Genomic DNA, 57,671 nt, shown 5'->3' with positions numbered 1-57,671 from the left:
TAGCGGATCTTGGACAGAGTCACGTCGGGATAGTCCAGCCGCAGCTGGTCGAGAACCTCGCCGATGGTCAGGGTCTTCGCGGTGGAAGCACCCACCCGGCCCCGTGACGCCGGGGCCGCAGCAGACACCGAACCGGCCGCGGCGCGACCGGCGCTCATCGGTGGAATCCCCGGCTCACTGCGGGCCCCCGCCACCCGTCGAGATCATCGGCCCGGTCAGGAACACCAGCCGGAACTTGCCGATCTGCACTTCGTCACCGCTGGACAACTCGGCGGAGTCAATCCGCTCACGGTTGAGGTAGGTCCCGTTCAGGCTACCGACGTCACGCACCGCAAAGCCCTTGGTGTACGGCGACCGGTGGAACTCGGCATGACGGCGTGAGACGGTTACGTCATCGAGGAAGATGTCGCTCTCCGGATGACGGCCGGCGGTGGTCAGATCGGCGTCCAGCAGGAAGCGGCTGCCCGCGTTGGGCCCACGTTTGACCACGAGCAGGCCGGAGCCGGGCGGCAACGCGTCGACCGCGGCAACCGCGTCCCGCTCGGTCGACTCGTCGACATGGTCGCCCTCGATGCCCGACAGGGCGGCGGCAAGGTTGAGCGTGGAAGTCTGTTCGGCAGGTCGTTCCGGCGCGATGGGCTCACCTGGACGTACCAGTGGAGACCCGCACCGTGCACAGTACAGGGCATCGGTCGGGTTCTGCTGTCCGCACCTCGTGCAGAACACGGTCGCGTCTGCTTCCTGCCGGACCGCCGCGGACGCGGTTGGCCGGCCGCTCGGGCCACCTCGCCTGGGGTGGCGAAAACGTTCACTTCCTCCTCAGGGCCCCTACTCATCCGGCAACGGCCCCAAGACGACCGGAACAGACAACACTGACCGTGACATCCCGGCCTCGTATCGCTTTCCCGGCGCACAACGAGGCTAGTGCATCAGGCGCACAGCCGCGAAAAGGGGAGCGGGAGAGCTATTCCGGCGTGGCGTCCGTAGCGTCAACGTAAACGGTTGGCGGCATTCCATGGATGCTCCGTAGATATTCCGTAGATCTTTACTACGCCTTCACGTGCTGGGCGTACGCAGCGGCGTCCAGCAGTGACACGGTCGCGGAAGTGTCGTCGACGGCCAGTTCGACGAGCCAGCCTTCACCGTAGGGATCGGAGTTGACCAGCTCGGGAGTGCTGTCGAGCACCTCGTTGCGGGCGATCACCTCCCCTGAGACCGGAGCGTAGACATCGGAGACGCTCTTGGTCGACTCCACCTCTCCGAACGGCTGGCCGGCCTGCACCCGTTCCCCCACCGCCGGCAAAGTCACGAAGACGATGTCACCGAGGGCCTCCTGCGCGTAGGAGGTGATTCCCACCCGCACGGTGGCATCGTTCACCCGGATCCACTCGTGCTCCTTGGTGTACTTCAGGTCCTCCGGGTACACGGGGGATTGCCTCCGATGCTCCTCAAGGCCTCCGGCGACGCGACGGACAACGATCGCCCCACCGTCGGCTCCGACACTCCTCACGGCCTCCGGCGACGCGACGAACAACGATCGCCCCACCGTCGGCCCATATCCGGGCTCATATCCGGCCCGGCTTCAGCTCAGGTTCGACCGTACAGGCCGACCAGCTACCCGGCGGGCCGAGCGTAGCGGGGCATCGCAAGCCGCCGCAATGCCGCACCTCAGCACGCTCACCCAGGACGCCGGGATCCGGCACATCGTCGCGAAGCAACCCCACCTGCGGATGAATCCCTTGACGATCACTACCAGGTGATCACCAAGCCAAAGGTGGGCACCAACCACAGAGGCAGAGGTCACCGTGTCGTCGCGAAGCGACGATGCGGGAGGTCGACGATGCGGGGGCCGACTATGTGGGGGGAGTGGTGGGGAAGGCCGCGACGACGGCGCCCCAGCGTTGCAGGAGCTGACCGGCGTCGGTGGTGGCGCATCCCTCGGCCCACAGGTGGGTGACGGCTTCGGCCGGATCGGGTAGCACCAGCACCCAGGAGCCGTCCGGCTGTACCACCCGGACGCCGTCCGTGGTGTCGATCGTGCATCCTCCGTCGGGATCGACCGATTCCACGACCCGGCGCATCACCGTCCCCTTTGCCGCCCACGGCGTCGCCACGGATCGGCGCAACACTGATATGGCCGGAATACGCGCGTCGATGGCGCTCAGGGGCAGCCGGGTCCGGGCAACCAGTGCGGCCAGCTTGACGAACGCGGCCACGCCGTCGATCGCGGGGGCGAACTCGGGAACGACGAATCCCCCGCGGCCGTCCGCGGCGAAGACGACGTTCGCCTCACCCGCGGCCCGCGTCAGGTCAGCGGCCGACAGCGACGTCCGCCGCACCGTCAGTCCGTGAAAGCGGGTCACCTGGTCGGCGACCCGCGTGGTCGTCACCGGTAGCGCGACCTCGGCTCCCCGGTTCTCGGAGGCGACAAGATCGAGAAAGACCAGTAGCGCCCGCTCGTCGTCGATCAGGTCGCCACGCTCGTCCACGATCGTGATCCGTTCACCGGTATGGTCGAACCGGACCCCGAACGCGGCCCGGGAGCTGGCCACCAGCTCGCCGAGACGGTCCAGCGCGCGCTGGCGGGCGCCGGGCGGCCCGGCTGGGAAGGTCTCGTCCAGTCGGCCGTTGACGGTGAGCGCGTCCACGCCGAGATGTCCCAGCAGCGTCGGCAGGACCAGCGACGCCGCTCCCCCGTCCGCGTCAATCACGATCTTCAGATCGGCTTCGGACAGACCGGAGGTATCCACCCGGTCCAGCAGGTCCCGGGCATAGCTGCCAGCCGTGCGGGCCGGGAAACGCAGCTCCCCGATCTCGTCGGGAAACGCCCGCCGGAACTCCTGGCGGCTGACGACCCGGTCGAGCTTGCGCTGGACGGCGGAGGAAAGGTCGCTTCCCTCGGAATCCAGGAAGATGATGTCGACGCGTTCGGCGTCACCCTCGGTCGCGCGAATGACGACGCCACCGGCGGCGTCGGAGGAACGGACGTCGAAACGCACCAGCGGCATCGGCGCGACTTCCAGATCCCGCACGTCGATCGCGCTCGCGGTGAGTGCGCTGGTCACCGCACGCTTGAGCGCCCGGGCGGCCCGGGAACCGTCCCTGGCGGTGGTCACCGTCGATCCCTTGCGCAGGGTCGTGGCGTATGCGCTGCCGAGACGGACCACCAGCTCCGGTGTGATCTCGACGTTGACCAGCCCCGAAACCCCCCGGGGACCGAACAGCGAGCGCTGCCCCCGGGACTCCCAGATGACGCTGGTGTTGACAACCGCTCCGGCCTCGATCGTCTTGAACGGGTAGACCTTGACGTCGTGGGAGACGAACGCCTCCTCTTCGATCACGCATTCGTCACCGATGACCGCGCCCTCCTCGATCCGCGCGGCCCGCAGCACATCGGTGCTCTTGCCGATCACGCAGCCACGCAGGTTCGTCTGCGGCCCGATCTGCGCGTTGTCCTGGACCACCGCCCGGTGCAGGAAGGCGCCGGGTTTGACCACGACGTTACTGCCGATCACAGTGAACTCACGCAGCTCGGCGCCGGCTTCGATCTTGGTGTAGTCACCGACGACCAGCGGGCCGGTGAGCACCGCTTCGGGGTGGACGTCGGCGTCCCGGCCGACCCACACCCCCGGCGAGACCTCGAAGCCGCCGATCTCCACGTCGACCTTGCCGTCGAGCACGTCGGCCTGGGCCCGTAGGAAGCTGTCGATGGTGCCGACGTCCTCCCAGTAACCGGCGACGACGTGACCGAAGACCGGCGCCCCGGCGGCGACGAGCTTCGGGAACACCTCACCGGACCAGTCCACCGGCTCGCCCGTGGGGACGTGGTCGAGGACCTCCGGTTCCATGACGTAGATGCCGGTGTTGACCGTGTCGGAGAACACCTGCCCCCACGTCGGCTTCTCCAGGAACCGGGCGATCCGGCCGTCGTCGGAGGTGATGACGATCCCGAACTCCAGGGGGTTCGGGACGGACTTGAGCGCGACGGTGACGAGCGCGCCGCGCTTGCGGTGGTAGGCCATCAGGGCGGTCAGGTCGATGTCGGTGAGTGCATCACCGCTGATCACCAGAAAGGGGTCGTGGCGCAACGCGTCCTGGGCGTTCTTGACGCTGCCGGCGGTCCCCAGCGGGGTGGTCTCGGTCGCGTACGACAGGTGCATCCCCAGCTCGTCGCCGTCACCGAAGTACGCGCGGACGTGGGCTGCGAGGAACTGCAGTGTGACCACGGTCTCGTCGACCCCGTGCCGCCGCAGCAGCCGCAGCACATGTTCCATGATCGGCCGGTTGACGACGGGAAGCAGCGGTTTGGGCTGGTTGGCCGTCATCGGACGCAGGCGTGTCCCCTCCCCGCCGGCCATGACGACGGCTCTCACGGACCCACCTCCGCGTCCTCCGCGTCCATGCGGCCGGCTTCCGCGTGCTCGGGATCCCCTCGGGGACAAACCGGCTGATCGGTGTCGCGTCCCGACCGCACCAGCCGGCGCAGCTGTACTCCATAAAGGATTCCCGACCACCAGTACAGGGCCATACCCCAGATGGCGAACGCCCACCCGAACGGACGGCAAACAGTGGCAAGCCAGTTGTCGCCGGCCGAGAGCAGCAACAACGGGAAGGCGTAGAGAAGGTTGAAGGTCGCGGCCTTACCCAGGTAATGCACAGGAAGTGCCGAACCGTAACCCAACCGCCGCAGTACCGGTACAAAGCCCGCGAGCAGGACGTCCCGGCCGACAAGCAGTGCCGCGAACCACCAGGGGACGATGTCGCGCAGCGTCAGAGCGACGATCGTCGCAAAAATGTAGAGGCGGTCGGCGAGCGGGTCGAGCAGGGTGCCCAGTCGGCTGGTCTGGCCCAGCGCCCGAGCGAGCTTGCCGTCGAGATAGTCGCTGACGCCGGCAAAGGCGAGGATGCCCAACGCCGCTCCGTCGGCATGGGGTCCCAGCGCCAGCCACAGGAAGACGGGGACCCCGGCCAGCCGCAGGGCGGAGAGCAGGTTCGGGATCGTGAGCACCCGGTCGGAGGGGGTCACCGCAGCGGACACGCCCGGCACCTCCTCTCCTCGGGCTCTCCTCGGGCACGAGGACGGTGAGGCCGCCCATCGCACAGGGAGAAGATTAGACGACGGGCGGCGGTCATCCGTGCTCTACAGGAAGCGTCCCACCCAGTAGGTGCTGGTGTAGATGGGCTGGAGGTTGATCGTCCGCCCGGTCTGGGGGGCGGCCCACATGTAGCCGTTGCCGGCGTAGATGCCCATGTGTGTGATGTTGTCCGGCGAGCCGAAGAAGATCAGGTCACCGGGCTGCTTGGCCGCCTTGGGGATGCGGATGGAGGCGTCGAACTGCTGCTGCGCCGTCCGGGGGAGATATCGGCCGAGCTGTTTGAACACGTACTGCGAGTACCCGGAGCAGTCGAAGGCGTTGGGGCCGGCCGCACCGTAGATGTAGGGCTTGCCTTTCTGCAGCGAGGCGAGGTAGACGATCTTCTGGCCGATGGAGCTGCCCGGGATGACCTTGGGAGTTGCCGACGAAGCCGACGACGAGCCGGATACCGAGCCGGATACCGAGCCGGATGCTACGGGGCTGCGCACCGTCACGGTGGTCGCGCTGGCCAGCGAGGGACGCAGGGCGTTGGTGCCGTCGAACACCGCCGTCAACGTCGTGGTGGACAGCAGACGTGTAGTGATCTTCGCGATTCCACGTCCGTCGGTCTGCAGCTGGGCAGTAGTGGTCCACTGCGGTCCGTTCGCCACCGCGATCCGGACCCGCTGGCCGGCGACGGGCTGCCCGGTCCCGACCAGCGTGGCACGGACGGTGAAGACGACGGGCGCGTCCGGTGCGACGGTCGCCTGGTCGGGAACGATCGACACCGAGGTAAGGGTCGGATCCGGATTTCCGATCTTGCCGGCCAGCCCGGCCGTGGATGCGGCCAGGGTGGTTCCATGTGACCCACCACCGATCACCGAGGCGGTGGTGGTGCCGGTGGCTGCGGTCGGCTCCAGCGAGGCGTTGCCGCTCGGGCCCGGCATCGTCGCGGCGAAGCCCGCCGTCGATGCGGCTAGCGTCCCGGTCGTGACCGCGGCGATCGTGGCCACCCGACGCGACTGCGGGCTCAGACGGACACGGCGATACAGAGATTCGTGATCGGACCTGTCCACAGGTACCTGATCACGATGACGACCGCGACCGGTGGTTTCCCCGCTCACGGGGAAACGGATGACGCCACGTGGAAGCAACACGTGTTCCTTCCCGTACGCCCGCGAGGCAGCGTAATCCTTGCCCTGAACCAGGATGTGGGCATGATTCAGGTAACGGTTTTGAGGGAAACCGTCAGGACCGCGGAACCTCACTCCTACCTTTGGCTACTCGGAGGGGACATCGGATCGGGGCAGGACTGGGCGTTTCGATCCGATGTGTGTCTTCTGGGGGGACAGAGAGGTCAGTCTCTGGGGGTGGGCCGATGCTGTGCCAAACGATATCGGGTGGCGCACATGAGGACGCAATACCCCCAAACCCAACAGTCCGACGCATTCGTCCCGTGGTCCGGTGTAGTCCTTGCATTGATGATCTGAGGTTGGCGTCCGGACCTGCCGGCACCCGGCACAATCGGCTTCGTGCGGGCATCGAGGACAGGAAGGGCGGGAGAGCGGACCTGCGTCCGTGTCCTCATGCTGCTGCCGCTGGTGTTGATCGGACTCCTGCTGATGCATGGCGGGCTCGCCGCCATCCTCGAACCGTCACGCATGGACCATGCGGCCGCTCCGACGGCACCGACGCCCCACGAGACGACAGGTGCCATGGCGGCGGCGCACGGTCGGATGCCGGCTGCCGCCGAACATCCCGACCACGTCGGCCCGCTGTGTCTGGCGGTGCTTCGCGTCGGCCTGGCAACGGCTGTTGCCGGGCTCCTGCTGGGGCTGCTCGGCGCCTGCCTGGCAGGCTGCCCGGTGCGGTCGGCGACGCCCGGGGTCCCAGGCGGCAACCGGCGTGCTCCCCCGTCGAGGCCTCCCACCCTCGCTGAGCTGTGCGTGCTGCGGCTGTGATCCGGCGCACCTTCGCCTGACCACAGTGAGTTGTGTTCAGGCGACGACGTGTCATGCCCGGACGGACCCGGACGGACCCGGACGGGCATGTGGACATCGGTTACGCAGACAAACATGTGAGGACGACTTGGCCATGAAGCGCTTTGCGCTACTTGTCACCGCCCTCGTTGCCGGCATCGTGCTGGTGGCGTGCGGCGACGACACGACCGCTCCCGGCGCGGCGGAGCCCGCGTCCACCGACCACAACACGGCTGACGTGAGCTTCGCGCAGAACATGATTCCCCACCACCGGCAGGCGATCCAGATGGCCGATCTCGCCGCCACCCACGCCTCCGACCCCCAGGTGGCGGAACTCGCCACACGGATCCGGGCAGCGCAGGATCCCGAGATCACGACGATGACCGGATGGCTGAGGACCTGGGGTGAACCGACCGGTACCACGGGGCCGGGCGCCATGGGCCACGGTTCCGCGCCTGGGCACGGTTCCATGGGCCATGGCTCGACGGGCGCTGACAGCGCGTCCGCCGGCACAGGTATGGGGATGATGTCCGAGGCCGACATGGCCGGACTGACCGGTATGCGGGGCGCCGAGTTCGACCGGATGTTCCTCGAGATGATGATCGGACATCACGAGGGTGCGGTGAGCATGGCCGAAACGGAGATCCGCGAAGGCGTGTACGGCCCGGCCAAGGCGATGGCCCAGAACATCCAGACGAATCAGGCCGCTGAGATCCAGGCCATGAACACCATGCTGCACCGGAACTGAAACCAGCACCGAGCCGGACCTGAAACCGGACAGCAGACCGGACGCCGCCGAGAGCCCTGATGCAAACGCTCTCGGCGGCGTCACCGATCCGGTGGGAACGCCGGACACGCAGGGAACACGACCGTGCCGCCATCGGCCCGCGCTGGTCCCACCTACCGGCCTACCAGTTTGCTCCTGTCTCCTACCGGCCCGCTCCTACTGGGACAGCAGCGAACGCAGGACGTAGGGCAGGATGCCGCCGTTGCGGTAGTACTCCGCCTCCCCCGGCGTGTCGATGCGCACGACCGCGTCGAAACGCTTGTCGTCCGCCTGGACGGTGAGGGTCGGGGTCTGCTCGTCGACACTCGCGAGTCCGACGACGGTGAACGTCTCCTCGCCGGTCAGACCGAGCGAGGCGGCCGACTCCCCGGGCGGGAACTGCAGCGGCAGGACCCCCATCCCGATCAGGTTGGACCGGTGGATGCGCTCGTACGACTCGGCGATCACGGCGCGGACACCGAGCAGCGCCGTGCCCTTGGCCGCCCAGTCACGCGACGAGCCCGAGCCATACTCCTTACCGGCGAGGATGACCAGCGGCACCCCGGCGGCCGCGTACTTCTGCGCCGCATCGTAGATCGCCAGCTGCTCGCCGTCGGGCAGGTAGCGGGTGACCCCGCCCTCGGTGCCGGGAACGAGCTTGTTACGCAGCCGGATGTTGGCGAACGTCCCGCGGATCATCACCTCGTGGTTGCCCCGGCGGGACCCGTAGGAGTTGAAGTCCTTCGGGTCCACTCCGTGCTCGACCAGGTAGCGGCCGGCCGGCGAGTCCCGCTTGATGGAACCGGCGGGTGAGATGTGGTCGGTGGTCACCGAGTCGCCCAGCAACGCCAGCACGCGGGCGCCGATGATGTCCGGACGCGGCGTCGGCTTCGCCGGCATCCCCTCGAAGTACGGAGGGTGGCGGACGTAGGTCGAGTCGGGTGCCCAGGCGAAGGTCTGGGAGACCTCCCCTCCATCCCCGGTGGGCAGGGACTGCCACTGCTTGTCCCCGGAGAGGTCGCCGTAGTCCTCGGTGAACATCTCCGAGCGGATCGCGTCGCCGACGACCTCGGCGACCTCGGCCTCACTCGGCCAGATGTCGCGCAGGTAGACCGGATTGCCGGCGCTGTCGGTACCCAGCGGGTCGCTGGTCAGGTCAATGTCCATCGTGCCGGCCAGCGCGTAGGCGACGACCAGTGGCGGGGAGGCCAGATAGTTCATCTTGACGTCCGGGTTGATCCGGCCTTCGAAGTTGCGGTTGCCGGACAGGACGCTGACCACCGCCAGGTCACCGGCGTTCACGCCCTGGCTGATCTCCTCCTGCAGCGGGCCGGAGTTGCCGATGCAGGTGGTGCACCCGTACCCGACCAGGTTGAAGCCGAGCTTGTCCAGGTACGGGGTGAGCCCGGCACGCTCGTAGTAGTCCATGACGACCTTGGAACCCGGGGCAAGGGTGGTCTTGACCCATGGCTTGCGGGTCAGACCGCGGTCGACGGCGTTACGGGCCAGGATCGCTGCACCGATCATGACCTGCGGGTTGGAGGTGTTGGTACAGGAGGTGATGGCGGCGATCGCGACCGCGCCGTGGTCGATCTCGAAGCTGGTGCCGTCCGCAAGCGTCACCGGGATGGGGTTGGATGGGCGGTCACCGACGTCTCCGGCCCCCGTGTTGGACGACACGGGCGCGTCGCCGGACTTGTCCGCGAACGCGGCCGCGGGGTCGCTGGCGGGGAAGGATTCGGCGCTGGCCTCGTCCGCACCGCCGTTGACGAACCCGTTCGAGGTGGCTTTGGACGGGTCGGCGTAGTCCACGAGCGCCGTGCGGAAGGCGACCTTGGCGGTGCGCAGGGGCACCCGGTCCTGCGGACGCTTGGGCCCGGCCAGCGACGGTTCGATCGTGGACAGGTCGAGCTCAAGGGTGGTCGTATACACCGGCTCGTGGCTGGGATCGTGCCACAGGCCCTGCTCCTTGGTATAGGCCTCGACCAGGTCGATCTGCTCCTGGGGACGGCCGGTCAGCCGCAGGTAGGCCAGCGTCTCCGCGTCCACCGGGAAGATCGCGCAGGTCGAGCCGTACTCGGGGCTCATGTTGCCGATGGTGGCCCGGTTCGCCAGCGGGACGTTGCCCACGCCCTCGCCGTAGAACTCGACGAAACGGCCGACCACGCCGTGCCGGCGCAGCATCTCGGTGATGGTGAGGACCAGGTCGGTGGCGGTGGTGCCGGCGACCAGCTCGCCGGTGAGCTTGAAGCCGACCACGGTCGGGATCAGCATGCTGACCGGCTGGCCGAGCATGGCGGCCTCGGCCTCGATGCCGCCGACGCCCCAGCCGAGCACACCGAGCCCATTGATCATTGTGGTGTGGCTGTCGGTGCCGACCAGCGTGTCGGGGTAGGCCAGTCGGCCGTCGGCGGTGTCCTTGGTGAAGACCACCCGGGCGAGGTACTCCAGGTTGACCTGGTGGACGATCCCGGTGTTCGGCGGGACGACGGTGAAGTTGTCGAAGGCGGCCTGGCCCCACCGCAGGAACTGGTAGCGCTCGCGGTTGCGGCCGAACTCCAGCTCCGCGTTACGGGCGAAGGCGTCGGAGCGGCCGAAGACGTCCGCAATGATCGAGTGGTCGATCACCAGCTCGGCCGGCGCCAGCGGATTGATCTTCGCGGGGTCTCCGCCCAGCGCTGCCATGGCCTCGCGCATCGCGGCGAGGTCGACCACGCACGGCACCCCGGTGAAGTCCTGCATGATCACCCGAGCCGGGGTGAACTGTATCTCCTGGCTCGGCTCGGCGGCTGGGTCCCAGGAGGCGAGCGCGTTGACGTGGTCGGCCGTGATGTTGGCACCGTCCTCGGTGCGCAGCAGGTTCTCCAGCAGGACGCGCAGGCTGTAGGGCAACCGGTCGGCTCCGGAAATCGCGTCCAGCCGGCGGATCGTATACGTATGGTCACCTACCTTGAGGTGACTTGTGCTGCCGAAGCTGTCCATATCTCCTCCTCGCCGCGTTCCCTCGCGGACCATCCTGGCTCGTGTTGGGCCTTCCGGGCCTGTGTCAGCGAGAAGAAGCATGTTCTCACCGACACGGGTCAAGCCTGTGGGGCCGACGGCGGCGCAGGAGGAGCGATGATCGCACCCCTTCTGGCCAGCCAGCAGCTCCTCTGGTCGGCCACCGCTTTTCCGGTCGCCACCACTGGTCGTCACCTGGTCGTCACCGCGGGGGCACTAATATTCCTTTTACTTAGTATTGCTAAGGATATACCAGCAGACACGAGTGACGCGCCAGGCTCCGCACGTGTGTGGCGGTGCGAAAAAACATGATCGCATCGCCTTTGGCCCGCTCGCTAGGCGTTCTCAAGAAGGTCCGGGGAGACGCTCGCCTCGGTGTTCGGCAGTCCGAGCGCGTGCGCCCTCTTGTCCGCCAGCGCGAGCAGTCGCCGGATACGACCGGCCACCGCGTCCTTGGTCAACGGTGGGTCCGCAAGCGCACCCAGCTCCTCCAGGGACGCCTGGGCGTGCTCAAGGCGCAACTGGCCGGCCGCCAACAGATGACCTGGCGCGTCGTCCCCCAGGATCTTCAACGCCGCCTGGACCCGGGCACCGGCCGCCACCGCCGCTCGAGCGGACCGACGCAGGTTGGCGTCGTCGAAGTTCGCCAAGCGGTTCGCGGTCGCCCGCACCTCACGGCGCATCCGGCGCTCCTCCCAGGCCAACAAGCTGTCATGAGCACCGATCTTCGTCAGCAGCACGCTGATCGCGTCCCCGTCCCGGATCACCACCCGGTCCACCCCACGCACATCCCGGCTCTTGGCCGCGACCCCAAGCCGCCGGGCCGCGCCGACCAGCGCAAGCGCCGCCTCAGGGCCCGGCGAGGTGATCTCCAACGAGCATGACCGGCCCGGTTCGGTCAGCGAGCCGTGCGCCAGGAACGCCCCACGCCACGCCGCCGCGGCATCGCAGGCCGCACCCGTGACGACCTGCGGAGGCAACCCGCGCACCGGCCGGCCCCGCTGGTCGAGCAGCCCGGTCGACCGGGCAAGCTGCTCACCGTCACGTTCCACCCGGACGATGTAGCGCACGGACCGGCGCAGTCCACCCGCGGCAAGCACCGCGATGCCGGATGGGAAGCCGAAGACCTCGGCGATCTCCCGGCGCAGCCGCCGGGCGGTGGCACCCGCATCGAGCTCGGCCTCGACGACAATACGGCCGCGCACAATGTGCAGCCCGCCGCCGAAGCGCAGCAGAGCGGCCATCTCCGCGCGGCGACAGCACGGCTTGGCCACCCGCAACCGGCTGAGCTCGTCCTTGACGGTGGCGGTCATTGCAGCCACACGAATCATTCCTCACCTTCATGGGACCGGCCGGCGGTAGCGGGGCCACCGCGCGTCTCACCGTCCGATGTCGCCTCGTCGCTGACAAGCTCGTCCCCGATCGGCTGCCCGTCGCCGAACGGCGCGTCACCGGATGCGGTGCCGGCCCAGGGCCCGGAGCCCTGCGGGGAAGTCCTTTTTCCTTCCCGGCCTTCCCCGCCCTGCTGGCTCTGCCCGCCCTGCTGGCCTTCCTGGCGCGGCTGGCCTGTCCAGCTTTCCCGCGCCGCCTTGAACACCGTCTCGAACGCGGCGGCCAGCCGCCGAGGGTCGTGGCGTGGCTCGCCGGGATGGGCAACGGGGACGAGGTACAGGCGTGCCCCCAGATCGGCCGAGGCACGAGCGAGCACGGCCGGTTCGGGTACCGCGTCGGAATCGGCGATCACCACATCGAAGGCCAGCTCCGGCGCGTGCGTCCCGATGACCCGCAGGTGTTCCTCTGGTGAATACCCTTCGGTCTCACCGGGCTGCGGTACCAGGTTCAACACCATGACACGACGGGCCGGCGAACCGAGCAGCCGGTCGGTGATCTCGGGTACCAGCAGGTGGGGCAGCATACTGGTGTAGAGCGACCCCGGACCGCACACGATCCACTTGGCGCTGTCGATCGCGGCCAGTGCCTGCGGACAGGCGGCGGGCTTGGCCGGCTGGAGGTACAGGCTCACCACCCGCCCGGACGTGGTGGCCACGGCCGCCTGGCCGCGGACCTCCACCGTGGCCTCCGGTTCGTTCAGGTCGAGGCCGGCCACCTGGGCGACGATGTCGATGCCGTCCTCGGACAGAGGTAGCACACGACCGGCGGCCCCCAGCAGCCTGCCGGCCAGGTCGAGCGCGTCAACCGGAGAGCCGTGACGCTCGGCAAGAGCGGTGAGCACGAGGTTGCCGACGGCGTGACCGGCCAGGGGTCCGTCGCCGCCGAACCGGTGCTGGAACAGCTCCGCCCAGGTGGACGACCAGGTGTCCGGGCCGGCCAGCGCGGCCAGCGCCATCCGCAGGTCGCCCATGGGCAACGCTCCCAGCTCGGTCCGCAGGCGACCCGAAGAGCCCCCGTCGTCACCCACAGTCACAACCGCGGTGAGATGACGGGTGATGCGCCGCAGTGCCCGCAGGGATGCGGCCAGACCATGACCCCCGCCGAAGGCCACCACCGCGGGATCGGTAACAGGCACGTGATCGATAGCAGTCACTCGCGCCCCAGGTCACGGTGAACCACCCGGACACCGACGCCGTCGCTGGCCAGCCGCCCGGCGAGTTGCTCGGCCACGGCCACGCTGCGATGCTTGCCGCCGGTGCACCCTACCGCGAGCGTCAGATACCGCTTACCCTCGCGCACATACCCCTCCCCTACCAGCCGCAGCAGCGCCGCGTACTGTTCGACGAACTCCTCCGCCCCGGGTTGGCCCAGGACATAGTCACGCACCTGCGGATCACGGCCGGTGTACGGCCGCAGCTCCTCCACCCAGTGCGGGTTCGGCAGGAACCGACAGTCGGCCACCAGGTCGGCATCGAGCGGGAGACCGTACTTGTAGCCGAAGGAGACCACCGCCGCGGTCAGCCGGGTTCCCGACGGTTGACCGAACGCGGTGTCGATCTTCGTGCGCAGCTCGTGGACGTTGAGGTCGGTGGTGTCCAGCACCAGGTCCGATTCGCCGCGCAACTGCGCCAGTAACGCGCGCTCGCGGCTGATGCCGTCGACCACCCGGCCGTCGCCCTGCAGCGGATGCGGCCGGCGGACGTGGTCGAACCTGCGCACCAGCGTCTCGTCCGCGGCCTCCAGGAAAAGGACCCGCGGATGCATGCCGCGGGCCTCGTGCGCGTCCAACGTCGCGCGCAGGTCGGAGAAAAAGGCCCGGCCGCGGACGTCCACGACCACTGCGATGCGATTGACCGCGCCCTGCGAACGCAACCCGAGTTCGGTCATGGTGGCCAGCAACGCCGGCGGAAGGTTGTCGACGACGAACCAGCCGAGATCCTCCAGGCACTTGGCCGCGGTGCTGCGGCCGGCTCCGGACAACCCGGTGATGATGGCGAGCTCGAGTGGCGCGGCGGACGTCATGTGAGAGCACCCCGTGTCGATGTGGCGTCGGGACCGGAGTCAGGGGCGATGGCGCGGGCTGTGGTGGTTCCAGGTGTCGTGGCGTCAGCTGGCGTGGGTTCGGCCGCCACGGAATCATCACCGTCAAGGATCTCGCCCGTGTGCGGATCGACCGCACCCGGGATGGCGTCCGCGCCTGTCGGGTTGGTGGGAGCGAGCGCGTCCGCGACAGCCTGGGCTGTCCGTCGGCCGATTCCCGGCACCTCGGCGATCTGGTCGACCGTTGCCGTACGGATCCGCGCAAGTGAGCCGAAGGTGCGCAGCAGCGCCTTGCGGCGCGTCTCCCCGAGACCGGGCACATCGTCGAGGACCGAGCGGACCATGCTCTTGGACCTCTTCTGCCGATGGTAGGTGATCGCAAAACGGTGTGCCTCGTCCCGGATCCGCTGCAGCAGGTACAGCGCCTCGCTGGTGCGGGGCAGGATCACCGGGTCCTCCTCGCCCGGGAGCCAGACCTCCTCCAGACGTTTGGCAAGCCCGCACAGGGCGACACCGCCGGAGCCGCTGTCGATGCCGAGCTCGTCGAGGGCGCGGCGCGCCGCGGCAACCTGCGGCGGGCCGCCGTCCACGACCACAAGGTTCGGCGGGTAGGCGAAACGCCGCGGCCGGCCGGTCACGGGGTCCAGCGCGGAGCTGGGGGCCGCCGTCGCGGTATCAGGGCCACCCGCTCCGGCCGGCGCCGATGAGCCCGGTGAATCGGGCGCGTCCGATGGCTGCGGCGGGTCCGGCAGACCTGCGAACTCTCCGGTACGGGCCCGTTCGGCAAGGTAACGGCTGAACCGCCTGCTGATCGTCTCGTGCATGCTCGCGACGTCGTCCTGCCCGTCGACCCCACGGATGGCGAACCGCCGGTACTCCGACTTGCGCGGCAGCCCGTCCTCGAAAACGACCATACTGGCGACGACCTCGGTGCCCTGCAGGTTGGAGATGTCGAACGACTCGATCCGCAGCGGCGGATCGGCAAGACCCAGAGCGTCGGAGATGTCCGACAGCGCCCGACTGCGGGCGGAGAGGTCACTAGCCCGTCGCGTACGGTGCAGGGCGAACGCCTGCTTGGCGTTGTGCTCGACGGTCTCCATCAGGGTCCGCTTGTCCCCGCGCCGGGGAACCCGCAGGTCGACCCGGCTGCCACGGGCGATGCCGAGCAGTTCCGTGACCACGTCCGCGTCCGGCGGGAGCTCCGGGACGAGCACCTCCCGCGGGATCTCGTTCGTCACCCCCGTGCCCACCCGGTGTGGGCCCGCGGACGGGCTCCCGGACGCACCCGCGTTGTCGGAGAGGTACTCCTGGGTGAGGAACTGTTCGACCAGCTCCCCCGTCGTCAGATTTTCGATCTTGTCCACGACCCAGCCGCGCTGGCCCCGGACCCGACCGTCGCGTACGTAGAAGATCTGCACGGCAGCTTCGAGCTCGTCCTGCGCGAACGCGATGACGTCGGCGTCGGTGCCGTCCGGGAGTACGACCGCCTGTTTCTCCATCGCCCGGCGCAACGCGCCGATGTCGTCCCGCAGCCGGGCCGCGCGTTCGTACTGCTGTTCGGCCGCGGCCGCGCCCATCTCACGCTCGAGCTTGCGGATATAGCGGCCGGTCTGACCCGACATGAAGTCGCAGAAATCCTCGATGATGCGGCGGTGTTCGGCGGCATCGACCCGGCCGACACACGGCGCCGAGCACCGGTCGATGTAGCCGAGCAGGCAGGGACGGCCGATCCGAGCAGCCTGTTTGAACACCCCCGTGCTGCACGTACGCGCCGGAAAGACGCGCAGGAGCAGGTCGAGGGTCTCCCTGATGGCCCACGCGTGGGCGTAGGGACCGAAGTAGCGGACGCCGTCGCGCTTGGCACCGCGCATCACCTGCAGGCGCGGGAACTGCTCGTACAGCGTGACGGCGAGGCTCGGGTAGCTCTTGTCGTCCCGGTATCGGACGTTGAAGCGGGGATCGAACTCCTTGATCCACGTGTACTCGAGCTGAAGTGCTTCGACCTCGGTCGATACGACGGTCCAGTCCACCGAACTCGCGGTCGTCACCATGTGCTGGGTGCGAGGGTGCAGGTTGTGGATATCGGTGAAGTAGTTCGACAACCTGGCGCGAAGGTTCTTCGCCTTGCCCACGTAGACCACGCGGCCGTGCTCGTCGAAGAACCGGTACACACCCGGGGTCTCCGGAACCGATCCCGGCGCGGGACGGTAGGACGCCGGATCAGCCATGAACCGAGCCTACGGCGAGCCGGATTGCCACAGAACAACGCCTCCACGTAACCATTTCACCACGCTGAGCACTTAACCGTGGAGGGTGGCTGCGACCTGGGGCGCGACGGCGCCCTACGGTGAGCGCGGGCGGGCATATCTCACAGCTGGGGGGACACTCCTCACCACGCCCTGCGGGAAGCGATGTCAGGGTCCATGCTCGAAGACCATGAGCGGTGTGCGAAGTATGATCCGTCGGACGCTCGGTGGCGGATGGACGTGGTGGTCGGGACGCGGGCGTGCATATGGCCGGCAGGGTGAACCCTGGCAGGGTGAACATGGTCGATATGATCGACGGAGTCGACCGGCTCTTTATGGTCGGCAGAGTCGACAGACGCCTTCCCCACGACATCGCAGTGACGACCTTCCCGGGCAGGACCCCGCAATATCGGCGCCGGCCTTGTCCCGTCTGGTCCCAAACAGGTCCCGCCACGCTTTCCAGGTGGCGTCTTGCCTGACCGGCTGTCACCCTCGATACCGCGGTGCACAGCGTCGCAGGACGACGAAGGAGGCACGACGGATGCAGGTGGAGGACGTGACCGCCGAGTTGGTCGTCGATGACGCACCTTCCCGCGGGCGGTTGACCGTGTTGCAGGTGAGCTGGCGACGGGCCGATCCGCTCGCAGTGACGTTGGAACTCATCTCCCGCCCTGACCACCCCGCGTTGCCTCGTGGTACGTGGGTGGTGCTGCGTGATGCGCTGCGGGCCGGTCTGGACATTCCCACCGGTGGTGGCGACGTCCGGATCACCCCTGAACCCGACCGCGGTTGCGTCCGCCTCGATCTGACCGCCGGTGAACTGCACTCCGTCGTCCGTCTGAGCATCGATGCGGCCCGGACGTTCCTCGACGCGACCGAACAGGTCGTTCCCCGCGGACAGGAACGCTCCGCTGAGGAGCTGGACGCCGTCCTCGAGGACCTGCTGCGTACCTGAAAGTACCTGAAGCCCCCGCCGCCCGCCGCGCCGCCTGCAGTGGCCCCCGCAGGCCCGTGGCAGGCCGTCCACGGCAGGAGAACCCACGGGCCAGACTTATCCCGCCACAGCATCCACGGAAGGGCGCACCGGGGCTCGGGGCGACAACCGACCCGACGAGGCCAGCGCGGACGGGGACTCCGCCGGCGCCGACGGGGCCAGGTCGAGGCGTTGCCCGAGAATCTCCCGCAGAAAAAAACCGGTGTGGCTCGCCTCGACCGCCGCAACCGTCTCGGGCGGCCCCTCGGCAACCACCCGGCCGCCGCCGGTACCACCCTCCGGCCCCATGTCGATGACCCAGTCGGCGGTCTTGATGACGTCCAGGTTGTGTTCAATGACGATCACCGTGTTGCCGGCGTCCACAAGCCGTCCGAGGACCCCGAGGAGCTTGCGGATGTCCTCGAAGTGCAGCCCCGTGGTGGGCTCGTCCAGGACGTAGACGGTACGCCCGGTAGAGCGCCGCTGCAGTTCGGCGGCGAGCTTGACCCGCTGTGCCTCACCGCCGGACAGCGTCGGTGCCGGCTGGCCGAGGCGGACGTAGCCCAGTCCCACGTCGTCGAGGGTGCGCAGGTGCCGGGCGATCGCGGGAACGGCGGCGAAGAACTCCGCGGCCTCCTCGATCGGCATGTCGAGGACCTCGGCGATGCTGCGGTTCTTGTAGTGGACCTCCAGCGTCTCCCGGTTGTACCGGGCGCTCTGGCAGACCTCGCACGGCACGTACACGTCCGGCAGGAAGTTCATTTCGATCTTGATGGTGCCGTCCCCTGCGCAGGCCTCGCACCGGCCGCCCTTGACGTTGAACGAGAAGCGCCCGGGCAGATAGCCGCGGACCTTGGCCTCGGTGGTCTCGGCGAACAGCCGTCGGATGTGGTCGAAGACACCGGTGTAGGTGGCCGGGTTCGAGCGCGGGGTGCGCCCGATCGGCGACTGGTCGACCCGGACGGCCTTGTCAAGATGATCAACGCCGGTGACGGTGCGATGCCGGCCCGGCACCTCCCGGGCGCCGTTGAGCTTGTTCGCGAGCACCGCGGCCAGGATGTCGTTGACCAGGGTGGACTTGCCCGAGCCGGAGACGCCGGTGACCGCGACGAAGCAGCCGAGCGGGAACGACACCGTCACGTCGCGCAGGTTGTGCTCGCGGGCGGCGTGGACGGTCAGCGCACGCCCCCTGGTCGGCTGCCGCCGGATGTCGGGCACCGGGATCTCACGGCGGCGGGACAGGTACGCCCCGGTCAGCGAGGACTCCTCGGCGAGCAGCGCGTCCACCGGGCCGGACACGACGACCTTCCCGCCGTGTTCCCCGGCTCCGGGGCCGATGTCGACGACCCAGTCGGCGGCCCGGATCGTGTCTTCGTCGTGCTCGACGACAATCAGGGTGTTGCCGAGATCCCGTAGCCGTACCAGGGTCTGGATGAGGCGGCGGTTGTCCCGCTGGTGCAGCCCGATCGAGGGCTCGTCGAGCACGTAGAGGACGCCGACCAGCCCGGAACCGATCTGGGTGGCGAGCCTGATCCGCTGCGCCTCCCCCCCGGCCAGGGTGCCGGCGGCGCGGTCCAGCGAGAGGTAGTCGAGCCCGACGTCGAGCAGGAACGCCAGCCGAGCGTCGATCTCCTTGAGCACCCGGCCTGCGATCGTGCGTTCCCGCTCGGTGAGCTCGAGGGTGCGCAGGAACTCGGCGCACTCCCCGATGGCCATACCGGCGACCTCGGCGATCGACCGGCCGCCCAGCGTCACCGCCAGCGACTCGGGCTTGAGCCGGGCGCCGCGGCAGGCCGAGCAGGCGACATCACGCATGTAGCCCTCGTAACGTTCCCGGCTGCTGTCGGACTCGGCCTCCCGGTGCCGGCGCTGCAGGAAGGCGACAACACCCTCGAAGGCCGTGTAGTACTGGCGGGACCGGCCGTACCGGTTGGTGTAGGCAACCTGGACCTCGGTCTCACCCCGCCCGTACAGCACCGCCTTGCGAGCCCTTTCCGGCAACCCCTCCCAGGCGATGTCCATCCGGAAGCCGAGATCGTTGGCCAGGGCTTCGAGGAGCCGGGTGAAGTACTCCTTGTTGTGACCGGCTGACCACGGGGCGACCGCTCCGGCGTCCAGCGACAGCGACGGGTCGGGGACGACCAGTTCGGGGTCGACCTCCTTGCGGGTACCCAGACCCGAGCACTCCGTACAGGCGCCGTACGGGGAGTTGAAGGAGAACGACCGCGGCTCCAGCTCCTCGAACGACAGGTCGTCGTAGAGGCAGGCCAGATGCTCGGAGTACATCCGCTCGCGATCGGGGTCGGCGGAGTCCCGGTCGACGAAGTCGACCAGCACCAGACCACCGCCGAGGCCGAGCGCGGTCTCGACGGAGTCCGTCAGCCGCTGCTTGGCGGACGCCTTCACCGCCAGCCGGTCGACCACCACCTCGATGGTGTGCTTGCGCTGCTTCTCCAGCTTCGGTACGTCGGTGAGCGCGAGGACGGTGCCGTCGACCCGCGCGCGGGCGAAACCCTTTGCCTGCAGGTCCGCGAACAGGTCGACGTACTCGCCCTTGCGGCCCCGCACGACCGGGGCGAGCACCTGGAACCGGGTGCCCTCGGGCAGCTCGAGCAGGCGGTCGACGATCTGCTGCGGAGTCTGCCGGGAGATCGGTCGGCCGCATTTCGGACAGTGCGGCCGACCCGCTCGCGCGAACAGCAGCCGCAGGTAGTCGTACACCTCGGTGATCGTCCCGACGGTGGAACGAGGGTTGCGCGACGTCGACTTCTGGTCGATGGAGACCGCCGGTGACAGGCCCTCGATGAAGTCGACGTCGGGCTTGTCCATCTGGCCGAGGAACTGGCGGGCGTAGGCCGACAGCGACTCGACGTACCGTCGCTGCCCCTCGGCGAAGATCGTGTCGAACGCGAGGCTGGACTTGCCCGAGCCCGAGAGGCCGGTAAAGACGATCAGCGCGTCCCGCGGCAGGTCGAGATCGACGTCACGCAGGTTGTGCTCTCGCGCGCCGCGCACGACGAGACGGTCTGCCATCGTGGAGATCCTTCGCGGTCTGCTCGGGGATAGGACTGGTCGTGCCGCGACCGGACGTGACGTCCGCGGCGACTGCCATGCTACGGACGGGCTCCGACAGTTTCGGAACGGAGGATGATGGAACCTACACAACCGACATCCAGCGAGGGATGATGGGACGCGAGATCAACGGTGACGGCTACACCGGCGCGGTGCGTGTCGGCAGGCCGGCGGACGTCCGGGAACTGCCCGGACTGACCATTTCCAAGGTCGCGGTAGGCCCGATGGACAACAACGCCTACCTGCTGCGCTGTGCCACAACAGGCGAGCAGCTGCTGATCGATGCCGCGAACGAACCCGACACGCTGCTGGGCCTCATCGGCGCCGGCGGCCTTGCGACCGTGGTGACGAGCCACCGCCACGGCGACCACGTGCAGGCACTGGCCGCGGTGGTCGCGGCCACCGCGGCGAGAACGGTGGCGCATCCCGACGACGCCGGCGCCATCCCGGTGGCGACCACGACCCCCGTGCGTGGCGGTGACGAGGTGACCGTCGGTAAGGCCACCCTGCGGGTCATCCACCTGGTCGGGCACACCGCCGGCTCCATCGCGCTGCTCTACGGCGCCGGTTCCAAAGCACCGCATCTGTTCACCGGCGATTGCCTGTTTCCCGGTGGCCCGGGAGCCACCTTCGGGGACCCTTCAGCGTTCAGATCCCTCATGGACGATCTGGAAAACAAGGTCTTCGGCCCGTTGCCCGACACCACGTGGATCTACCCGGGCCACGGCAAGGACACCACCCTCGGCGTGGAACGCCCCCACCTCGCCGAATGGCGCGCCCGCGGCTGGTGATCATTCGGCCGGGTTTCTCGTCGCCCTGGTCCACAACGGCACTCCACCGCGCCGAAGGGCACTGACGACGTCGCCGGTCCGACCGCCGCGGACGAGCGCCTGATGAACCGATCGCGGGACCGTGGGCGCGGGAGGCCCGGACGAGAACGAGAATCGACGGCGTGACGGAACCGGACCGGACAGGCCAGGCGCTCGCAGGCAGGACCCCGTGGCCGGGCGGCCGGTCGCCGCTGCGGGAGTTCCTGCGCACCGAGACGGGCGGCGCCGCCGTCCTGCTCGCGGCAACGGTTGCCGCCCTGATCTGGGTGAACGTCGCCGCCGCGTCGTACGAGACGGTCTGGGGGACCGAGCTGTCGATCGAGATCGGCCGCTGGGGTGTCGCGCAGAGCCTGCGGGAGTGGGTCACCGGCGGGCTGATGGCGTTCTTCTTCTTCGTTGTCGGGCTGGAGGCTCGGCGCGAGTTCGACATAGGAGAGCTGCGGGAGCGGCGCCGCCTCACCACCCCCGTCGTGGCCTGCCTCGCGGGGATGGCCGCGTCCGTCCTGATCTACCTGGTGGTCAACGCGGGGGAACCGTCCGCGCGCGGCTGGGGGATCACGATGTCCACCGACACCGCCTTCGCGCTGGGTGTGCTCGCCATCGTCGGGCCACGGTTCCCCGAGCGGCTGCGGACGTTCATTCTGACGCTCACCGTCGTCGACGACTTCGTCGCGCTCGCCGTCATCGCCGTCTTCTACAGCAAGGACATCGCCTGGGACGCGCTTGCCGCCGGACTCGGCATCTTCGCGGTGATACTCGCGGTGCGGTCGGCGGGCATGCGCTCCGGCCTGGTCTATGCCACGCTGGGGTTCGCGACCTGGGTCGCGCTGTTCCACTCCGGGATCGACCCGATCGTCATCGGGCTTGCGATGGGCCTGCTGACCTATGCCCGCCCGGCGGCGCGCAGTGACCTCGAGCGCGCTACCGACCTGTTCCGGTTGTTCCGCGAGCAGCCGACGCCGGAGCTCGCCCGCAAGGCCCAGGTCGGCGTCTGGTACGCGATCTCGCCGAACGACCGCCTCCAGCAGATCTTCCACCCGTGGACGAGCTACCTTGTCGTCCCGCTGTTCGCGCTGGCGAACGCCGGGGTCGAGATCAGCGGCGGCCTCCTCGGCCGCGCGCTGCGCTCGCCGGTGACGCTCGGCGTCATCGCCGGCTACCTGCTCGGCAAGCCGGTGGGCATCGCCGGCGCGGTGTGGCTGGTCAGGGTGGTCACCCGCGGCCGGGTGCGCCCGCCTGTCGGCTGGGACGCGATCATCGGCGCCGGGGTACTCGCCGGGATCGGTTTCACCGTGCCACTGCTGATCGCGACGATCGCGTTCACCGGCGAGCGCCTCGAGGAGGCGAAGATCGGTATCCTGGTGGCGGCGCTCGCCGCGTCCGTGCTCTCCTGGGCCGTCTTCCGGCTGGTAGACGTGCTGCCGGAGCGGATGCGCGCCCGTGCCGAACGCGGTGTCTCCGAGGTCATTATCGACCTCGCCGAACCCGTCGACCCGGAGCGCGACCGGATCCGGGGCCCGCTCGACGCCCCGGTGACCCTCGTCGAGTACGGCGACTTCGAGTGCCCCTACTGCGGCCGGGCCGAGTCAGTCGTCCGCGAGCTGCTCGCGGATTTCGGCGATCTGCGCTATGTCTGGCGGCACCTGCCACTGACAAAGGTGCACCCGCACGCCGAGTACGCGGCCATCGCCGTCGAGGCTGCGGCCGAGCAGGGCGCGTTCTGGGAGATGCACGACCTGTTCTTCGAGCACCAGTCGGACCTCGCCATCAAGGACCTGGTGCGATACGCGGGCGAGCTGCAGCTCGATGTCGAACGGTTCCGGGCCGACCTGCGCGCCAGGGCCGGCGCCGACCGGATCGAGCGCGACATCGCCTCCGCCGACGTCAGCAGCGTCTCGGGAACGCCGACGTTCTTCATCAACGGCCAGCGCCACCACGGCGCCTACGACGTCGCGACTCTCACTCTGGCCATAGAGGCCGCCCGCCAGACAGTCAGGTAATAACGGCGTCTGCTCCTGTCCCCCCTGTGGTGTGCCATCTCCATCCGGGCCAGTGGCGCACCGACGCAGTAGTGGATGCCGCGACCGAAAGCGACATTCCCGGACGAATCTCAGGTGACGTTATGCATCTCCATGCCGTCGAGCAGTGCGGCGGTGGACTGTGGAGTGGACCTGGAGGGCGCGGGGGCGTGTGCGCGACACTCGGGTGGCCTCGGGGCTCCTACGCCGGGTCGCCGAACTAGCCTGATGCCATGTCCGCATCCCGGCTGATCCGCATTGGTACCCGTTCCTCCCCGATGGCGCTTGCCCAGGCCGAGCGGGTCCGCGCGGAACTGGCAGCCCTTGATCCCGATCTGACCGCCGAGATCGTACCCATCACCACCAGCGGGGACAGGTGGGCGGGCCCGCTGTCCGCGCTCGGCGGTAAGGGTGCCTTCACCAAGGAGGTCGACGAGGCGCTTCTCGACGGCCGTGCCGATCTCGCGGTGCACTGCATGAAGGACGTCCCCGGGGACCGTCCGGTCCCGGCCGGCACCGTCTTCGCCGCCTACCTGCCCCGCGACGACATCCGCGACGCCCTGGTCCACCCTGGCGGCCTGGTGCTGGACCGGCTGCCGTCCGGCGCGCGGATCGGCACCTGCGCCGTGCGCCGGATCGCCCAGCTCGCCCAGTTCTACCCGCATCTGGAGACCGTGCCGATCCGCGGCAACGCCAACACCCGTCTGGCCAAGCTGGACGCCGGCGAGGCCGACGCGCTGCTGCTGGCCGTCTCCGGTCTGGAACGTATCGGTCACACGAGCCGGATCACCGAGATCCTCCCCGTGGAGACGATGTGCCCACCGATCGGCGCCGGCGTGCTCGGCCTGCAGTGCCGCGAGGACGACACCGCCACCGTCGACGTCGTCACCCGCCTGGACGACATCGACGCCCGGCGGCAGGTCACCGCCGAACGCATGCTCCTGCACGTCCTGCAGGGTCACTGCAACTCGCCGATCGCCGGTCACGCCCACACCGAACCTGACGGGCGGCTGTCCCTGCGGGCGAAGGTGTTCAGCGCCGACGGCAAGACCGTCCTGGACGCCCACGAGTGGGGCAACGGCACAGACCCGACCACTCTGGGCGCATCGGTCGCCCTGGCCCTGCTGCGCCAGGGTGCCCGGGAACTCATGGACGCCATCCCGCACTGAGGGTGTGCGCGTGCCCGACGGTCAGGCGCCGAGCTCGCCTCGTTGCCATGCCCGTACCCGGCTGATCGTGTCGATCGTCCGGGTTCCAGCCGCGTGCGGACGGACAGCGCTCTCCCCCGCGCCCTCAACGTCCGACCTCGACACCGGCTTGTCCAAGATCCGCTACTCCTCGCGTCGACTAATCGCGTCATGTGCGTAGTTTGGGTGTTCCAAGTGTTGTTGATTATCTTATGAAGATCAAATTGAAACGAGGTGGCGTCAACAGCGTTGACTACAGCGTGGTTTCACGGAAGGATCGCGGAAGACGCAAGAGCGTCGAAACGATCGATCCCGAAGGGGACCACAGGACCGGTGGAGACGGCGCAACCCCGCCATACCCGCACCCCTCGCGGCACGCTGTCCCAGCAGCTTCTGCTCGACACCGCGATGGAGATCGTCGACATCGGCGGGGTCGGTGGTTTCAGCATGCGAGCCCTGGGCGCACGTCTGAACATCGACCCGACCGCCGTCTACCGGCACTTCCGGACCAAGAACGAACTGCTCGAGGCTCTTGCGGACCGGGTTGTCCGGGGCGACGAACCGCTCCCCCACACCGGCGATCCCCGGGCCGACATCAGGGAGACCTTCGCGCAGCTACGCAGGTCACTGCTGCGGCATCCGACACTCGCGCCCATCGTGCTGCGCCGGCCGCCCGGCGGGGAGGCCAGCTGGGAACGGACCAACCACGCGATCGGCCTGCTGCGTGACGCGGGCCTGCCCGACAGGCAGGCCTCCGACGCCTATACGACCCTGCTCTTCTACACGCTCGGGCACGCTCTGACCGAAGCCCGCCACACCGCGGCAACCATCGCCAAGAAAGGGCTGGATGCCACGGTGACACCGATCACCGCGATCAGCTCGTCCGCATCCCGCTATCCGCACCTCGCCGCGGTCGCCGACCATCTCGCCGCGGACATGCAGGCCCAGTTCCACGACGGTCTCAGCCTCATCCTGGCCGCACTGGCGATCTGACCGACCCGCATTCCATCGGGTTGTTCGGATCGTCCGACAGTGGCGGAACCCAGCGCAGGCGGGCGAGGTGGCGGGCTGCGGTGACGGCCTGGTCGGCATACCGCTCGTAATAACGGGACAGCAGAGCGAGGTCCACGGCCCGTTGGATGCCGTGGGGCCAGCCGGGGTCGGTGAGGACGGCCATCAGCTGCCGGTGGATACGGTCGATGGGATCGTCGCCGACGGTGACCTGCCGGGCGGCCAGCGCCGGGTCGTCTGCGCAGATCGCGGTGGCCAGACAGCTGGCCTGCTCGGCACACAGCCGGCCGAGACGGGTGAGGATGGGGCGCAGTCCGACGGGGACCACGACGGCGGGCGCCCGCCGGTCGGCGGTGGCGGCGATGTGGTCGGCGAGTTCAGCCATCCGCTGCACCGCCGTGGCGGTCTGCAACCCGGCCACGACCAGGTGAAGATCCCCTGCGACCGGATTCTGGCGGGCCAGCAGCACCACCAGGTCCTCGTCGAGGTTCTGACAGCAGCCACGCAGGCAGGCCACGGCAGTGTGCACACCGGCGGTGTCGGCCTGTCCGGTCACCGCAGTGGTCGCGTCGAGGACGATCTGGCTGGTCTGCTCGGCGAGTTCACCCAACATGATCCGCAGACGCCGCAACGCCGCCGTGTACTCCCATCGGCGTGCTCCAGGAACGTCCATACCCCCCATCTTCCACCGTGTGCTCACGCAAATACAGTCGGTCGTGGAAACAGTCCTCCGGCGGGTCGCCGGCCGAAGCGGATGCGTCGGGGTGGCTGCCCGGTTCCGCAGGCGCCGGACAGCACGAAGATCGACAAACGTGAGGTGCACAACCACAAGGCCGGCACACCAGTCACCCGATCGTCGACCATTCGAACACCGGAATCACTCATTCAACAACAAAAAGATCGTATCGGGCCAAAGACAGAACAATCATGTTTGTGCCGCGCCCGAGGTTCCCCGCCGGATCAGCAAAGCCGATCCGGCAGGTGGAACCCCGAGTCCCCGGGCCACCGAGAACCGATCCAGCAGCGTGGGACGACCCTCGCGGGATGCATTGGTGCGGTGCGTGACATACTCCGCCGGTATGAGTGGTATGGGGGATTCGTCGGACGGCGATCCGGTGATGAACGGGCAGAACGAGGAAGCGGCAGCGCGACGGGATGCCCCGTGTCACCGGCCGGGGAATGCGACGACCCGGGGCCACCGGGCGAGCTGGTTGACGGGGAGCAGCCATGGCAAACAATAATCCGGGCCGGGAGATTCCGTTTTTCGACGGCGTCGGGGCCCTTCTCACTTTGATCCGTTCCCTCGCCCTCAATCTCAAACGGCCCCGGTCGGCACCACTGATATGCCTGGTCGCCGACCCGGGCAGCGGACCCTGGCTCGCCAGCGTACGCAACCGAGTACAGCTTGGGCTACAGCAGGACGGACCACTTTCCGTCAGGGCCAGGCTGGTCCGTACGCGCCACCGGATACTCGGGTCGGCCCCCAGGATGATCCCGCACGCCTATTTCGATCTGGCGTCGGATGCCCCGGGCCTTCCCGTGCCGGACCCACCGCATATGCTGCCGGTGCTGCACACGCTCTTCAACCAGCTACGCAGAACGCCATTCGGCCTCGGAAGCCGTTTCCGCACGTATACGTTCGCAGACTGGCTGACCCGACAGCAGCTGGATCCTCCTCCTCGGAGGTCCCGGGAGGAGGAGCTCACCGAGCGCCTGCGGGAGAAGCTCAAGGGTGCCGGCAACGGCATCGGCCCCAACCCGCTGCTGGACGGCATATCCGGCCTGGCCCGACTGCTGTTGGCCGTGCTCATCATTCTCGGGCCGAAGATGCGATTTCTGCTTTGGAGGTCCAGCCGTATCCCCATCCCGGGTCTGGTGCGCACGAGCTGGTTCATGGGGCAGCAGTCGTTTCGGGCGCTGCCCGGAGAGACGTTCGTCGATTTCGCGATCCGGCTCATCGATACTGCCACCCAGGATCAGCTCAAGCGTCTGCTGGTCGACGCCTTTCTCCATGACCTGCAGGTCGCATACCGGCGCCGACCCTGGCGGTCACGGTCGTGGCGGCGCACCGCCCGAGTACTGGTCCTCCTCGACAACGTCGCCGACGACCCACAGGGTGACCAGTTCCTGAAACTGGTCGCCGCTGTCCGCAACACCAGCAGGAAGCCCGATCCCCTCCTGCTGGTCGCCGGCTACCAGGACGACGCCGTACCGCAGTCGCCCGAGCCGTCTCCCCTGGCCGCCGCCGATGCAACGGACGCGTTCGATATCTGGAACACGGCCGAGCCACCCGGCGACATGGACTGGCGGCTGTGGTTGTGGGTGCCCACCTTCGTGCGGACACCGCCCGGGTTGACAATTGACCCGGATGCCGAAGGCTGGGGGCGGTACCTGTCCGCACCACCGCCTCCGGCGTGGGCACGCCGGCGGGTGCTGGTTTCGCTCACCCTTGTGGTCGTGCTGCTGGCAGGAATGATCAACTTGCCCACCATCGATGGCTGGTTCCATGGCTGCTGGTCACGGGCAGGTGTCTCGGTGTCCTGGGTCGACGGTCAGTGCATCGGCTACAGCGACGGCAGCTACCGGTTCAACGCCGGGAAGAAGTCGGCTCCCGCCGACCAGTTGCTCACCATACAGGGGGAGATCGCCGAGCAGAACCGGTGCGCGGCAAAGCTCGCCAGCCTTCCACCGGGACAGTTTCCGTCCAGACTCATGACGCTGGTCTACTTCGCCGGCCTCACCGGGGAGACCGAAAGCGACTGGACCGCGGCGCAGGTCACGGAACTGGCAGGACTGTTGACCTGGCAGTACACGCTGAACCAGAGACAGGACCTTCCGGAGTGCCGGCACACGGCGGGGGGCCCGTCAGAAGTGACCTCGCCCGCCCCGAGGGCGGCGCTACGCGTCATCATCGCCAACGGCGGCAGCCGGATGAAGTACGCCGACCGGGTGGCCAGTGATTATCTTGTGCCGCTGGCCTCCCACGCCGGGGAAAACGTGCTCGGTGTCATCGGGGTGGACCGCAGTACCTCGGACACCGGCCAGGCCATCACCACGCTGGGGAAAGCCCGCGTGCCCGTGGTCGCCACCACCCTGTCCGGGGATGCCATGGAGATCTTCTCGCCGTCCTACTTCCAGATGGTGCCGGACAACCAGCGGCAGGCCCAGCTCGTCACCGACTACGGCGTGAAGAACAACAAGAAAATGATCGACGTGTACTACCCACGGTCGCCCGATGACCCCAGCAGCCAGGGGTGGCCTGCGGTGGAGGACTTCTACGTCTCCACCCTGGTGCATGACGTCCAGAAGGAGGCCACCCGTATCGGGCTCCCCTATGAACTGCACGGCTGGGGGCCCGGGGAGAACACGCCGAGCTGGTTCCACGAGCAATGTGCGAGAAGCGACCGGGAAGGCCTGATTTTTTTCGCCGGCCGGTATAATGATTTTCCCAACTTCCTGGACGGTATGCATTCCTGCCTGGACCGGGTTCTTGCCGATGACTCGGTGTCGCGGTACGTGGTTCAGGCGGCAGGTCGCTGGACCAGCGCGACCGCCTTCCGCTTCGTGTCAAAAGGTGCTCCCGTACTGCTCGGCGGCGGGAAGTGCCTCAACGGAAATCTGACCACGGGCCCGTTCGTGACCAAGACCCTGAAGGATTTCTGTCACCGTCTGAAAAATATGTACGAGGCGACGGGCATAACCCGACCTCAAACGCTGTGGGCGGACGAGCGGATTGGCCTTTCCTACGACGCCGCCAAGCTGTTCGTCGACGTCGTCAACGAGAATCCGGAGATCGACAGGGATAATATCGAGAAACGGTTGCGGAAATTCTCCCCCAGCAAGTGCGAGGACGCAAATTTTTCGGAAGTTTCGTGGCCGGGGGCGACCGGATGCGTTGACTTCAGGGACTCCCAGGTCGCGCAGAGCAAGCAACTGACCATAATCTACATCGACCTCTCCTGGAAGGAGCTCCCAGAATCCGATCCGTCGAACCAGGATCCGGAGACCGACGACAACCAGCCATGTAAGTTCGTCATCAGCGGTCGGGAGCCAAGGACCAGTAACGACTGCCTCCACCTCGGCAAGTGGCCGCTCTCCCCTACCGTCGGTGGTTGACAACTGGCGCATCCTGCGGGTGGGAAAAGGACCGCAGGGCCGGGAGGCCCTGCGGTGGTCAGAGTCTGATCTGCGAACGGTCGCGGACGTACAGCGGCGAGGCGCCGGTAGGCGTCCATCAGAAGCATGGCGGCGGGCATCTCCCGTACCTCCTGGACCTTCTGACCGTTCGCGATCTCCTCCAAGCCGATGAAGCGGCCCAGACCGAACTGCCCGACGACGTCGTTCAGCCTGGAGATCAGGGAGATACCGTCTCTTTCGACACCGTCGAGGGCCACGGGTATCCCGGCATCGAAGGTGACCTCGACCTCCACCGGGTCGGCGCTGCGGTACCGGGTCCAGTGAAAGAGCGACTCTGGAATCTCTATGTTCTCGGGATCGTCGAGGCCGGCTGCTCCAACTGTCGACTTTCAAGATCGACTTTGTAACGGGGGTCGTCAACAGCGTTGACTACGGTATGGGCAAAGGAGAGGATCGCAGGAGGGGCGGATGCGTTAGAACACCCCGACCGCGCTGTCCTCAACGGCGCTGTCCTTGATGACGGTGTCCCGACCGGCCAGCTTCACAACGGCGTTCCGCGTGGCGATCGCCCGCGGGCCGATCCCCCCGATGCTCAGGGCGGCAGCCGCGGCGGCGAACCGGACCGCGTCACTGACGGTGAACCCACCGTCCAGCGCGATGAACAGCGACGCGGCGAAAACATCCCCGGCGCCGGTGTCGTCGACGAGATGGTCGGTCGCGATGGCGGAAAACTCCTGTTTCCCATTCGCGAGCAGCACCTCCGCTCCCCGAGGCCCCTTGGTGACCACGACGATCCCCCCAGCCCGACGCACCGCTTCGGCCACACCGGTCAGATAGGCGGCCTCATAGTCCGCGAACACCACCGCGTCGATGTTCCTCGCGGTCGAGCTACCGATCCGCAGAGCATGGTGGCGGACAAGCCGACTGTCGTCCCAGGAGCGGATCAGGCCTTGCGGAGTGAGCCCGACCAGACCCCGCACGCTCCCCCGAACAATGTCGTCGAGGACGATTTCCCGCGCGACGGGCGCGAGGTGCAGCACCCTGCTCTCCGGCAGCCGGTCGAGCCCCGACACGGCACCGGCGGATTTCTCCAGCCACTGGGTCCGGAGACTGTCGGTGTTCTCGTTGCGAAAGCGGGTCGTGTCCGGCGACGGCTGGATGTGGAGAAACGCCTCCGTCTCGAACGGTGTCCACAGCGGTGCCAGCTCCACGCCGCAGCCCCGCCCGACACCGGCGGCGGAAAGACCCAGACGTGCCGCTTGAACCACGGCGTAGACCATGCTTCCGCCGATGGCGAAAGAGGAGTCGGGAAGGACGTCGAGCGTTGGGTTTCCCACCGCCAGGTAATCAACGGGTGTACAGCCGGCCAACATCTCGGCAGTCCCGATCGTCATGGCCGCAACAGTACTCGCGTCGCTCTGGGGCACCTCGAAATATGTGCACATCAGCATGATGCCGACCAGCTCCAGCCGGTCGGTCAGCCACTCGGTCGGTCAGCCACTCGGTCGGTCAGCCGACCGGCCAGGCCCCGGCGCCATGCCGGTCACGGCGGCATGCAACGACGCGACCGCCAGCGCCTTTGTGATCTCCATGTGGCCGACGACACCGACCGGCCGCGGTCGGGCGGCGGCCTTGGTGTCGTCGACCACCAGCGCAAGGCCCACGCCCAGACGTCTGGCCAGCCGCGGGAGCAGGTCGGTAAGCAGCTCGTCCGGTGTGGTGAGGGATATCGCGCCCATCGGCACGCTCACCTTGCTGACTCGGGTCAGCCCACGATCGTCCATCGGAACCGCAACAAGATCGCGCAGGGACACGACCCCGGCGAGACCCCCGTCGAAGTCCATGACGGTGAACACCGTTCGCCCGGACGTGGCAACGGCCGGCTCCACCACCTCTTCCAAAGCGGCAGAGACCGTCCGCCAGCCGGCCACGATCTCGGGGACGGGCCCCATCACCTCACTGACGCGGACACCGGCCAGCACCCGGTTCGTGCGCAACCGGGACTGCTCGAGACGACCGGAACCGAGCGCGATCCAGCCCAGCAGCGCCACCCACAACCCCACCGGGCCGACCAGGAAGGTCACGGCCAGACCCGAGGCGATCAGACCCCAGCCGATGACCACCGCGGTCCGGGCCACGACGGCGTCTGCGCGTTCCCGGCTGCCCGTCCGGCGGTACACCGCGGCCGCAAGCAGCCGCCCCCCACCAGTGCGTGGCGTGGGCAGCAGCTCCGAAACGGTGAGCAGCAGGACGAAACCTCCCACCCACAGCCCGACGCTGCCGGCAAGTGCCGGCGCACCGCTGGGGGCGAGCCATCCGAGCCCGGCGAGCCCGGCTCCACCGAGCCCGCCGACGAGCAGACCGGCACCGGCGACCCGGGCAGCGGTCGCGGGTTCACTGATCTGCGTCACGGTACCCAGCCGACTACCGAAGGCGCCGACCGTGATCCCGCTGACCTCGACACCCGCCCGGCGCGCGACCGCGGCTCGGGCGAAGTCGGCGGCAAGCAGCACCCCGAACACACATCCGGCACCGACGAACCCGGCGGACAGATAGGCGATGGTGGGGCGGTCCGGCACCGTGGCGGGGAGCATGAAGGCGGATAGCAAAAAGGTCAACAAGGCGATGGTGACGGCGGCCCCGGGGCGTATCGACACCGGAGTGCGGACCGTTCCCCTCGGCGTGTGGTCAGCGGTCATATCCGTTCGATCCCCTTCCCGGGCAGGACGTATGCCGTGGGAAAAATCGCATCACCGGTTTCATCTCCTTCCAGACTTCCCGGTCTCAGGCACATACACACGGTCGAGCTCCGCGATGTTGTTTAAAATTTCGTTGCCCTCTCCCGGCCGACGCAGGGACTCGGCCGGCGCGGGACTCCCCTCGACACTCCCCTCGGCGAAGCGGCATCCCACCCTGCTACCGAACCCTCACCCGTTGCAACATAGAATCGGCGCATGCCTCGTGAATGGGACGCCCATGGCTACGACACCCTGCCGCTGCCCCACGAGCGATGGAGCCTGCGCGCCCTCTCCCGTCTGCTGCTGACCGGCGGCGAGACGGTCCTCGACGCCGGTTGCGGGACCGGCCGCGACACCGCCGCCCTGCTCGACCGCCTGCCCGGCGGGCGAGTGATCGCCGTGGACGGCTCGACCGCGATGCTTGACCAGCTCAGAGTCCGGCTGGACGGTCGGACCGACCGTTTGGAGATCGTCCACGCGGATCTGACGCAGCCACTTCAGCTGCCCGGCCCGGTCGACGCGGTCTTCAGCGTGGCCGCCTTTCACTGGATACCCGACCACGACGCGCTGTTCGGCAGCCTCGCGGCCGTCCTGGTTCCCGGCGGCCAGCTCGTCTTCGAATGCGGTGGGCACGGAAACATCGCGAGTGTCGTCCACGCCGTCGACAGCCTGGTCGACGACGTGCCGGACGTGTGGAACTTCGCGGACGTCGCCGAGACCGACGCCCGGCTGCGAGCCGCCGGCTTCGTCAACACCGAGGTGGGGCTGGTGACGGACCCGGCTGTCTTCCCCGACGACGACCTGCTGGTCCGTTACCTGGAAACGGTCGTTCTCGGGGCGCACCTCGATCGATTGCGGGTCGACGAACGGGCCGCGTTCATCCGTGCGGTCGCCGACCGGCTGCCCGCACCCGTCGTCGATTACGTGCGTCTGACCGTCCGCGCCGTGTTCGCCGGCCAGCCGGGCCCGCCGAGCAAGGTGGTGCGATCGCGCCCCGCGGAGCAGCAGTAGCCACCAGCGGGACCGGTGGCAGCCAACAGAGTGGGCAGCCGGTGAGGCTAAATGCTAACCTCGTCCTGTTTGCCACTATTGCCCGGTTTTGATCCCTGATCTCGATCCTGCCTGGACGGTGCCCATGCCGGTTCCACCTCCACCGTTACGCGATCCCCGCGTGCGTCGGGTGTGTTCCGCGGAACGCACACCCTGTCCCGTCTGTTCGGGGGCCATGCTGCCCGTCGGGCCGGAGCGGCAACGCCCGTCCAGCGGGTGGCACGGCCACCCGGGCTGGTGAGCCGTCCCGCCGACTGGGGTGTCCTCGACCTCGAGCACGACCCCACTCCGGGTGACCCCTTCGCCGTCCGGGAGCTGGCGCGACGCTTCCTGGAATTCGCCGCCGACGTCGGACATGCCCGCGGGCAGGTCATCGCGACCACCGCCGGCGGTGTCGTGCAGTCCTGGCTCGGTGCCGCCGGAGACGCCTTCCGCGACGAACTGGACGAGTTCCCCGGGCAGTTGTCCAGGCTCGAGACGTCCTACCGGATGGCCGGTCAGGCGCTCAGCGCCTACGAACCCATCCTGGACACCGCCCAGACCCAGGCCGACCGCGCACTCGCTCGTGGTCGCGACGCCCGCGCCCGCCGCGACCACGCCCAGACGCTCCTCGACCCGGCCCAGACCGCGCTGGCCACCGCGACCACGACCCTCACCAACCTGGCCCCTGCCCCCTATGCCGCCACCATCGAGATCCCCCTGCCTGACCCGGCACAGCTCACCGCGGCCCTCCGCAACCGCGACGCCGCCCAAACCCGCCTCGACCAGGCACACGCCACCGTCCACACCGCCGAGGACGACCTCGACGCCGCCCGCCGCCTCGCGCTGGCCGCCGGGCAGCTGCGCGCGAATGCCGCGCACACCTGCGTCCGGGCCATCCGCGACGCCTCCCACTCCGGCATCCACAACACACCCCGGTGGTCCTGGGAAAAAATCAGACAGACCGCGGGCGCCGTCTGGCACACCGCCGTCCAGGTCGCAAAGATCACCGTCGCCGTCCTCGGCGTCGTCGCTATGATCATCGGTGGGCCGGTCGCCTGGGTCGTGTTCGCCGCCGCCCTGATCGTCCTCGCCGACACCCTGGCCAGATACGCCAGCGGCGAGGCGTCCGGCTGGGAGGTCGGCTTCGCGTTACTCGGCTGCATCCCCGGCAGCAAAGGTCTCACCACCACTGCCGGGCTCGCCCACGGCCTGCGCGGCGCCACCCAGGCCCTCCGCGACGGCCGCGCCCTCACCGCGGTTGTACACAGCGGCGACGCCCTCACCAGCGACGCCCTCACCGCCGCCCGCACCCACCTCACCACCATCGCCACCAACCTCCGCGGCGCCCGCGCCCACACCACCACCCTGGTCAAAAACCTATTTCCCCATACAGCTGCCGTCACCCCCGACGGCCACATACTCATGGCAGCCAGCGAGCCTCTGAGCAACGCTCACCGCACCGCCAAAGAAGCCTTTACCGCGGCCGGAAAGTCGTCACACACAGGGAAAGACGGTACGGGAATTCCTTTCGGGTTTACCGATGAGATCGAACTGAGGAGCTTCTCCAACATCCTCCATACAGGTCTGCGGAGCAGGGGCTTCCCCGACGTGGTGGGCATAATGCAAGGCAGTTCGGTCACCGGTGTAAAATATACAACCGGAACACCGTTTGATGTTGGCCGGAGAAGTGATTTCGATATTGCTCTCGCGGGTGAGAACCTGTTCAACAAAGCGCTGAAGATCGGGGTCCGAGCCCGGTCCGGTGGGATGCGGACCGGGCCCTTGACCCCCCTCGAGCTTGCGCGACTCGATTTATTCGACCTACAGCAGCAACTAACGGATACTACCGGGCGAAAGGTGGCTTTTATGTTGTATAGAAACTTGGCGACTGCTGTGTCAAGAGGACCTTCGATTCCACTTCCGAGACCATGAGGACATTCATCCTCTATGGCTCTGAGCGAACAGACATCGACGGATTAGCCAATGACCTCTGTGTCGCTCTTGGAGTCACGCTCGATGCTCGCGACAGCTCGTATATCGGAGCATATTACTCTCTGGAATCCGCAAAATTCAGCTGCCTGATCGAACCGAATCTAAACTCTCCGGACGAAGTCGAGGAAGAGGATCGCTATCAGGAGCCCGACTACCGCCAGTACGATCTCCTCGTTCGGCTCACGCTGAGCCCTGGCGCCGAGCCGGTGGAGAAAATGATCGCTCAGGTCGGAGGCCTGAAACTGCTGACCAAGGATACGGCTTAAGCTGGCCCGAGAATCCGGTTCGTGGCTCACGGTGGCCACGGGACATGAGTGTTGGAGTTTCGCCTGCGGGAATACGGAAAAACTATATTCCTGCCGCGTGCATGCCTCGTAGTTCCTTCTTCAGCTCGGCGATCTCGTCGCGTAGCCGGGCGGCCAGCTCGAACTGCAGCTCCTTGGCCGCCTCGTGCATCTGGTCGTCGAGCTGGCGGATGAGCTGCGCCAGGTCTGAGCTGGGCATGCCGGCCAACTGTGCCGCGTGCCGCCCGACCGCGCCGTCGCGGCCCGCCTTCGAGGACATGCCAGGCCCCGGCACCTTCCCGCGGGACTGCGCACGACCGCCACCGCCGATGACCTCGCCCTCGGCGCTCTCCCGCACAAGGTCGTCCAGGATGTCGATGACCTTCTTGCGCAGCGGCTGCGGATCCACACCCCGTTCGGTGTTGTAGGCGATCTGCTTTACGCGCCGCCGGTTCGTCTCCTCGATGGCCCTGCGCATCGACGGGGTCACCTTGTCGGCGTACATGTGCACCTGGCCGGAGACGTTGCGGGCGGCACGGCCGATGGTCTGGATCAGCGACTTGTCCGACCGCAGGAAACCCTCCTTGTCGGCGTCCAGGATGGACACGAGCGACACCTCGGGCAGGTCCAGCCCCTCACGCAGCAGGTTGATACCGATCAGCACGTCGAACTCGCCCCTGCGCAGGTCGGTGAGCAGTTCGACGCGACGGAGCGTGTCGATGTCGCTGTGCAGGTAGCGGACCCGGACGCCGAGCTCAAGAAGGTAGTCGGTGAGATCCTCGGCCATCTTCTTGGTCAGCGTCGTGACCAGCACCCGCTCGTCGCGTTCGGCACGGATCCGGATCTCACCGACGAGGTCGTCGATCTGCCCCTTGGTCGGCTTCAGCACGACCTCCGGGTCGAGCAGGCCGGTCGGGCGGATGATCTGCTCGACCACACCGTCGGCCCGGGAGATCTCGTACGGCCCGGGGGTCGCCGACAGGTACACCGTCTGGCCGATACGTGCGCAGAACTCCTCCCACCGCAGCGGCCGGTTGTCCATCGCGCTGGGCAGCCGGAATCCGTGTTCGACAAGGTTGCGCTTGCGCGACATGTCACCCTCGAACATCCCACCGATCTGCGGGACCGTGACGTGCGACTCGTCGATCACCAACAGGAAGTCGTCCGGGAAGTAGTCGAGCAGCGTGTGCGGCGGGGTACCAGCGGCACGCCCGTCGATGTGCCGGGAATAGTTCTCGATACCCGAGCAGAAACCGACCTGGCGCATCATCTCGATGTCGTAGGTGGTGCGCATCCGCAGCCGCTGGGCCTCCAGCAGCTTGCTCTGGCGTTCCATTTCAGCGAGTCTGTCGGCAAGCTCCGTCTCGATACCGGCAATCGCCCGTTCCATCCGTTCCGGACCGGCCACGTAGTGGGTTGCGGGAAAAACGGACACTTCGCTCGCCTCGCGGACGATCTCGCCGGTGAGCGGATGCAGGTAGGTCAGCCGTTCGATCTCGTCACCGAACATCTCGATCCGGACGGCGAGTTCCTCGTAGACGGGAAACACCTCGACGGTGTCACCACGGACCCGGAACGTTCCCCGGGTGAAGGCGAGGTCGTTGCGGGCATACTGGACGTCGACGAACCGACGCAGCAGTCTGTCGCGGTCGATCTCCTCCCCGACCCGCAGCCGGACCATGCGCTCGATGTACTCCTGGGGGGTGCCCAGGCCGTAGATGCAGCTCACGCTCGCCACGACCACCACGTCCCGGCGGGTAAGCAGGCTCATCGTGGCCGAGTGGCGCAGCCGCTCGACCTCCTCGTTGATCGAGGAGTCCTTCTCTATGTAGGTGTCGGTCTGGGCGATGTACGCCTCTGGTTGGTAGTAGTCGTAGTACGAGACGAAGTACTCGACGGTGTTGTGCGGCAGCAGCTCCCGGAACTCGTTGGCCAGCTGCGCGGCGAGGGTCTTGTTCGGCGCCATCACCAGCGTCGGTCGCTGCACCTGTTCCACCAGCCACGCGGTGGTGGCCGACTTGCCGGTACCGGTCGCGCCCAGCAGGACGACGTTCTTCTCGCCGGCGCGGATCCGGCGGGCGAGGTCCGCGATCGCCGCTGGCTGGTCACCGGAGGGCTCGAAGTCGGAGACGACCTGAAACGGTGCGGTCGAACGCACAATACCGCTGGTGGGGCGGTCGACACCGGTAGGACGATCAGTCGTGGAACTCACGTTCCCTACAACACCACAGACGTCCGACAATTTCTCACCCGGCCCGCCCGTTCCCACCCGGTCATCCGGCCCGTCCAGTCCGCCCGTTTCCATCCGGTCTGGCCGGCGGGCGTTGCGGCGGTCTACCCGTGGGCCTCGAGCAGACGCGCCCACACCTCGTCCACCCTGGCGCGAAGGTCCTGCAGGCTGCCACCGTTGTCCACGAGGATGTCCGCGACCGCCCGGCGGGCGGAGTCGCTGGCCTGGTTGGCCATCCGCGCCTGCGCCTGCTCCCGCGGGAGGCCCCGGTCGGCCAGTCGGGCCAGGCGGAGCTCCCGTGGCGCCTCCACCACGACGACCACGTCGTATGCGCCGGCAAGACCGGCCTCGACGAGCAACGGCACGTCGTACACGACCACGGCGTCCGCGGGAGCGTCCGCCATACGGCGGGCCGCCTGTGCACCGACCAGCGGATGCGTGATCGCCTCCAGGCGGCGGCGGACGTCCGGGTCGGCGAACACGACCGCGCCGAGGGCCGCCCGGTCAAGTGCGCCGTCGGCACCCAGCAGATGCGAACCGAACTCCTCGACCACGGCCCGCAGCCCCGGCGTCCCGGGAGCGACCACCTCGCGGGCAAGTTCGTCCGCATCGATCACCAAGGCGCCGTGATCGGCCAACAGCCGCGCCACCGCGCTCTTGCCCGCACCGATCCCACCGGTCAGCCCTACCCGCAGCACATGACCGAGTCTGCCGTATCGCTGTCCCTTCCCCGCAGCCACTCCCCCACAGCCGGCCTGGGCAACCCAGCGGCGACACCGTCGAGGTCACCGTCGGTCACACAGCTCACATCCCGGCCGGGCCTCACCCTGAGCCGAGGCGGCGACGCTCCTCCTTCATCCCCTCATCCGCATCGGGCTTCATCACATGGGCTTCATCACATGGGCTTCGTCGCATCAGGCGAGGACCCTGGCCTTCAGCCGCTGGTATTCCTCGTCCGAAATAACGCCGCGGTCCCGTAGCTCGGCAAGCCTGCCGAGCTCGTCCGCGGGACTGCTCACCGTTCCGGCATTCGTGGGGACGTAGTTTCGCAACGCCTGATCCCGCAACGCCTGATCCTGCCTGGCCGCCCGCTCCACCGCCCGTTCGTGCATACCACCGCCCCGCACGACCAGATAGATGAGGATACCGAAGAACGGAAACAGGATGGCGACGACGATCCAGGCAGCCTTACCCCAGCCGGACAGGTCGTGACTCAGCAGGATATCGGACACGACTGCGAACAACAGGTAGAACCACAGTATGAAAAGGAAGAACCACAACAATGTCCAGAACACGCTGAGCAGCGGATACGAATAGTCGGTGTCCACGATGACCCCCTCGGCGGGACCCCTTCGCCCGGGATTCCCTCGGTCAGGGAGCCCTCGGTCGCCGCGGCCCGTTCGGCGTTGCCCGGACCCAGCCTGGCGTACATGCGGCCGATGAAGCACGAGAACCGCTTCATTCACTATGCAGAGCGACGGCGCCCGCCTCATCACCCCCACCAGGTGAATCGCCGGAGCGGCCCGCGGAGCCAACACAGAACGCGTGCCATCGGCTGGACGTCGTACCGCGGCCGCGACTACGGTTTTGTAATGCCTGAAGGTCCGGTAATGCGTGGAGCGGCGAGGAGCAGGCTCCGGTGTATGCATCCCGGCGTTCCAGCCGGGGAGCAGGCGACGGCTTCCCGGCGCCGGGACAGCAATGCAGGTAACGGGAACAACGGGTCATGACAGCCCCTGGAGAAGAGGCGTACACCGGCGAGCACCCGGTCGTATTCACCGTGGACTATCCGGCGGACCCCCGTAACCGGGTGACGGTGTTCTTTCGTATTTTCACGGTACTGCCCATCGCCGTGGTATTCATGACCGTCAGTGGCGCCTATCCCTCCTGGGGAGGTGCGGGAGGTGCGGGAGCCGCCGGCGGTCTACTGTTCCTCGGCCCGCTCCTGATGATCCTGTTCCGGCAGAAGTACCCCCGCTGGTGGTTCGACTGGAATCTGAACCTGCTCCGTTTCGAGAACCGGGTGGCGGCCTACCTGTTCCTGCTGCGGGACGACTACCCCGCCACCGACGCCGAACAGGCCGTCCACCTCCGTATTCCTTATCCGGACGCATCCCGGCTCAACCGCTGGCTGCCACTGGTCAAATGGTTCCTGGCGATCCCGCACTACGTTGTCCTGATCTTCCTGGACATCGGCATGGTCGTCGCGGTGGTTGTCGGCTGGTTCGCCGTCCTCGCCACCGGACGCCTGCCACAGGTTCTGTTCGACTATGTCGTGGGAGTGCTGCGCTGGTCGAACCGGGTGATCGCGTACGCGTTCCTCCTCAGTACCGACTCCTACCCACCCTTCCGTCTCGGCCCATGAGGCCGGAGTGATGTCCATCGATCATACGTGTGGGCCTGTGGGAAATTTCCCACAGGCCCACACGCACATCACTGGATGATCAGCTGTACTACTCCCGGCCGAACTGTTCGCGGAGCCTGCGCAACGCGTCCTCGTCGATCGCGGACGCGGGCTGCTCCGGCTCGGCGGAGGTGTAGGACGACGGCGCGACCGCGGCGGCCTCGGCCTCCTGGGCGGCACGGATCTGCGCCTGGTGCGCCTCGTACCGCTGCTGGGCCTCGGCGTACTGCCGCTCCCACTCGGCCTGCTGCTCTTCGAAGCCGGGCAGCCACTCCCCCGTCTCCGGGTCGAAACCCTCGGGGTAGACGTAGTTGCCCTGCTCGTCGTACTTGGCCTCCATCCCGTACTGGGACGGGTCGAACGCCTCACCCTCGGCGACCAGAGCACTGGTGTCGTTGGCCTGCTTGAGGGACAGGCTGATCCGGCGACGGTCCAGGTCGATGTCGATGACCTTGACCAGGATCTCGTCCCCGACGTTGACAACCTGCTCGGGGATCTCCACGTGACGCTCGGCCAGCTCGGAGATGTGCACCAGGCCCTCGATGCCCTCGTCCACCCGGACGAACGCGCCGAACGGTACGAGCTTGGTGACCCGGCCCGGGACAACCTGGCCGATGGCGTGGGTACGGGCGAACTGGCGCCACGGGTCTTCCTGGGTGGCCTTCAGCGACAGCGACACCCGCTCCCGCTCCAGGTCGACGTCGAGGACCTCGACGGTGACCTCCTGGCCCACCTCGACGACCTCGGACGGGTGGTCGATGTGCTTCCAGGACAGCTCGGAGACGTGCACCAGACCGTCGACACCGCCGAGATCGACGAACGCGCCGAAGTTGACGATGGAGCTGACGACGCCCTTGCGGATCTGACCCTTGGCGAGCTGGGCGAGGAACTCCGACCGGACCTCGCTCTGGGTCTGCTCCAGCCACGCGCGACGGGACAGGACCACGTTGTTCCGGTTCTTGTCCAGCTCTATGATCTTGGCTTCGAGCTCACGGCCGACATAGGGCTGCAGGTCGCGGACACGGCGCATCTCCACCAGGGAGGCGGGCAGGAAGCCCCGCAGCCCGATGTCGAGGATGAGACCACCCTTGACGACCTCGATGACGGTGCCGGTGACGACGCCGTCCTCTTCCTTGAGTTTCTCGATCGTGCCCCAGGCGCGCTCGTACTGGGCGCGCTTCTTCGACAGGATGAGCCGGCCTTCCTTGTCCTCCTTCTGGAGAACAAGAGCCTCGACATGATCGCCGACAGTCACGACCTCGTGCGGGTCGACATCATGCTTGATCGAAAGCTCCCGCGACGGGATCACGCCTTCGGTCTTGTAGCCGATGTCGAGAAGCACCTCGTCACGGTCCACCTTGACGATGGTTCCGTCGACGATGTCACCGTCGTTGAAAAATTTGATCGTTTTGTCGACGGCGGCGAGGAAGTCCTCAGCCGAGCCGATGTCGTTGACCGCGACCTGCGGGGTGGTCGGGGTGGGCGGTGTGGTCACGGTCTCCACGGGTCGTACGTCGGTGGTGCTCGTCAAGGGGTCGGCTCCGGACTACGGGATTCGTCGTATGCGCGAGGGCCGGATCGAACCGCCGGGACGGAGGGACAGGGAGCGTGCAAAACGAACACTGTCGGTACCGCAAACGACGCTCGAGCGGATCTGCTACGTCTGAGATCCACAGACTCTCGTGCCAGACCCAAGTCTAGGGACCGGTGTCCAAGGTGGTCAACGCCATGGGTCCGTAACCTCGTCCAGAATCACAGGATCACGGGACCGCAAGCCGGTCCGGGACCGCACCCTACGCCCCGGACCGTGGGCGAGCCCCGCTGGGAAACCGCCCGGTGCCGGGCTGTCCACCACCCCCATCTCGGGCTGTCCACCGTCCCCATCCCGAGGATCACCGGACGCTGCGAGGATCGATGCTGTGAACGGAACAGAGCACCCCGGCTCAGCAGCCCCCCGCCCGGTCGCGCCGCAGTACCCGGCGGGCCGTTACCACCCGGCGGAGTTCGGCTACAGCGACGTCGACGACGACAGCGCTCGGTGGGCCAACCGCGGCTACTGGGACGCCACCGCCGACGACTACCAGGCCGAGCACGGCACCTTCCTCGGTGACGCAGACTTCCTATGGTGCCCGGAGGGGCTGCGGGAGGCCGACGCCGGGCTGCTCGGCGAGGTCCGCGGCCGCACCGTCCTGGAGATCGGCTGCGGCGGCGCACAGTGTGCCCGCTGGCTGGTCACCCGCGGCGCCGAGGTGGTGGCGCTGGACCTGTCCGCCGGTCAGCTGCGGCATGCCCGCACGCTGTCGGCCTCCAGCGGCGTCGCGGTCCCCCTGGTGCAGGCCGACGCGACCCGGCTGCCGCTGGCCGACGCGAGCGTGGACACGGCCTGCTCGGCCTTTGGCGCGATCCCGTTCGTCGCGGACAGCGCCGCGGTCATGCGCGAGGTTGCCCGGGTGCTGCGTCCCGGCGGCCGCTGGGTCTTCTCCACGACACACCCGATGATCTGGTCGTTTCCCGACCACCCGGGCAAGGAGGGCCTGACGGTCGTGCGCAGCTACTTCGACCGGCGGGCCTACGTGGAACGGGACTGGGCCGGCCGGACGACCTACGCCGAAACGCACCGGACACTCGGTGACCGGGTCCGGGAGCTCGTGGCAGCCGATCTGCGCCTGCTGGACCTGGTCGAGCCGGAATGGCCGGCCGGTCATGACCGGATCTGGGGCCAGTGGGGACCGGTGCGGGGCCGCTTCTTCCCGTCCACCGCGATCTTCGTGACCGACAAGCCGGCCGGATCTGCCTGACACCCACCGACGGAAGCGGTCAGGGGGTCGATATCCGGAGTCCGGCGGGGCCGGCCACTGATTTCCCGATGCGGGAATGTCACATCCGGTGGTGGGAAAATTACTCCCGTGGCGCCAGGGGGTGGTGACGGGACAGCGGTCCGTCCGAGCACGACGGACGTCCTCCCGGCTGCGGCCGACAGCCCGGACAGCGTTGCAACGGACGGCGTTGCGGCAGACCGCCTTGCGGCGGACGGCGACGGGCACGGACTCGATCCGGTTGCAAGGTGGGCGCCGGCACACCGGGCGACCGCGGCAGCGGTGCGGGCAGCCTCCCCGCTGGCCGCGGCCGCAATCGTCGCCAACACCGCGAACCTGCTGGTCACGCTCGTTCTCGCCCGTCATCTCCTGCCGGTGGCCTACGGTGCGCTGGCCCAGCTTCTGGCGCTGTTCTTCGTGGTGTCCATGCCGGGTAGCGCGCTGCTCGTCGGGGTCGTCCGCAAGATCACAAACTGGCGGCAGGACGGCCGGACCGCCCTGATCGAGGGATGGGTCACCCGGGTGCGCCGCGCCGGGGTCGTGCTGACGTTGTCAGCGGGCGTCCTGGGCCTTGCCCTGCGAAACACGATCGCCTCCGCGCTGTCCCTGCCGGGCCCCGGCGGCGTGGCGGAGATGCTCACCGCGGGAGCGGCATGGTGCCTTCTCTGCGTCGACCGCGGGCTGCTGCAGTCCGCCCTCAGACATCGGACGCTGGCGGTCAACCTTCTGCTCGAAGGCCTGGCCCGCAGCGGCCTCGCGGTCGTGCTGGTACTTGCCGGCCTCGGCCCGGCCGGCGCGTCACTGGCTATCCTGCTCGGCGTGCTCGTGGGGCTTGCCCACTCGCGCCGGGTCCTGCGGCCCCGCACCGGCCGCCTACATGGCAGCCGTTCCCGCGCCGGCCACTCCCGCGCAGGCGGGCGGCGCGTCACCCGCCTGCGCGGGGAACCCGACCCGGCCGTCATCGACCCGCGACCGGCCGGCCCACCACCGCGGGCCCGACCCGACGTCATGCGCACCGTCCCCACCGTGCCGGCGAATCGCCTGACCGTCGAGGTCTGCGCCGCACTGGCCGCACTCGTCCTCCTCGGCCTGCTGCAGAACATCGACGTCCTCGCGCTCGGAGCGCACCGTTCCGCCGAAGCCGGCCCGTACGCGGCGGTGTCCGTCGCCTGCAAGGCACTGGTCTTCGCCGCGGTCGCCCTGGGCGGGTTCCTGCTCCCCGAGACCGCTACCCGCCGTCACCGCGGCGAGCACGCCCTGCATCAGCTCGGCGGGACGCTGGCGATGCTCGCGGTACCGGCCGCCGTGCTTGTCGCGGTCGCGCTGGTGGCGCCGGAGGCGGGCCTCACCCTCGCGTTCGGCCCGCGCCTGTCCGGCTGCGCACCCGCGCTCGCGCCCCTGGCCGGCGCGATGACCTGTCTGGGGGCGACCGTCCTGTTCACCCACTACCTGCTCGCCCTGGGGGAACGCCGGGTCCTCATCGTGCTGGCGGCCGCCGCCGCCCTCGCCGTCCCGGGTGTCTGGTGGGCGCAGGGTGATGCTGTCGTCACCGCTCGCATAGAGCTCGTTGTACACACGATGCTGGCGGCCGCCACCGGGTTGCTGGTCCTGGCCACGGCCCATCGCACCGCGCCAGCAGGACCGGTACCGAGACGACCAGGACGACCAGGACCGGCAGCGGTGCCAGGAGCGGGCGGCCCCAGGGCCAGGATGCACCGTGATCAGCACAACATGTGGCGTTCCACCCCCGCACACTCGCCGCGCCACCGCCGCGGAGATCCCTAAGATGCACCGGACGCGGCCCGCAAGCACCGCGCCGGTAGAAACGCCCGGCAAGGCCAGCAAGCGGCCGTCCCCTCCCGGCGGCACCCGCCGGCCGTGGACCGAACCAGGATGATTGGGTTAGACGGTGACCCTGACCGCACCATCAGCACGCCCGCGGCGTGGTCTCGGCCGCCGGATGGCCGGCCGGCCATCCATCCCCGCCGGATCACCGGGTCGCGGCCTGCGGTGGCTGCCGTCGTGGCCCCTGTTGCTGCTGGCCGCGATCAGCTACGTCCCGCTGCTGCTCACCGCGCCCGGTCGGGTCGGCGTCGACACCAAGGCCTACCTCTACCTGGAACCGCAGGAGCTGATCGGACGGGCCGGGATCATGTGGGATCCCGGCATCGGGATGGGTGTGGTCACCCATCAGAACATCGGCTTCCTGCTCCCGCAGGGTGCCTTCTTCTGGCTCCTGGACCTGCTGGGCCTACCCACCTGGGTCGCCCAGCGGCTGTGGACCGGCTCGGTGCTGTTCATGGCCGGTGCGGGCGTGCTGTTCTGCATGCGGTCGTTCCGCTGGCCGGACCGGTTCGCCTTCGTCGCCGCCGCGGGCTACATGCTGACCCCGTACGTCCTGGAATATGAGGCGCGGATGTCGGCGATCCTGCTGCCGTACACGGGTCTGGGCTGGCTGCTGGGGATCACGATCCGGGGCCTGCGCGAGGCGGTGGGGGGGCTTGCCGGCTGGCGGCTGAACGGCTGGCGCTGGCCGGCGGCGTTCGGCATCACCGTCGCCCTGGTCGGCAGCAGCAACGCCGCCAGTCTGATCTTCGTGTTGCTGGCGCCGATCCTGTGGCTGCCCTTCGCCGTGTGGGGAACCCGCGAGGTCCGGCTGGGCCCCGCGTTGGGAATGTGCGCCCGAGCCGCGGTGGCGGTCGTGGGCTGCTCGGCATGGTGGATCGCGGGCCTGGTTACCCAGGCCGGCTACGGCGTCGACATCCTCGCCTACAGCGAGACGCTCAGGACGGTCGCGAGCGCCTCCCAGGCGTCCGAGGTACTGCGCGGCCTGGGCAACTGGTACTTCTACGGCGGGGACGCGCTCGGTACCTGGATCGCGCCGTCGCGGGACTACACCCAGACGATCTGGGTGATCGTCATCAGCTTCACGGTGCCGCTGCTGGCCCTGGCCGGCGCCGCGCTGTGCCGGTGGGGATACCGGACGTACTTCGTCCTGCTCGTGCTCGTCGGTACCACGGTGTCGGTCGGGGTCTACCCCTACGACCACCCCTCGCCGCTGGGTACGGCCTTCCGGTCGTTCGCCGAGGCGTCCACCGCCGGCTTCGCCCTGCGCTCGATGCCCCGTGCCGTGCCGTTGATCGCACTCGGCCTGTCGGTGCTGCTGGCCAGCGGGCTCGCGGCGGTCTCGCAGCGCATCGAAGAGCACCTCGCACAGCGCGCAGAGGCGACACCTGGCCGCGGGCGCCGGCGCCCTCCCCGCTTGCCCAGCTTGCGCGGAGCGGGAGCCCGGCTGCCGGGCGCGGTGTCGGGTGTCGCGTGGACGGTCGTGGTCGTGCTGATCGTGGCGAACCTGAGCCCGTTGTGGCGCGGCCGGTTCATCGAGGCCGGGCTGGACCGGCCCGAGACGATCCCCGCCTACGAACGGCAGGTCGCCGCCGCTCTGGACGCGGCGGGGCCGGGCACCCGGGTCCTGGAACTGCCCGGGGCGGACTTCTCCCACTACCGCTGGGGCACGACTCTCGACCCCGTCCTGCCCGGACTCACCGACCGCCCCTTCCTGTCCCGCGAACTGATCCCGTTCAGCGCCGCCGCATCCGCCGACCTGCTGCGCGCGCTGGACCGCCGGCTGCAGGAGGGGGTGTTCGAAACCGACTCGCTCGCCGACACCGCCCGGCTGATGGGTGTCGGCGACGTGGTGCTGCGCAGCAACCTGCAGTACGAGCGGTTCCGCACACCGCGGCCCGTACCGACCTGGCAGCTGTTCACCGATCCGCTGCCGGCGGGCCTGGACGCCCCACGCCGCTATGGGCCGCCGGTGGCCGACACCCCGCAGATTCCCTTCAACGACGAGACCGCCCTGGGAACGCCCTCGGACGCCCCCGCGCCACCGGCGCTGGCCGTCTTCGGGGTCCGGGACGCCAAGCCGATCGTGCGGACGGCGACGACCGTGGCTCCGTTGCTGGTCAGCGGGAACGGCGAGGGGCTCGTGGACGCCGCGGCCGCGGGACTGCTGGCCGAGGTGGTGGCCGGGAATCGGACCATCCTCTACACCGCCTCGCTGGCCGCGGACCCCGCCGCCCTGGACCGGGCGCTGGACGACGGCGCCGACCTGCTGATCACTGACAGTAACCGGCGCCGGGCGGAACGCTGGAGTTCGATCCGGGACGGCTACGGCTACGTGGAAAGTTCCGACGCGGTCGCGCTCACACCCGACCCGAACGACAACCGGCTGCCGGTCTTCCCGGACGCGACGGCCGCATCCCAGACGGTCACCGTGCTGCACGCCCCCGGCCAACCCGCGCAGATCGCCTCGGTCGAGGCGACCGACTACGGCAACGCGTTCTCCTACAGTCCACCGGAGCGTCCGACGGGCGCCGTCGACGGCAACCCCGACACCGCCTGGCAGGTGGGCGCGTTCACCGATCCGGCCGGGCAGCGCCTGCGGATCAACCTGGCCGCTGCGGTGACCACGGACCGGATCCGTCTGGTCCAGCCGCTCACCGGCGCGCGCAATCGATGGATCACCAAGGCGACACTGCGCTTCGACGGCGGGCCACCTGTGACGGTGCCGCTCACGGACAGCTCACGACGTGCCTCCGGCCAGGTGGTGACCTTCCCCACCCGCAGCTTCACCCACCTGGACATCACCGTCGACGCCACCAACATCGGGGCGCGCGCGGACTACGCCGGCCTGTCCAGCGTGGGGTTCGCCGAGGTGGACATCGTGACGCCGGGCGGTGGCTCACCCCATGTGCAGGAGCTGCTGCGGATGCCCACCGACCTGCTCGCCGCGGCGGGCGAGACGTCCCTGGCGCACCGCCTGACGCTGCAGGTCACCCGCGACCGCGCGAACCCGGCGGAGCCGTTCAAGTCCGACACGGAGTCGACCGTCGCCCGTACGTTCACCCTGCCGACCCCACGGACCTTCGCCCTGACCGGCACCGCCCGGGCATCCGCCTACGCCGACGACCTCGTGCTCGGTGCCTCGGTCGGCCGGCCCTCCGACGGGGTCACCACCGAGTCCTCCGGCCGGCTGCCCGGTGACCTGGCGGCCGGCAGTGCCAGCGCCTTCGACGGGGATCCGGCCACCCTGTGGAGTCCCGGCTTCGGCATGCAGCAGGACACCTGGATCCAGGCCAGCTCCCCCCGGCCGGTGAACCTGTCCTCGCTGTCCCTGTCCGTGGTCGCCGACGGCCGTCACTCGGTGCCCACCGCCCTGGGACTGATCGTGGACGGCCGGCGGGTGGACACGCTCACCGTCCCGCCGATCAGCGACCTCAAGCAGCCGGGCGCGAGCCAGACCGTGACCTTGTCCTTTCCCCCCGTCCGGGGCAGCAGTATCCGTCTCGTCGTCGACACGGTACGGCTGGTCACCAGCATCGACCAGATCAGCGGGACGCAGATCTCCATGCCGGTCGGACTCGCCGAGGCCGGCCTTGCCGGCCTGCGGGCACCCCGTCTCCAGGCCACCGTGCCCGGCGGGTGCCACGACAACCTGATGACGATCGACGGACATCCAGTCCCCGTACGGATCACCGGTTCCAGCGCCGACGCGCTCGGCCGCAGAGGGCTGGGAGTGTCGCTGTGCGGTGATCCGATCTCCCTCGGTCCGGGCGACCACGTGCTGCGCACCGCCAACGGCGCGCAGACCGGATACGACCTCGACAGGCTGATCCTGACCTCGCAACCCGCCGGCAGCCCGCCGCCGGCGACCGCAGGCACGGCCACCGCAGGCACGGCGCCGATATCGGGCGCAGCGCCCGCGGGTACGTCAGACGCGGCGCCCGCTCCGGCGGTGGCGGTCACCGGCTCCACGGCAACCTCGTTCGGGCTGCGGGTCACCGGCGCGCAGCCCGGTCGGCCGTTCTGGCTGGTACTCGGCCAGAGTCTGTCCGCCGGCTGGAAGGCGACCTCGGGCGGCACGGACTACGGCAGGCCCATGCTCGTGGACGGTTACGCCAACGGCTGGCGGATCATCCCCACCGCGGCCGACTTCGACGTCCATCTGGCCTGGGCTCCCCAGCAGCTGGTGTGGCGTGCCCTGGCGGTCTCCGGCACCGCGCTGGTGTCGGGCGCCGTCCTGCTGGTGGTGACGGCACGACGGCGCAGGCGAACGGTCCGGGGTCCGGCCGCACAGCCGGATCTGCCGATGTTCGAACCGCTGGCGTCCCGCGCCGCGCGCGTCCCCGTCGCGATCGCGGTCGTGCTGGCCGCCGCCGTGGCCCTGGCCTCGCTGGTGCTGGTGAATCCGGTCGCGAGCATTGCCACCGGTGTGGGCACGCTGGCCGCCATGGTGGTGCCGCGCGGCCGGCTCCTGCTGCGGATCGTCCCGGTGGGCCTGCTCCTGGCCAGCGTGGGATATGTCGTCCAGGTCCAGATCCGTCACGACCTGCCGGTCAACGGGGAGTGGGTCCAGGCCTTCGACAAGATCGCAACGGTCTCCTGGATCGCGGTCCTGCTCATGGCCGCCGAGGTGCTTGTCACAGTCGCACAGCATCGCTACGGGAAGGCCACCGTCGGCGCCGGCGCGCAGCCGCCCGCGCCGGCTGCGCGCATCCCAGCGGAGTCCGGCCAGGACGCGGGGCAGGTAGCACCAGGACGGGCATGAGCTTTCCCGGTGGCGCGCCACCGGGAAAGGACCGTCGAGGAAAGAATCACCGGGGCTGGTCGGGATCACCGGGACCGGTCAGGCCCGCGCGCCGGCGCGGTTGTGGTCGGCGCGGTCGTGGTCGGCGCCGCTGCACGACGTGGCGTCCGCTCGCCCCGATGCCGGCGTGGTGGTGTGCAGGGCGTCGCGAAGCGAACCTTCGGCGTCCCGTAGAGCGGCGCTGGGCGGTTGATCGGGCCGGGTGATCCCAACCCCGACCGCGAACGGCGGCGTCGCAGCGGCATCCCCGCCAGTCCGCAGCCGGGAGACCAGTTCGTCCGCCTCGACGTGGCTGCCACCGGGCAGGGCCACCACGAAACGGTTCCGCGACCAGCGGGCAAGCTGCGCACCGGAGCCGGCGGCCGAACGCAGCCGGGCGGCGAAGTGCCTCAGGACGTACTCGTCTGCGTGGGCCGGGGTTCCCCCCTGCCCACGGTCGGGCACGCCGAACAGGCACACGACGGTTCCCGCCGGCAGGCCCTGCAGGATGGTCAGGAAACGCTCCCGGCTGGTCAGGCCGGTAGCCGGGTCGACACCGATCTCCCGGAGGCGGACCTGCGCCGTCCGCAGCCGCGCAAGGGTGTGGCCGGCCTGCCCACCCAGCAATGTGACCGCGCGTAGTCCCGCCTGGTCAACCCGGTTCCGTGCCACCGCCCAGCACGCCGCGACCAGGCCGATCAGACCGCCTTCACCGAGGATCGGCACCAGCAGCGCCGAGGTGATAGGAGGCCGGCGAACGACCTCGTGCGGGAACGGTCGCGACGTCGACACGTCCGCGAAGAAGACCGGCGCCCGGGTACGGAGCGCGGTACCGATACCGGTTTCGTCACTTTCAGTGAACCGTGCCTCTGGGGAGATCGTGGCTTCCTCGTCCGATCTCGTGGCGGACGTGGCCACGTGGAACACCGTCGATCCGGGGATGTCCGCAAGCAGCAGGCTGACCGCGTCCGCGTCGAGCAGGCCTCGGGACGCCTCGGCGACCATCGACACCGCCGAGTTCAGATGATCGGGATACCAGAGCTGGTCAAGCGCGCCCAGTGTGGCAGTGACCTGGTCGAACATGCGTACGGCCCGCCGGGCCTCCAGCAGCTGCGTGGCCTGCCGTCCCAACGCGGCGAGCGACTCCTTCTGGCCGGGAGTGAGGGCGCGCGCAACGCGGTCCAGTACTGCGACATGGCCGATCAGCTTGCGGTCCGGGGTAAGGATCGGCGCCGCCGCGTAGAACCGGAACGGACGGCTGGGACCGAGCGCGGCCAACCGCACGAACCGGGGGTCGCCGGCGATGTCGGGAATCTCCCGCACAGCGGGCTCGGCCGGCACGTACCGGCCGAGGGAGTCCTCCCGGGGAAGTTCGGTGATGGTCGATCCGTAGCATGCCTTGAACCACTGCCGGTCGGCATCCAGGAAGGTGACGAAGGCCACGGGAGTGCCGCACAGGCGGGCAGCCAGCGTCGCGATCTCGTCGAAGGCGTCCTCCCGGCTGGAATCGAGGATCTCGTAGTCGCGCAGGGCCCTGAGCCTGGCCGGTTCGTCCGTCGGTGTCAGGGCGACCGGTCCGGGCGTGACCGGCCCCGGCTCGAGCCCGCCGTCGGGCTCCAACTCGCCGGCAGGCTCCAACTCGCCGTCGGACTGCAGCCCCGTGGCTTTCGCAGCGGCCGGGAGCACACCGCAGGTCCCGGCGCCCAGCACGGCCAGCAGCTCCGCCGAGGGAGGCAGCGGAGACGAGATCGCCTCACCCTGCAGGAGATCGCAGCCCAGTTCCATCAGCATCCGCACAGCTCTGGTGTCCTCGACGCCCTCTCCGACGACACGCAGTCCCAGCCGGTGTCCGAGCTCCAGGACCGAGCGCACGATCGCGACGTCGGACAGGCTGCCGTGGGCGTCGGAGACGAACCCCTTGTCGATCTTCACTTCGTCGAACGGCAGCGTCTTGAGGATCTCCATCGAGCTGTAACCGGTGCCGAAGTCGTCCAGCGACAACTTGACCCCACGGGTACGCAGTTCCCTGAGCATGGCAGCGGCCCGGGCCGGCTGCGTGACCAGAGCGCTCTCAGTGATCTCAAGGGTCAGGACGTCGGCGGGCAGGCCGTGCCGGCACAGCGTCTCCGACACCAGCTCGGGCAGACCGTCACGGACAAGCATGCGCGCGGAGAGGTTCACCGACACCGGTATGTGGTGTCCGGCGGATGCCCAGTCCGCGCACTGGCGCAGGGCCTCGTTCAGCACCCACTCGGTGAGGTCGATGATCAGAGTCGACCGTTCCGCCATGGGCAGGAACGCTCCGGGCGCCAGCAGCCCCCGGGCCGGGTGCACCCAGCGCAGCAGCGCCTCCACCCCGGCGATCCGGCCGGTCCGGCAGGACCGCAGCGGCTGGTAGTGCAGCACCAGCTCGCCGGCGGCGATCGCGGTGCGCAGCTGCGCGTGCAGGGCAAGTTCCCACGGTCGCACCCCGCCCATGCCCGCGTCCCAGACACCGACCCGTTCGCTTTCGCGACCGGCCGCGTGCAGTGCCGCGTCCGCGGCCGGCAGGAGTTCGCCGAGGCTCGTGCCGTGCAGCGGGGCGACCGCGACGCCCGCGCTGGCCTCCACCTCCACGTCGACCCCGTCGATGCGGAACGGACCACGGAGTTGTCTGATCACCGTGCGACCGATCGCACGCAGGTGCTCGTGGGTGGCCGCGGGTTCGTCTGGCAGATCAACCCCGCACATGACGACGGCGAACTCGTCGCCGCCGAGACGTCCGGTCAGGGCGGGATCCGTAGCCACGTTACGCAACTGTATTGCTACTACTTGGAGTAAGCGGTCCCCCGCGGGATGACCGAGGGCGTCGTTGACCTCGCGGAACCGGTTGATGTCAAGAAGCACCAAGACGGCGTGCCGGCCGGCCTCGATCGCCGCGGTGATCGCCGGCTGGGCGACGCGGGCGAGACCAGCCCGGTTCGCCAGCCCTGTCAACGGGTCGCGAACGACCAGCAGGTGGCTCCAGCGACCGACCCAGAACACCACCAGGGTAGCAGCGGTGATCGTGAAGATGGCCATCACCACCGCCGGCGCCCCGGCGTACAGGTCGCCTTTGAGCGCGACACCCACCACCGCACCGGCGCTGATGACCAGCGCGTGCAAGAGCGCGACCCGCAGCCGATGGACCATCGCGGCATAGACGGCGATCCAGGAGTACCAGAGCAGGTAAAGGTCGCTGTCCCGACCGGGGTCGCTGCCGCCCAATGCGATCGTGGCAGCCAGCACCGAGGAGAACACCAGGATGCGGTGAGCACCCGGCCGGATCCTGGTCAGCAGTACGGCCGCGACCAGATTGACCGCGCTGATCGCCACCGCCAGCCACGTGGCGACCCGGTCCTGCCCCGGCGACCAGGGCAGCAGGGCGAGCGTCCCGAACGTGAGGATGCCTGTCACGGAAAGAACGATCAGGAAAAGCCGCCGATCCGTGAAAAGCGAGATGCTCACGGCGATCGGTCCTCCTGCCATCGGGTGGGCAATGCCACGACCGGGCGCGACACTGTCTGGCGCGACACCGCGCCCTTAGACACCGCACCCTTGTGGCCCTTGTGGCCCTTGTGAGTTCGGTCGCATCGGCTTGATCCAGGGCATTCGAACACGACAGAAGGAAACGATCCCATCGCGCAGCCACCGAAAAACTACTAATAGTAACAAAATTACTCTCCGCCAGGCCGACGAAACCCGCCTACCCGCAGCTGAGAGCAACCCACCCACTCCAAAACAGCTACAAGGAGTGAGAGAAGACCGACTCGACGGTGCAAGGATGGGAGCAGACCAGACATTTAGTTGATGTTCATGTCATGACACGGGAACAATGCCGTTTCCCCACCGTAACCCGGATCCGGTGTTCCACGCCCGGTCCGGCGGCAGGCGTCCCAATGGCTCCCCCGGCCAGGCCGCGGGCAGAGCAGGCGTCGGGCCGTCCCGGTAGGCGTCTGCCGACAGAGAGTATGTCTATGACGGACGGTGACAGAGGACGTCAGTGCGCTGCGTCATCCCACGTCCGGCCGGAACCCACGCTGACCTCGAGGGGAACCGACATCTGGTAGGCCGCACCCATCTCGGCCCGCACCAGCGCCTCGATCTCCGCGCGCTCACCCGGAGCGATCTCCAGCACGAGCTCGTCATGGACCTGCAGCAGCAGCCGTGACCGCGCCCCGTGCTCCCGCAGCCTCCGGTCGACACCGAGCATCGCAATCTTGATGATGTCCGCCGCGGACCCCTGGATGGGGGCGTTGAGCGCCATCCGCTCGGCCATCTGCCGCCGCTGCGTGTTGTCACTGGTCAGGTCCGGAAGATAGCGACGGCGTCCGAGTATCGTCTCGGTGTAGCCGTCCGAACGGGCCCGGTCTACCACGCCACGCAGGAAGTCGCGCACCCCGCCGAACCGGGCGAAGTACGCCTCCATCTGCGCGCGGGCCTCCTCCGGATGGATACCGAGCTGACCGGCGAGTCCGAACGCCGACAGGCCGTAGGCGAGCCCATAGGACATGGCCTTGATCCGGCGGCGCAGCTCCGGGTCGACCGAGTCCACCGGGATGTCGAACGCCTGGGCCGCCACGAACGTGTGCAGGTCCTCACCCGAGGCGAACGCCTCGATCAGCCCCTCGTCACCGGAGAGGTGCGCCATGATGCGCATCTCGATCTGGGAGTAGTCGGCTGTGAGCAAGGACTCGTAGCCCGCGCCGACGACGAACGCCCGGCGGATCTGACGGCCCTCGGCGGTGCGCACCGGGATGTTCTGCAGGTTCGGGTCGGCTGAGGACAGTCGACCGGTCGCCGCGATCATCTGGTTGAAGGTCGTGTGGATGCGGCCGGCATCGTCGATCATCGGGATGAGCGACTCCACCACCGTGCGCAGTCGGGAAATGTCACGATGACGCAGAAGCACGGCCAGCAGCGGATGGTCGGTCTGGGTGGCGAGCCAGGCCAACGCGTCCGCGTCGGTGGTGTAGCCGGTCTTGATCTTCTTGGTCTTCGGCAGACCCAGCTCGTCGAACAAGATCACCTGCAGCTGCTTGGGCGAACTGAGATTGAACGGCCGTCCGGCGATCTCGTGGGCCTGCCCGGTCACCGCGGTGACCTCCGCGCCATAGTGCTTCTGGAGTTCGAGCAGGTGGTCGGTGTCGGCCGCGATTCCCGCCCGCTCCATCCCGGCGAGCACCGTGACCAGCGGAAGCTCGACGTCGCACAGAAGCGTGGTGGCGCCGCGGCGGGCCAGGTCGGCGTCGAGCGCGTCGGCGAGGTCCAGACCTGCGCGCGCACGGACGACGTCCGCGCCGGCCGCGTCCGCCTCGTCCGATCCGTCGATGGTCAGCTGCCCCGTCCCGAGCGCCTCCGGGCGCAGGTCACGCCGCAGGTAACGCAGAACGAGGTCGGCGAGGTCGAAGGTGCGCTGACCGGGCAGGGCGAGGTAGGCCGCGAGTGCGGTGTCACTGGTGACACCGGCGAGGGAGAACCCGCGGGCGGCAAGTGCCAGCATGGGGCCCTTGACGTCATGAGCGGCCTTGGGACGGTTGTCATCGGCCAGCCACGACGCCAGCGCCGCGTCGTCGTCCGCGGTGAGCCCGGTGGGGTCGATCCACGCGCCGACGCCGTCGGCGGTGGCGAGCGCAAGACCGGTGACGCTGCCGGTGCCCCGGCCCCAGCTGCCCCGGACGTATACCCCGAGACGTTCGCCGGAGCTCGCGTGTTCGGCCAGCCAGCGCGCCACCTCCCCCGGCGCCAGCACCTGCGTGGTCACCTCGAAACCCTCGTCGGCCTCGGGTTCGACCGCGGCCAGCGCCGTGTACAGCCGCTCCCGCAGCACCCGGAACTGCAAGGTGTCGAAGAGCTGGTGGACGGCCTCCCTGTCCCATGGCCGCAGGTGGAGGTCGGCGGGAGCGACCTCCAGCGGCACGTCGCGGGCCAGCTCGGTCAGCGTCCGGTTACGGATCACGTTGGCCAGGTGCGCGCGCAACGCCGCGCCCGCCTTCCCGCCGACCTCGTCGGCCCGGTCCACCAGAGCGGCCAGCGACCCGAACTGCTGGATCCACTTGGTGGCGGTCTTCTCCCCCACCCCGGGCACCGACGGCAGGTTGTCCGACGGGTCCCCGCGCAGCGCGGCGAAGTCCGGGTACTGCGCCGGGGTGAGACCGTACTTGGCCTCGACCTCGGCGGGGGTGAACCGGGTCATGTCACTGATACCGCGCCGGGTCATCAGCACCGTCACCCGCTCGTTGACGAGCTGCAGCGCGTCACGGTCGCCGGTGACGACCAGGACCTGCATGCCGAGGGCCGCGCCCTGGGTGGCAAGGGTGGCGATGACGTCGTCGGCCTCGTAACCGGCGGCGGCGACCCCGGTAACGGCGAGGGAGTCGCACACCTGGTGGATGAGGCTGACCTGCCCGACGAAGTCCGCGGGCGTCTCGGCCCGTCCCGCCTTGTACTCGGCGTACTGGGTATGCCGGAAGGTCGGCACCGGAAGGTCCCAGGCCACCGCGACATGGGTGGGCCGTTCGTCCCGCAACACGTTGATCAACATCGAGGTGAAGCCGTAGACGGCGTTGGTCGGCTGCCCCGTCGTGGTGGAGAAGTTCTCGACCGGGAGCGCGAAGAACGCCCGGTAGGCCAGGGAGTGGCCGTCGAGGAGGAGCAGCCGCGGTTCGCCTGCCGCCGAGGCCGACGCCGCGCTGGCCGCCGGCTTGGCGGAAGCCGCTCGTGACGGACGGCCGACGGTCGCCTTGCCGACGGTGGAGTTGCCGACGGTGGAGTTGCCAGAGGTCGCGGTTGTGGCGGACACGACGTCAATTCTATTTACGCCCGCCGCGGGCCCAGCGCCCGGCGCGGGTCCAGCTGCTGCCACCGGCCGGTCTCGGCCGGTCTCGGCCCTCTCGGCCCGTCTCGCCACGGAACGCGGCGTGCGGCGCACTGCGGTTCGCCGGCCCGCAGGCCCCAACGTGGGTACGTAGGCTCCTGGCGTGACCGATTCGCAGACTTCGCCGGACGCCTTGTCACCGAGCGCCCCACTGGGTACGCCAGCCTTACCACGTACGGCAACGGCCTCCGGCCCGGACTCCGCCTCCGGCGACCCAGCCGACGGCAGCGCGGGTGCTGACGACGACATCGTCGTGTCCGAGCATGTGACGGCGCTTGATGCGATCAGTGCCCGACGAGGTGAGCTCGCCGAGCGCATGGGCATCACGCTTGTCGAGGCAAGCGCCGACCGCGTGGTTGCGACCATGCCCGTGGAAGGCAACCGGCAGCCTTACGGACTGCTGCACGGCGGTGCCTCGGTGGTGCTGGCCGAAACGATCGGTTCCATCGGCGCCATGCTGACCGCCGGCCCCGCCGGCGTGTCGGTCGGTGTCGAAATCAGCGCCACCCATCACCGGGCGGTGTCGTCCGGGACAATCACCGGTGTCGCGACCCGGGTGCACGCCGGCCGGACGCTCGCCACCTTTGACATTCGGATTACCGATGACGCCGAACGCCCGGTGTGCACGTCTCGCCTCACCTGCATGCTTCGCAACCGCGTGCCGACCGGTAGAAGCGTCACGACACCGACCGGCAGCGGTGACAACAGTTAGTCGGGGCGACTATCCACGAGCCGGGCAATGGGCAGTTATCTGCCCGGCTGCCCGTCCGGCCCGTCGGGTCGCTTCCGACCAGGAGTATGTGTCGACCGTCACGCGGAGAAGGCCGACGGGAAGGTGCGGCGCAGACGGAGCGCGGCTCAATCGACGAGCGGACAGGATCAAGACGGGACGGGAGCACGGTGGGGGCGGGAGCACGGATCATGGT

Annotated in this window: 38 protein-coding genes and 1 pseudogene (1 of these 39 running past the window's edge); 17 read left to right on the top strand and 22 right to left on the bottom strand. The window is 68.6% G+C overall.

Translation table 11 applies throughout. The annotated features are described in order from the left end of the window. The 6 genes from ftsR to CV1CTNOD_RS11735 form a co-directional block, all read right to left on the bottom strand. A protein-coding gene (gene ftsR, locus CV1CTNOD_RS11760) for a transcriptional regulator FtsR (RefSeq protein ID WP_131786141.1) crosses the window boundary here: on the bottom strand, nt 1-158 show its 5' end (the start). It extends 622 nt beyond the left edge of the window; 158 of the gene's 780 nt are visible here — the first part of the coding sequence; its start codon is at nt 156-158; its stop codon lies beyond the left edge, outside the window. Nucleotides 159-174: 16 nt separating this feature from the next. Further along, complete coding sequence (locus CV1CTNOD_RS11755) at nt 175-726, bottom strand: FHA domain-containing protein (RefSeq protein ID WP_131766805.1); 552 nt, start codon at nt 724-726, stop codon at nt 175-177. Between the two features lie 322 nt (nt 727-1,048). Then, nucleotides 1,049-1,426: a glycine cleavage system protein GcvH gene (gene gcvH / locus CV1CTNOD_RS11750; protein ID WP_131786158.1), complete on the bottom strand. Its 378-nt coding sequence runs from the start codon at nt 1,424-1,426 to the stop codon at nt 1,049-1,051. Nucleotides 1,427-1,853: 427 nt separating this feature from the next. After that, nucleotides 1,854-4,358, bottom strand: a complete 2,505-nt coding sequence (locus CV1CTNOD_RS11745) for a mannose-1-phosphate guanyltransferase (protein ID WP_131786157.1) — start codon at nt 4,356-4,358, stop codon at nt 1,854-1,856. Nucleotides 4,359-4,369: 11 nt separating this feature from the next. Continuing rightward, complete coding sequence (locus CV1CTNOD_RS11740; RefSeq protein WP_131786140.1) at nt 4,370-5,038, bottom strand: CDP-alcohol phosphatidyltransferase family protein; 669 nt, start codon at nt 5,036-5,038, stop codon at nt 4,370-4,372. A 102-nt stretch (nt 5,039-5,140) separates the two neighbouring features. Further along, entirely contained in the window at nt 5,141-6,151 is a 1,011-nt protein-coding gene (locus tag CV1CTNOD_RS11735; protein WP_131786139.1) for a C40 family peptidase, read from the bottom strand. A gap of 510 nt (nt 6,152-6,661) precedes the next feature. On the opposite strand from CV1CTNOD_RS11735, the gene CV1CTNOD_RS11730 reads away from it, so the two are divergent. After that, the gene (locus CV1CTNOD_RS11730) at nt 6,662-7,036 is read left to right on the top strand and encodes a DUF6153 family protein (RefSeq protein ID WP_131786138.1); all 375 of its coding nucleotides are present in this window, start codon (nt 6,662-6,664) and stop codon (nt 7,034-7,036) included. A gap of 133 nt (nt 7,037-7,169) precedes the next feature. Beyond that, entirely contained in the window at nt 7,170-7,802 is a 633-nt protein-coding gene (locus CV1CTNOD_RS11725) for a DUF305 domain-containing protein (RefSeq protein WP_131786137.1), read from the top strand. Between the two features lie 195 nt (nt 7,803-7,997). Here CV1CTNOD_RS11725 and CV1CTNOD_RS11720 read toward each other — a convergent pair whose 3' ends face one another. The 5 genes from CV1CTNOD_RS11720 to uvrC all read right to left on the bottom strand — a co-directional run bounded on the left by CV1CTNOD_RS11720 (nt 7,998) and on the right by uvrC (nt 16,480). Beyond that, a complete protein-coding gene (locus CV1CTNOD_RS11720; protein ID WP_131786136.1) occupies nt 7,998-10,802 on the bottom strand; it encodes an aconitate hydratase in 2,805 nt (934 codons plus the stop codon). Nucleotides 10,803-11,155: 353 nt separating this feature from the next. Beyond that, nucleotides 11,156-12,151 carry a DNA-binding protein WhiA gene (gene whiA, locus CV1CTNOD_RS11715; protein WP_131786135.1) on the bottom strand — a complete coding sequence of 332 codons (996 nt, stop codon included), beginning with the start codon at nt 12,149-12,151 and terminating at the stop codon, nt 11,156-11,158. Continuing rightward, a complete protein-coding gene (locus CV1CTNOD_RS11710; RefSeq protein ID WP_242606611.1) occupies nt 12,148-13,347 on the bottom strand; it encodes a gluconeogenesis factor YvcK family protein in 1,200 nt (399 codons plus the stop codon). The genes whiA and CV1CTNOD_RS11710 overlap by 4 nt, the downstream gene beginning before the upstream one ends. 14 nt (nt 13,348-13,361) lie before the next feature. Further along, nucleotides 13,362-14,234, bottom strand: coding sequence for an RNase adapter RapZ (gene rapZ / locus CV1CTNOD_RS11705; RefSeq protein WP_131786133.1), 873 nt, complete (start codon nt 14,232-14,234; stop codon nt 13,362-13,364). Continuing rightward, nucleotides 14,231-16,480 (bottom strand): excinuclease ABC subunit UvrC, encoded by a 2,250-nt coding sequence (gene uvrC / locus CV1CTNOD_RS11700; protein ID WP_131786132.1) that lies wholly within the window; start codon nt 16,478-16,480, stop codon nt 14,231-14,233. The genes rapZ and uvrC overlap by 4 nt, the downstream gene beginning before the upstream one ends. Before the next feature lie 559 nt (nt 16,481-17,039). Between uvrC and CV1CTNOD_RS11695 the strand changes: the two genes are divergently transcribed. Beyond that, nucleotides 17,040-17,453: an SsgA family sporulation/cell division regulator gene (locus CV1CTNOD_RS11695; protein ID WP_131786131.1), complete on the top strand. Its 414-nt coding sequence runs from the start codon at nt 17,040-17,042 to the stop codon at nt 17,451-17,453. A gap of 96 nt (nt 17,454-17,549) precedes the next feature. On the opposite strand, the gene uvrA is transcribed toward CV1CTNOD_RS11695, so the two are convergent. Next, a complete protein-coding gene (gene uvrA / locus CV1CTNOD_RS11690) occupies nt 17,550-20,504 on the bottom strand; it encodes an excinuclease ABC subunit UvrA (protein ID WP_131786130.1) in 2,955 nt (984 codons plus the stop codon). 152 nt (nt 20,505-20,656) lie between these two features. Between uvrA and CV1CTNOD_RS11685 the strand changes: the two genes are divergently transcribed. The 5 genes from CV1CTNOD_RS11685 to CV1CTNOD_RS11670 all read left to right on the top strand — a co-directional run bounded on the left by CV1CTNOD_RS11685 (nt 20,657) and on the right by CV1CTNOD_RS11670 (nt 25,571). After that, nucleotides 20,657-21,334 carry an MBL fold metallo-hydrolase gene (locus tag CV1CTNOD_RS11685; protein WP_207386369.1) on the top strand — a complete coding sequence of 226 codons (678 nt, stop codon included), beginning with the start codon at nt 20,657-20,659 and terminating at the stop codon, nt 21,332-21,334. Nucleotides 21,335-21,495: 161 nt separating this feature from the next. Beyond that, entirely contained in the window at nt 21,496-23,373 is a 1,878-nt protein-coding gene (gene nhaA / locus CV1CTNOD_RS11680; RefSeq protein ID WP_131786129.1) for a Na+/H+ antiporter NhaA, read from the top strand. Nucleotides 23,374-23,624: 251 nt separating this feature from the next. Then, nucleotides 23,625-24,560, top strand: coding sequence for a hydroxymethylbilane synthase (gene hemC / locus CV1CTNOD_RS11675; protein ID WP_131786128.1), 936 nt, complete (start codon nt 23,625-23,627; stop codon nt 24,558-24,560). Nucleotides 24,561-24,570: 10 nt separating this feature from the next. After that, nucleotides 24,571-24,759 (top strand): hypothetical protein, encoded by a 189-nt coding sequence (locus CV1CTNOD_RS25695; RefSeq protein WP_207386367.1) that lies wholly within the window; start codon nt 24,571-24,573, stop codon nt 24,757-24,759. A 152-nt stretch (nt 24,760-24,911) separates the two neighbouring features. Continuing rightward, nucleotides 24,912-25,571, top strand: coding sequence for a TetR/AcrR family transcriptional regulator (locus CV1CTNOD_RS11670; RefSeq protein ID WP_131786127.1), 660 nt, complete (start codon nt 24,912-24,914; stop codon nt 25,569-25,571). On the opposite strand, the gene CV1CTNOD_RS11665 is transcribed toward CV1CTNOD_RS11670, so the two are convergent. Beyond that, a complete protein-coding gene (locus CV1CTNOD_RS11665; protein WP_131786126.1) occupies nt 25,546-26,262 on the bottom strand; it encodes a phosphate signaling complex PhoU family protein in 717 nt (238 codons plus the stop codon). The two genes, CV1CTNOD_RS11670 and CV1CTNOD_RS11665, sit on opposite strands and share 26 nt — an antisense overlap. A gap of 554 nt (nt 26,263-26,816) precedes the next feature. On the opposite strand from CV1CTNOD_RS11665, the gene CV1CTNOD_RS26575 reads away from it, so the two are divergent. Further along, nucleotides 26,817-29,705 carry a hypothetical protein gene (locus tag CV1CTNOD_RS26575; RefSeq protein ID WP_242606610.1) on the top strand — a complete coding sequence of 963 codons (2,889 nt, stop codon included), beginning with the start codon at nt 26,817-26,819 and terminating at the stop codon, nt 29,703-29,705. 104 nt (nt 29,706-29,809) lie between these two features. On the opposite strand, the pseudogene CV1CTNOD_RS28275 reads toward CV1CTNOD_RS26575, so the two are convergent. The 3 genes and pseudogenes from CV1CTNOD_RS28275 to CV1CTNOD_RS11650 form a co-directional block, all read right to left on the bottom strand. Next, nucleotides 29,810-30,088, bottom strand: a pseudogene (locus CV1CTNOD_RS28275) (argininosuccinate synthase-related protein); the annotation flags it as partial. A gap of 111 nt (nt 30,089-30,199) precedes the next feature. Further along, complete coding sequence (locus CV1CTNOD_RS11655) at nt 30,200-31,120, bottom strand: PfkB family carbohydrate kinase (protein ID WP_207386366.1); 921 nt, start codon at nt 31,118-31,120, stop codon at nt 30,200-30,202. A gap of 99 nt (nt 31,121-31,219) precedes the next feature. Further along, on the bottom strand, nt 31,220-32,425 hold the full coding sequence (locus CV1CTNOD_RS11650; protein ID WP_131786124.1) for a peptidase M50: 1,206 nt from the start codon (nt 32,423-32,425) through the stop codon (nt 31,220-31,222). Between the two features lie 255 nt (nt 32,426-32,680). On the opposite strand from CV1CTNOD_RS11650, the gene CV1CTNOD_RS11645 reads away from it, so the two are divergent. The 3 genes from CV1CTNOD_RS11645 (at nt 32,681) to CV1CTNOD_RS11635 (ending at nt 35,754) form a co-directional block, all read left to right on the top strand. Continuing rightward, the gene (locus tag CV1CTNOD_RS11645; protein WP_131786123.1) at nt 32,681-33,475 is read left to right on the top strand and encodes a class I SAM-dependent methyltransferase; all 795 of its coding nucleotides are present in this window, start codon (nt 32,681-32,683) and stop codon (nt 33,473-33,475) included. Between the two features lie 171 nt (nt 33,476-33,646). After that, nucleotides 33,647-35,428 carry a WXG100 family type VII secretion target gene (locus CV1CTNOD_RS11640; protein WP_131786122.1) on the top strand — a complete coding sequence of 594 codons (1,782 nt, stop codon included), beginning with the start codon at nt 33,647-33,649 and terminating at the stop codon, nt 35,426-35,428. After that, a complete protein-coding gene (locus CV1CTNOD_RS11635; protein WP_131786121.1) occupies nt 35,425-35,754 on the top strand; it encodes a hypothetical protein in 330 nt (109 codons plus the stop codon). Before CV1CTNOD_RS11640 ends, CV1CTNOD_RS11635 begins: the two co-directional genes overlap by 4 nt. An 82-nt stretch (nt 35,755-35,836) precedes the next feature. On the opposite strand, the gene uvrB is transcribed toward CV1CTNOD_RS11635, so the two are convergent. The 3 genes from uvrB to CV1CTNOD_RS11620 form a co-directional block, all read right to left on the bottom strand. Beyond that, a complete protein-coding gene (gene uvrB, locus CV1CTNOD_RS11630; protein ID WP_242606609.1) occupies nt 35,837-37,984 on the bottom strand; it encodes an excinuclease ABC subunit UvrB in 2,148 nt (715 codons plus the stop codon). Between the two features lie 122 nt (nt 37,985-38,106). Continuing rightward, a complete protein-coding gene (gene coaE, locus CV1CTNOD_RS11625; RefSeq protein ID WP_131786153.1) occupies nt 38,107-38,700 on the bottom strand; it encodes a dephospho-CoA kinase in 594 nt (197 codons plus the stop codon). A gap of 216 nt (nt 38,701-38,916) precedes the next feature. Then, nucleotides 38,917-39,330, bottom strand: coding sequence for an SHOCT domain-containing protein (locus tag CV1CTNOD_RS11620; protein WP_347402922.1), 414 nt, complete (start codon nt 39,328-39,330; stop codon nt 38,917-38,919). A gap of 398 nt (nt 39,331-39,728) precedes the next feature. Between CV1CTNOD_RS11620 and CV1CTNOD_RS11615 the strand changes: the two genes are divergently transcribed. Beyond that, nucleotides 39,729-40,367, top strand: a complete 639-nt coding sequence (locus CV1CTNOD_RS11615; protein ID WP_131786119.1) for a DUF4389 domain-containing protein — start codon at nt 39,729-39,731, stop codon at nt 40,365-40,367. An 88-nt stretch (nt 40,368-40,455) separates the two neighbouring features. Here CV1CTNOD_RS11615 and rpsA read toward each other — a convergent pair whose 3' ends face one another. After that, a complete protein-coding gene (gene rpsA, locus CV1CTNOD_RS11610; protein ID WP_131786118.1) occupies nt 40,456-41,937 on the bottom strand; it encodes a 30S ribosomal protein S1 in 1,482 nt (493 codons plus the stop codon). 388 nt (nt 41,938-42,325) lie between these two features. Here rpsA and CV1CTNOD_RS11605 point away from each other — a divergent pair, with 388 nt between their 5' ends. From CV1CTNOD_RS11605 to CV1CTNOD_RS11595, 3 genes are all read left to right on the top strand, one after another. After that, on the top strand, nt 42,326-43,204 hold the full coding sequence (locus CV1CTNOD_RS11605) for a class I SAM-dependent methyltransferase (protein ID WP_131786117.1): 879 nt from the start codon (nt 42,326-42,328) through the stop codon (nt 43,202-43,204). A gap of 108 nt (nt 43,205-43,312) precedes the next feature. Continuing rightward, nucleotides 43,313-45,007: a hypothetical protein gene (locus CV1CTNOD_RS11600; protein WP_207386365.1), complete on the top strand. Its 1,695-nt coding sequence runs from the start codon at nt 43,313-43,315 to the stop codon at nt 45,005-45,007. 124 nt (nt 45,008-45,131) lie between these two features. Then, on the top strand, nt 45,132-49,832 hold the full coding sequence (locus CV1CTNOD_RS11595; protein WP_131786116.1) for an alpha-(1->3)-arabinofuranosyltransferase domain-containing protein: 4,701 nt from the start codon (nt 45,132-45,134) through the stop codon (nt 49,830-49,832). A 78-nt stretch (nt 49,833-49,910) separates the two neighbouring features. Here the strand turns inward: CV1CTNOD_RS11595 and CV1CTNOD_RS11590 are convergent, their stop codons facing one another. Together CV1CTNOD_RS11590 and polA are read right to left on the bottom strand one after the other, a co-directional pair. Further along, entirely contained in the window at nt 49,911-53,336 is a 3,426-nt protein-coding gene (locus CV1CTNOD_RS11590) for an EAL domain-containing protein (RefSeq protein WP_165485456.1), read from the bottom strand. A gap of 532 nt (nt 53,337-53,868) precedes the next feature. Further along, nucleotides 53,869-56,670 carry a DNA polymerase I gene (gene polA / locus CV1CTNOD_RS11585; RefSeq protein ID WP_431607101.1) on the bottom strand — a complete coding sequence of 934 codons (2,802 nt, stop codon included), beginning with the start codon at nt 56,668-56,670 and terminating at the stop codon, nt 53,869-53,871. Between the two features lie 178 nt (nt 56,671-56,848). On the opposite strand from polA, the gene CV1CTNOD_RS11580 reads away from it, so the two are divergent. After that, nucleotides 56,849-57,457, top strand: coding sequence for a PaaI family thioesterase (locus CV1CTNOD_RS11580; protein ID WP_430827803.1), 609 nt, complete (start codon nt 56,849-56,851; stop codon nt 57,455-57,457). Nucleotides 57,458-57,671: the final 214 nt, after the last annotated feature.

The organism is Protofrankia symbiont of Coriaria ruscifolia (assembly GCF_900634745.1).
GTDB classification, from domain to species: Bacteria; Actinomycetota; Actinomycetes; order Frankiales; family Frankiaceae; genus Protofrankia; species Protofrankia californiensis.
Note: the sequence above shows the minus strand (reverse complement) of the source record. Positions and strands in the feature narration are given on the sequence as shown.

Excerpts from the sequence above, each read along its gene's own strand:
- uvrA (WP_131786130.1), bottom strand. The coding sequence starts at position 20,504 with ATGGCAGACCGTCTCGTCGTGCGCGGCGCGCGAGAGCACAACCTGCGT.
- rapZ (WP_131786133.1), bottom strand. The coding sequence starts at position 14,234 with ATGACGTCCGCCGCGCCACTCGAGCTCGCCATCATCACCGGGTTGTCC.
- uvrC (WP_131786132.1), bottom strand. The coding sequence starts at position 16,480 with ATGGCTGATCCGGCGTCCTACCGTCCCGCGCCGGGATCGGTTCCGGAG.
- CV1CTNOD_RS11720 (WP_131786136.1), bottom strand. The coding sequence starts at position 10,802 with ATGGACAGCTTCGGCAGCACAAGTCACCTCAAGGTAGGTGACCATACG.
- hemC (WP_131786128.1), top strand. The coding sequence starts at position 23,625 with ATGTCCGCATCCCGGCTGATCCGCATTGGTACCCGTTCCTCCCCGATG.
- CV1CTNOD_RS11725 (WP_131786137.1), top strand. The coding sequence starts at position 7,170 with ATGAAGCGCTTTGCGCTACTTGTCACCGCCCTCGTTGCCGGCATCGTG.
- CV1CTNOD_RS11745 (WP_131786157.1), bottom strand. The coding sequence starts at position 4,358 with ATGGCCGGCGGGGAGGGGACACGCCTGCGTCCGATGACGGCCAACCAG.
- CV1CTNOD_RS11665 (WP_131786126.1), bottom strand. The coding sequence starts at position 26,262 with ATGGACGTTCCTGGAGCACGCCGATGGGAGTACACGGCGGCGTTGCGG.
- CV1CTNOD_RS11730 (WP_131786138.1), top strand. The coding sequence starts at position 6,662 with ATGCTGCTGCCGCTGGTGTTGATCGGACTCCTGCTGATGCATGGCGGG.
- CV1CTNOD_RS11615 (WP_131786119.1), top strand. The coding sequence starts at position 39,729 with ATGACAGCCCCTGGAGAAGAGGCGTACACCGGCGAGCACCCGGTCGTA.
- CV1CTNOD_RS11655 (WP_207386366.1), bottom strand. The coding sequence starts at position 31,120 with ATGACGATCGGGACTGCCGAGATGTTGGCCGGCTGTACACCCGTTGAT.
- whiA (WP_131786135.1), bottom strand. The coding sequence starts at position 12,151 with ATGATTCGTGTGGCTGCAATGACCGCCACCGTCAAGGACGAGCTCAGC.
- CV1CTNOD_RS11650 (WP_131786124.1), bottom strand. The coding sequence starts at position 32,425 with ATGACCGCTGACCACACGCCGAGGGGAACGGTCCGCACTCCGGTGTCG.
- CV1CTNOD_RS11645 (WP_131786123.1), top strand. The coding sequence starts at position 32,681 with ATGCCTCGTGAATGGGACGCCCATGGCTACGACACCCTGCCGCTGCCC.
- CV1CTNOD_RS11635 (WP_131786121.1), top strand. The coding sequence starts at position 35,425 with ATGAGGACATTCATCCTCTATGGCTCTGAGCGAACAGACATCGACGGA.
- CV1CTNOD_RS11685 (WP_207386369.1), top strand. The coding sequence starts at position 20,657 with ATGGGACGCGAGATCAACGGTGACGGCTACACCGGCGCGGTGCGTGTC.
- CV1CTNOD_RS26575 (WP_242606610.1), top strand. The coding sequence starts at position 26,817 with ATGGCAAACAATAATCCGGGCCGGGAGATTCCGTTTTTCGACGGCGTC.
- CV1CTNOD_RS11695 (WP_131786131.1), top strand. The coding sequence starts at position 17,040 with ATGCAGGTGGAGGACGTGACCGCCGAGTTGGTCGTCGATGACGCACCT.